Genomic DNA, 52,989 nt, shown 5'->3' on the forward strand with positions numbered 1-52,989 from the left:
TGAAGGCGAGCGGTCCGAACAGCCGCCCTTCCTGAGACTCGAGCGTGAAGATCGGCAGGAACGAAACCGTGATGATCAGCAGGCTGAAGAACAGCGCCGGACCGACCTCGCTCGCCGCCTTGATCAGGACCTCGGTGCGGGATTTGTCAGGCGGAGCACGCTCCAGATGCTTGTGGGCGTTCTCGATCATGACGATCGCCGCATCGATCATCGCGCCGATGGCGATCGCGATGCCGCCGAGGCTCATGATGTTGGCTCCGATGCCGAGCGCGCGCATCGCGACGAAGGCCATCAGGATGCCGATCGGCAGCATGATGATCGCGACCAGAGCGCTGCGGACATGCAGCAGGAACGCGATCGTCACCAGGGCGACAACGATCGACTCCTCGACCAGAGTTCCCTTCAGCGTCTCGATCGCCGCCTTGATCAGCTCGGAGCGGTCGTAGACGGGAAGGATCTCCGTCCCCGCGGGCAGGCTCTCCTTGACGGCAGCGAGACTCTTCTTCGCACTGTCGATGACCGAAAGAGCGTTCTCCCCGACGCGCTGAAGCACGATGCCGCTCGCGACCTCACCCTCGCCGTTCAGCTCGGTGATGCCGCGCCGTTCGTCGGGGACAGTCTCCACGCGGGCGACATCGCCCAGGCGGAGCGGCGTGCCGCCCTCGGTCGCAAGCACGATGTTCTCGATATCCTTGATGCCTTGCAGATAGCCTCTGCCCCGGACCATGAACTCGAATTCGGAGATCTCGACCGTCCGCCCGCCGACGTCGCGGTTGCTCGCACGAACGGCGTCGGCGATCTGGTTCAGCGTGACGTTCTGGGCCCTCAGCCGGGCCGGGTCGACGACCACGGAATACTGCTTGACGAAGCCGCCGACGCTCGCGACCTCGGCGACGCCTTCTGACTTCGACGCCGCGAAGCGCACCACCCAGTCCTGCAGCGAGCGGAGTTCCGCAAGCGACAATTCCTTGGCGACCAGAGCGTACTGGTAGACCCAGCCGACACCCGTCGCGTCTGGTCCGAGGCTTGGCGAAACACCCTCCGGAAGACGACTGGCGGCGGCGTTCAGGTATTCAAGCACGCGGCTACGCGCCCAGTAGGGATCGGTCCCGTCCTCGAAGATCACGTAGACGAAGGAAACACCGAAGAACGAGAAGCCGCGGACCACCTTTGACCGTGGTACCGTCAGCATCGACGTCGTCAGCGGATAGGTGACCTGGTCTTCGACGACCTGCGGCGCTTGCCCCGGATAGTCGGTGAAGACGATGACCTGCACATCGGAAAGGTCGGGGATCGCGTCGAGCGGAAGCGTGCGAAGGGAATAGATGCCGGCGGCAATCGAGAGCGCCGCGCCGACGATGATCAGAACAAGGTTGCGAGCGGACCAGGCGATGATGTTCGCGATCATGGCGACACCTCATCGGCGGTCAGCGCATTCAACGCTGCATTGAGGTTGCTTTCAGCATCAAGCAGGAAGTTTGCCGAGACGACGATTCTCTCGCCGGCGTCGATCCCCTTGGTGATTTCCGTCTTATCTTCGCCGCGCATACCCAGAGACACATCCCTCGGCTCGAACCGTCCCTCGCCCTTGTCGACAAAGACGAGTTGGCGATCGCCGGTATCGATGACCGCGCTGTTCGGCACAGCGACAACCGGATCTGGCGCTCCGGAAGCGATCTCGACCTCCGCGTACATGTTGGCGAGTAGCAGCCCTTCCGAATTCGGCAGCTCGATCCGCACCTTGGCCGTTCGGGTCTGCGCCTGAAGTTCGGGATAGATGAGGTCTACAGTGCCCTGAAAAATCTTACCGGGCAGGTTTCGCACCCGGACGATTGCGCGAGCGCCTTTCCGGATGGCAGCAGCATCATATTCGGGAACGTCAGCGGTCACCCATATGCTCGAGGTGTCTGCGATCCGGAACAGAACGTCGCCGGCCTCCGCCATCATGCCGGTGGTGGCGCTGCGTTCGAGGACGACGCCGTCGCTCGGCGAGAGATAGGCGATGTTCCGGGGTACCGCGCGATCCTTGGCAATGACCCGAATTGCCTCTTCAGGCACGCCGAGATTTCGCAGCTGCCGTGCGCCGCCGACGTCGAGGCCCGGCTTGCCGCCGCCCCGCAGTTCAGTGGTGTATTCCGCTCCTGCCTTGGCGATCTCCTTCGAGTAGAATTGGAACAGGCTGTCCCCCTTCCCCACGCGGTCGCCGGTGGTGACGTCTGCGACGTCTTCGATGAATGCATCCGCCCGCATCGAGACGATCCGGATACGCCGCTCGTCGAAGGCGATCGTGCCGGGGACGCGCACGTTGCGGGAAACGACGGCCCGCTCGGCCGTCGCCGTCTTCACCCCGGTCCGCTGCAGCTTGCCCAGGGAGACCTTGACGACGCCGCTGTCCGCCTCGTCGCCTTCGTAGACCGGGATGTAATCCATCCCCATCGAGTCCTTTTTCGGCACCTTGGAAGTGTCCGGAAGGCCCATCGGGTTGCGGTAGTAGAGTATCTTCCGTACGCCGGAGGGCGGAGCGGATTCCGCCTTTTCGGCGACCGCCTTCACGGCCTCGAAAGAGACGTCTTCGCTTTGCCGAATCGCGACGAAGGCGCGACCGTCGGAGGCCTGTTTCGGCGTCGCGGAATATTCCGGTGTTCCGTCCGGGTGCCGATAATAGATGACCTTGCCCGTCGGCGTCGCCGCAGGCGGCATGGTTTCTCCGAGCGCGTGCCCGGAGAAGAGCTGGTTGAGGTTGGTGGCGAGGCCGCGTGTGCCAGCCACGTACCCTCCCCCGCCGGCGATGGCGAGGGAGCTGACGAGGAGCAGCAATTTGGACGTCTTCACGGCGTCGCCTGCAGAACCAGTTCGCCCTGGACCGTTTCGGTCTCGCCCTGGACCTTGGCCGCGAGCTTGAAGCGCCAGCCGCCTTCCATGCTGAGGTTCGTCTTGAACCGGTAGACGCCGGGTTCCGTGGAGGACATGGGCTCGACCGAGGTGGTCATCGCCTCCATGCCTTCCGGTGCCATGTCCAGGCGGGTTGTGAAGATCACCGCGTCGGACACGGGCTTTGCGGTCCGCCTGTCGACGAGGCGGACGGCGACCGTGGCTTCCGGCCCGTGGGCGACCTCGGACTGAACGAGCTGGAACTCGTAGTCCGTGGCAGCGGCGAACGATGTGGATGCGGTAGTCAGAGCAATGGCCAGAGAACCGAGGATAGCCCTTGCAGAAAGATAATTTGCGCTCATAAAAAATCTCGCCCAGGACGGGCGCGTGCGGCCGCGTCCTTTGAAAAACAACGATGGTCGGACGCACCCGGCTCGTAGAGCGGAGTGAGTCCCATGGATCAAATGGGTGAGATCAGGCTTTGGGAGGTCGTGCGGGCGGCTCTACGAGAGCCGACGGCAAATGGCTTTCCTGGAGAAAGCCATGCGACAGCTCGCGCGAAGTGCGGTTGACGCGCCAGCCCTCAGCCCTGTCCTCGTGTGCCAGGATGGTGGAGGAGCATATTAGCGCCAGGGGACATGCAGTTCCGCAAAGATTCTTTTGCGCTGGCTGTTCTTCCGGGCAATCAGACATGTCATTGACGCTGTCCACGTCCGGCATGGCTACCATCTGCATGTCCGAAGAAAGCGCCATGCCGGTGGCGGCCGCGCCCACGCTCACCGGACCGAGAACGATCCCGAGCAACGCGAACGCGAAAAGGAAACGCCGAAGCACAACCATGGCAATCATGGCGCATAAGCTGGCATAGACTGAGGCTGATTGGAAGCCGATCACGGAAAGTTGCGACTGACAGCCGCACTTACCCACCGGCGGCCCTGGCCGCCTCCGTGGACCACAATTCGGCCCAAGCTCTTGACGCTGCCATCGTTGGACGCCCTGCGATGCTGATGCCTACTGGAGCTGCGGCCCACGGAGCCGTGAGGAACGAACTCACGAAAAATCTATGGGCAATGGTCAGTTTAGGAGATTTGGGAGCAGCGATGCTACAGCTACCAACACCGCGCCCATAATCATCATGCCTAAAACAAAGTGAATTGAAGCACGACGCCCGACGGCAGGGCGCACTTTTCTTCGACCCCGACCGGGGCCGAAGTCCTGAATCACTACGCCTCTTCTAAAGCGCTTCTTCCTACCCGACATACTCTCCTCCCGAGTTCGGGCGGTGCTGAACATCGCGGGAGCACTCTCCTTCACCGATCAACTTGGGAGTTGACCTTGGCGCAAACTATCCGGTTTCGCTCACTCGGATGGTTAGCAGGATCAAATCTTAGCATCACTCGTGCACACCTGGTTGCATCCAGATGAGCAACAAGCCGCGCCAGCCGCAATTTCGCAATTTAAAGCGGCCGGTGCACACGGAGCGGCGCGATGGCCAATCTGCTCTACCCTCAGACGACATATCTATCCCAAGCGCCGTAGTGCTCAACACTGCGCCTGCCTCTCGGAAGATTAAGAAGAATCACAAGGATACCTGCAATGATACCGTTCCAAGTCGAGGCGGCGGTCGAGCCAGCGAGCAGCCATGGACTACCAATAAGCCACAGTCCAAACGGCAGGTTTAGGAACCGGAGCGGCCGCGCCACCTCCGCCATGGCGCTGACTGCAATCGTCAAGATCATCGCCCCCACCAGGTGATCGCTGTTTGCGATGGCCCCTGTTGTGCCAAACACCAGACGCGAAAACATGATCCAGACGCCGACAACGCTACTTGCGGCCAAAGTCCACGTGACGGTCACGCCACGTACCGCTGCGGCCGTCTGAGCAGAGAACGTGGCGGAAAAACCCGGATCGTTCTTGTCTGCTGTCCCACTCGGCTCTGGCCCTCCCTGGAAGAAAGTCCGCCAGAATGGTCGGCCTTCCCGGAAAGTGCGCAACATGTATTGGCCCATCGCCACCACCTCGTCGAGCGTCAGCGGGATCATGATCAACATCGCGAGCGCTGCGATAAGGCACAGCGTGCAATAGGTGCCGATCATGATCGGCTGGATTATTATGAAGAAGATGGAGACGCCACCAAGCGGTACGACTAGAATGAAGAAGAAGGTCACCATCCAGGGCATTGTGCGCCAGCGCGAGGCGGTGCCCATGGCGCCCATCAGGGTCTCTATCATGTAAGCCGAGGCGCCGAGCCCCGCGTCGGCAATCGGCCAAGCGCGTGAGACATCCGAGGTGATGATGAATTCGGTGCCGTTCTTGCCGCCGCCGCCTGAGAAGAACGGCTCCCAGGTTGTGCCGATATGGCCCAGCTGGTAGGCGGCCAGATAGCGTGCAATGAGAAAGCCCAAGAAGCCGAGCACGATGATCGGTAGCCGCTGAAGCCAGGACGATGGCGAATAGGTCCACCCGGGTGGGACGGTGCTCTCATCCATCATGCCTTCGTGACTCATTCCCGGCATCATTGGTACGAGCACCGAAAACGTGATCGCGAGGCCACCGACGATCGTGTCGTTCATGAGGGCTGCGGCACTCGGCGTCCAAAATAACAAGGGTGCAAACAGCAGCCACAGGCCGACAACCATCGTTCCCCACTGCGCCCATGAGAAACGCGGCGACAATGAGAGCGACCCGAACAGCATCAGAAGCAGCCCAGATGCGATTTCGCTCCAGCCGGTCAGCGCATTGCGCAGGGCTGGCTCCCAAAGACCTCGCTCCGTCGTTACATCGCGAACAGTCCCGGCCGCTGCAGGATCGAACAAGGCGAACTGCACAGGACTGGTCAGGAGCCAGGCGCCGAGAGCGATGACCAAAAAATGCGCCCAGAGCATGTGCTGAGCCATTCCGGCCATCTCCGACATATGCTCTGGTTTCATTTTCTTGTGATTTGCGTGAACCGCCTCGGCCCGCTCGCGCGCCTTCGATCCTTGATCGGCGACCTTGGCGGCATTGAGTTTGTTAGACCTGTACCAGCCAGGCGGGTCCGCCTTAAGCGCATCGATCATCGTCGGCAGCGTCTTGCGCAGCGAGTGCCGCGGCTCCCAACCGAGCAACTCGCGGGCACGGCTGATGTCGATGGCGTAGTGGTCGTCGGCGATATCGACCATCCAGGAACGAATAAAGGAATCTTCCCCGAGGACATCCTCCTGCACCCAGACGCCGGCCTTGGCGAGAGCCTTCGGCACCTCCCGCGTCTCCCAAGGCTCTCCATGAATTAGCTGCCCGATTTCGGCCTGTAACTCGCCGTAACCGATCACCTCCGGCTCCCCGAGAAGCAACGCCAGCTCGGAAGGAAGTTCTTTGCGCCGATCGATCAGCCGCGTCACTGCGTCCGTGAGGTCATTGAGATGGATGAATGATTGCCCAGTGCGCAAGTCGCCGGGATAAAGATGCCCCGTCGGATCCTCCTCGTAGATTCTTGCGATCTGATTGGCAAGGAAGGCGTTGCGACAAAGGTCATCATAAACACCTGCGGGCCGAAGATAGACAACGGGAATCGATCCGTGCTGCTCGTGTATCAGACGCTCGGCCTGGATTTTGGAGGCGCGGTAAGGCAGGTTTGACTCTAGCGGCGTGTCCTCGGTGATTACGTCACCCGGTCGACCGGCCTTGTGCGCTAGCATCGAACTCGCGAAGACGAATTGCTCGACCTCGAACGGCTGGAGCGCGCGCAGGAGCATTTCGGTGCCGCGCACCGTGATTTTTTCATAAAGCGGGTTCGGCTCACCAGTGAGATCGAAATAGGCTGCCAGGTGAATCACCGAGGCGATGCGGGTGCCATACGCGGTCCGCACGCGCTCTAATCCGGCCGCCACGGCGTCTTCAGACGTCAAGTCGATGCAAACGCACTCTGCCGCTGGCGGCGGCTGACGCGTTGCTGCCCTGTCAAGCCCAATAAGGGCGAAACGGCCGGCGAGGCTGTTAACCAGCGCCGATCCGATGTACCCGGTGCTGCCGGTCACAATGATGGTATCTATCTGTTCAGCCATTTCAATTCGCTCCTCAACGTAACTGAGAAGGCCCGCTTCCTCGAAGAACGAGCGGTCGAGAGAAGTGCTGACGACTGCAGAGCCGCACATGTGCGGATCGGTTCGGCAAAGAACTGTCGTTGAAGATCAAGGCCAGCAGCGTCGAGCAGCGCGTCGCTAGGCTCAAATGCCTTCGTACGAGCTGGCGCATTCCATTGCCTTGCAAGCCCCGAGCGTACTTGGGTGCTCGAGAGGATGGCGACTCATGCATCTCTCGAGGGTCTAGCTACGCAGCCACCCGACGGCAGCTCTCTGCACATCGGCGGCAGGCGTCGACACAGCTCTGCATATCGCCGATCCGCTCGCAATCATCGGCGCACTCGGTGCAGATTTCAGCGCATTCCCGGCAGACGTGCCTGTGATGATCCGAGCCGACCAGCATGAAATGTGCTGCCGTCCGGCAGATCTCCGCACAAGCCGAGATCAGCCTGAAGTGCTTGGGCTCCGTATGCTCCCCGCCCGTTTCCAGGCAGTGGTACATCGCCGTCGATAGGCATTCCTGGTAGCAGGCCAAGCACTCGGCGATGCAAGCTTTCATTTCGGGTGATTGATGACGATCATGCATTTGGGTTCTCCTTTCGACGGGCTGGGAAGGATCACTTGGCGTGTTTCTTGAGCCAGATGGTCATCTCCTCAATTTCCCTCTTCTTTGTGTCGATGATCTTCTCGGCAATCGACCTCGTCTCCTCGTCGTTGCCGTACTTCAGCTCGAGTTCCGACATGGCGATAGCGGCCGCGTGATGAGCGATCATGTCGCAGACGAATGCGATGTTGGGGTCCGCGTCCGTTCCGCCCGGCATCGCCATGTCGCCGCTTGCGGTTTTGGATTTGCAGGCTTCCGGCATTGTCATCTGGGCCAAGGCCGAAGTCGCAGCGCCGGAAAGTGTGATCGATCCGGCCGAAAACGCGACCGCAATCTTGAGCACGGTGTTCATGTCACGCTCCTGTTCGGGTGAGATCTTTCGATTCAGAAGAGCGTTCGCTTCGGCGGAGGGTAGAGCGCACGCACCAGGAGGAAGGGATTGGTCTCGTCGATATGCCGATTTCGTGGCTCGGCGGCTGCACGTGAGTGATTGCTTGAAGGCTCTGGGAGGGTGGGACAGCACTGCGTCTTTGTGCAGGACGGCCCGTTGTGCATGCCATCGGGAATGCCTTGGCCCGGCTGCGAAATCGACAAGCATTGGTGGTCCGCGTCGAAATAGGCTGCGGCCGCTACGTCGTGCATGTTGACGACAGCGATGCAGAGAACCGCGACTTGGATCAGATGTGAGATGCTTCTCAGAACGCACATGGAGGCGGCCCTTTAGCCTCCAAACCCACCGTGGCGGCGAAGGTTCCCGTACGAGCTGCAGGCAGATTTAAAGAACCGATCACCGCCTCAGTCCCGAGCGTTTCCGCCGCCAGGACAAGATGGCGTCCGGTCTTGGCGAGGCTCACCACAAGAACGAAAGCTACGGCATCGTGAAGTCGAGCACGGCCTCGGATTTACGCCGAACCCGCCGCCGCTTGCCCGATCCGCACGACCGTTTCGGAAACGAATTCGAAGGGTGGAATGGCGAGGTTCTCCGGTGCAGGCCCTTTGCGAATGCGGCCCGCCGTGTCGTAGTGCGAACCGTGGCAAGGGCAGAACCAGCCGCCGAAGTCACCTGCTTGTCCCAGAGGTACGCAGCCTAGGTGCGTGCAGACCCCGATCATCACGATCCAGTTCTCCCTGCCTTCTCCGGCAGATCGGGCCAGATCGGTCGCCGGCTGATCATCGGCAAGGTTGGCATTCCGCGCGACAGGATCTTTGAGTTCTTCAAGCGCGGTCGCATTCGCGTCTTCAATCTCCTTTGCGGTTCGGTTCCGAATGAAGACGGGGCGGCCACGCCATTTGACCGTCAACGACATACCTGGCTCGAGCGAAGCGATATCTACCTCAATGGAGGCCAGTGCAAGGGTCGATGCGTCGGGGCGCATCTGATCGATGAAGGGCCAAGTCGCAGCCCCGGCCCCCACGATCCCTGCCATAGTCGTCACCAGATAGAGAAAATCTCGCCGGGTAGGTTCGACCGTTTCGTTCATAGCCATGGAGATCTCTCCCGTACGTTATTGCGGATTATACCACGCTCTCGCCCCAGTGATCGCGGTGGCGATGGGCTCGCGTTCCCGTGGCCACCGTTGGTATTGGCCGCTGACCGGCGGACGATGAATTCCACCCGCCACCGCCTCTCGGTCATCGCCAGCAGTGCTTCGTTGGGGGCTCAAGCCAACCATTTGATCACCTTATCCTGCTTCCTGGCTCTGCCTGATCGGCCCGCGGCCAATGCGGGATGAACATCGGTACCCGCTGCCGATATTTTCGGTACTCTTCGCCAAACTGTTCGATAAGCAGGGCTTCCTCCCGGCGCGCCAGCCGCACGTAGAGCCAGACAATCACCGGTGCGAGCGCCAGCGTGAACACGGTCGGCCAGTGGATCAGCTGCCCGAGGACGACGAGAAAGATGCCAGTATACTGCGGGTGGCGGACGAGGCCGTAAACGCCATCGGTAACGAGGTCATGGCGGCGAAAATAGATCCTGACCCAACCCTTAATGATCAGAAGCAATCCGGCGGCGATGAATACGCTGCCTATCAGCATCTCGACCACAGCGCCGCCGCGTCCGTAGCCCAGCAGCGTGGCCCACAAATGGCCACTGGAATGCACGAGCGGAATGTCGATCGGCAGAAAGCTCGTCAGGAAGTAGATTGTCAGCGGAAAGCCATACATCTCGGCGTAGAGCGCGATGATGAAGGCTTGCACGACTCCGGCGCCGGCCCACTCGCGCCAACTCGACGGAGCCAGGAAATGATAGATTGCCCAGGCGCCCACAACGATCAGAAGCACCGCATAGGGCCAGAGCCGGATCCACTGTTCGTATCCAGGGTCCATTTTCGTGCCAGCCTGATTTCAATCCTCTGCTTGCGCTTTGGCAGAAGCGTGTTGCCGTTAGTGGACGTGCTCGCCGGCTCCGCCGCAGCCGTCGGACAAGTCCCAGACCTTGGCGATCTGCTCGCCGGTGAAACCGTGCTCACGGATCAGATATTTCGCGAGGCCGCCATAGACATGCCAGCGCCAGCACTGGCAACAGCAAGGCCCCTTTTCGTCGGAGTTCTCCATTGCGTAGTCATAGGCGGTCTGCTCCCGGGGAGAGAGCGTGTCGGCGTAATGTGGCAAGAGCTGTTGCGCGAGGCCGGCCGGAATGTCGTAGGGATCGGCCGGGACCATGGTGATGTGTTGGTACTTCCTAAGCCCCTTGACCTGTTCGATATAGCGATGCTCGTCCATCGGGCTGCAACAGGAGCCTTGCAGCTGCGCCGTCATCGGCATCTTGGTGATCGATTCCATGAACTGACGTGAACAGTTGCTGTTGCCGTTTTCGCTCAGATATCGGAAGCGCTGCCTGAGCGCGTCATCGCCGGCTTCTTCGGCCGCAAGACCCCCTTGCGGAAGCGAAACCGCTTCCAGGAGCACGATCACGATTGCCGCTCCGGTGATCATTCGCTGCGAACGCAATTTTCGGGTCATGCGGAAATCCTCCTCAGCCGATTTTTCGTGAGATGGGGAACTGCGATCAGCCAGAACGAGAAAGTCGTCATGGTTCCCGTCATCGTTGCGACGAGGCCGGCACCTGGCTTAAACATCGTTTTGCCTCCGATCGGGAATGAATGGCGAGGTTGTGGCGCTTGGTTTCCTAACGATACGACTGGACCGGCGCGCCCACCAAAAGCCGGCCAAGGGAATGACGATCCACTGCGCGAGGGGCGAAAGGCCGGCATTGATTCCCGGTATGACGGGCATCAGCTCCGAATAGGCCCAGCTCGCCCGCACGGCGGTGTTTAGCCATTCGGAGAAAATCGTGTAGCCAAGCCCGAAGGTCATGGCGAGCGCAGCCGTCGCCTTGTAGCGTCGTGCGGGCCATGCCCCATCCCCGATCAGTAAAAGCGCTAGCACGAGCGAGGAGAGCGCGATCAGAATATCGCCGCCGGTGCAATGCACCACGGCAAAGATCATGTCACCCGCCGTACCCTCCTGCCAGAGTGTGTAGAGGGGCAGGTGCAGCATCTCCCACACGAGATTGCCGCCCGACACGAACAGCAGATAGCGCCGCAAAGTCGGTAGCCAGAGGTCCGGAGAGCGCGAGAAATCCGGCGAGAGGTGAGTGTCAAAGCTGCTCATCACTACGATTCCTCCGCTCCGCGGCCTTCACCTTACGAACTCAAGGCGGTCCAGCTTTTTCCGCCATCGGTGCTGGTCAGAATCTTGCTCTTCTCGCTGACCGCGAACATGCGCTGCGGATTGCCGGGATCGAACGCCATATGGAGCAGGATCTGCTCCCCGAAACTGTTGGCAACTGGCTGCAAGGCAAGCGCCGTGGCCGGCGCCTTCAGCAGGCCGGAACCCAGAACAAACGTGTAGACGGTGCCGTCCGGAGCCGTGTCGACCATGCTTGCCGGCTGCCCCTCCCCCCCGGCGGCCTTCCAGTTCTTGCCACCGTCGAAGCTGGCCATCAGCCCATTCCGGGTCGCCGCATAGACGATGTCCGGATTGACGGCCGAGGCTGCGAGATCGAACACGTCAGCGGGCGGCGATCCGGCAACCTCCCAGCTTTTGCCGCTGTCCCGGCTGACCTGCACGCTGCCGTAAAGGCCGTAGACGACGTTGGGATCGGCCGCGCTAACATCCATGGCATGGAAATCGACCGGGCCCTCAACGCCGTCTGCCAACGGTTGCCAGTTCCGAGCGCCGTCTTTCGACACGATCACGCCCATGTTGCCGCCGTCGGCCGGATGTCCGCTCGCCAAGAATGTCGCGGTCTCGCTCGGGTGCGGCGAAAACCCCATGTAATCGTTCTCGTTGTCGGAGATCCGTTCCGCGGTGCCGTCGGGGAAGGTCAGCCAAACGCCATAATGGGTGGCGAGATAGAGGCGCTGCGGGTCGGCCGGATCGACTGCAATCCCGTGAATATGGGAGACCTTGGCGAGGGGAACGCGCTCTCCGGCCTGGCTCGGCTGCGCAGTGCTGCCGACAGCGACGGCCAGCGCCGCCAGCATACCGGCGATGATCAATGGGTTCTTGCGACGGTTCATGTGAAAATCCTCAATTGTTGTTGGCGTCAGTAGCCTTCGGGAAGGAACGAGCGGACCCGCTCCCAAAGCGAAGGAGGCTCGGGCTCCTTGTGCGGCGCATTCGCGTTCGTCATCGCGTTGATAAACACAACCAAGTTCATAGGTTCGAAGCCGAGACCGTGGAAGTTGGCCACCCACCGTCCATTCTGATCGACGATGTGGGTGACGACACTGTGGATCTGCATCTCGTCCTTCGTCACGATGAATTCGTGGCCGAATCTTTCCGCGAGCTTGCGGGTGGTGTCCTCGGGCTTGCTCGCACCACTTGTGAGAAAGACCCAGTTCGTTGACGGATCGAGGCCATGAACCGGACCGTAATCTTTCAGCACGTCACGCGTGTCGCGCTTTGGGTCCGTCGTGATCGTAACGAACTGAACCCGGTCCTTCATCGGCGTGATGTTGACCATCCTCTGGATCTCGCCGATCCGGTCGGCATGCAGCGGGCAGACATCCGGGCAGCCGGCGTAGATGAAGTGCAGGACGACGACCTTGCCCCTAAGATCTTCGAGCCGCATCGGCTTCCCGGACGCGTCTTGAAGCGCAAAATCCGGTGCAGGCTCGTCCTTGATCTGGAAGTATTTCTCCTTGTCGAAGAGGTCCTGCTGCACGTCCTTGAGCGAGTGCGCCGAGGCCACCGCTGGGGCCAAGGCGACCGCGGCAATGACGACGGTGATTGCAGCAAACAGACATGTCAGAGATTTCATTGCGTTCTCCTTGGCCCCAGGAGTTCGGGGAAACGGGCCCGCATGCCGGCCGGCCCGCTTCCCTCCGTGCGATTACCCTTTCTTGTCGGGCTCCTTGCCCTCTTCGGAAGGCATGTTCGGCGTCATGGTCTGCATCATCTTTGTGCAGGCGCCCATCATCTCATTCATCTGGGTCATCATGTTCATCATCGGCATCATGCCGCCTTGCATCATCTGCTGATTGCCTTGCGATTGATCCGGCTGCCTGGTGTCCGCCTCACCCTGGGCAAAGGCGATCGAGGCGAGGGCAAGCCCTGCAGCAGCGGCTGCAGCGGCGATTGCTTTCGACATCTTGCTCATTCGAATTTCTCCTTTTCCTGAACGGCGGTTGCACCGGATTGTCCGGTGGCTTGGGGTTGATCGACGTTGGGGTCGTCGGCCGAGTACAATCTGGCTTGAGACGGGTTTGCGGTAGCCATGGGATCCGCCGGCCCGTCAGCCAACTTGCGCGCTGTCATCGTAGCGATCTTGTCGTCGACCGGCTGCGGCTTCGAGCAGCAATTTGCTTCGCCGCTGTTGAGGTTAGCGCCGCTTGCTTCGCCTTGGTTCGAATTGGAGCCGGTGCGCATCGCGCAATAGCCGAGCGCGCACATGATGGCGCAGGGTGCGAGCGCGATGAGGATAGGGGCGATCCCCGCCACCACCAGCCAAGGCCAGCCGATCCAAAGCGCAGGGACAGCTACGGCGACAGCCGCGGCTATCAGGCCGCGCCTGCCACGGAGCTGGTAACGGATGTAATTGCCGATATCCCGGCTCAAAGAGTTCTCTGGTACAGAAGTGCTCATCGATAGGTCCTTTCCGGTTTGGTTGACGCCGTTGCTGTGCGGCGAGTTGACAATCTTCTTTCAATCTCCTTCCGAATCTTCCGCTCGGAGGGGCGTCCGTAGCTGAACGGCTCACCTCCGATGAGGATGCCGGGCGGGAACAGAACGCCACCGCTGGCGGCAAGCTCCCGGCCTTCGGGCGAGTTCACATCCATTATCCTGACAGACAGTGGGAACTCCCCCGCCAGCTGCTGGAAGAGGTTCTTGGCATCGTCGCAGAACCCGCAATTGGCTTGCGTCAGTATCAGAACGTCGATTCCAGGCATCGGCGTCTCACTCCTTCCCAAGCCCGCGCCGGATATCCGCGACGAGGTTCGCGGCCGGCAGGAACATCGTGTAGTCGGGTGCGCCGCCGTAATCGGCGCGCCACTGAATGCGGCCGTTCGGCCCGACAAGGATGAAGGAGTGTCCGTTGCGAGACTCGCCCATCATCCCGTACATGTTCGTGCTGTAGCTGCGCGAGACCGACAGGTCGGGATCGGAATAGACGGGCGTTTTGATGCCGTCTGCGGCCCGCTTTTGCTGCAGCAATTCCGCCGGGTCGGTCGTAATGCTGACAATCTGGTTGATTCCGAGGGCACGGAATTCATCCAGATTGCCTTCGATGTCCTCGATCTGATCCCAGCATGGCTGGCACATCAGTCCCTCCTGGAAATACAGGAGCACCGTCTTGCCGCGCTGGGCGGCGAGGTCGAACGTGCCAGTCGCCTGCGAGCCCAGCAGGATCGGCGGCGCCATTTCGCCAGGTCCAGGATCCCCGACCTCGAACCTGAACCTGCCGGCCTCCGATCGGGTGCTGTTCCAATAGATGGCCGCCAGGACGACGACGGCGGCGCCGACGATGGCAATCATTTTCTTGGATACGCGCGAAGCCGGACGCTTTACGGTCGAGGGCTTACTTCTGGTAGGTTTCACGTAATTGGTTACCGTCATCATCAACTCCTGACATGTCGATTTGTTGCTGTAGGTGATTGGATTCACGGGCCGGCGAGGCTGCGCTCAGTTGCGCAAGCGCTTGCCGCAGGAGGAGCGCCGCCGAGCTCAGCAGGAGGACGGCTCCGGCCCAATTGGGCAACCATGAGAGCCAGCCGGTGACAGCGCGGCCGGACTGCTGCAGCCAGAAGGTCACCCTGATCTGCCAATCGCTCGTTGCCGGCATGGCGTCGTAGGCCAGGCCCACCCACACCGTCGCGGCACCCATTCCGGCCAGAAGCAGGCCGCTTGCCAGCGCGGACCCGGAAATCGTGCGGGCGAAAGAGCCGATCCGCCAAGTGAACCGTCTTTGGCGAAAGAGCCAGCTGGATCGCCAGTCGATGCGGTCCCAGAGCACCGAAATCATAAACAGAGGCGCCACCATTCCGAACACGTAGGCGACACCCAGTCCAAGGGCGACCGTGAAGGATTGTGCGACGCTTGACAGCGCAATGACGCCCGCCAGCACCGGCGCGCAGCAGGAACTCGCCACGCCGGAGAAGACGCCCAACGAATAGACGCTGAGTGCGCCCTTTCGGCCGCCCGCGCGCCGGCCCGGCATTGGCAGATGCATCTCGCCGCCGGCAAGCGCGTAGAGACCCATTGCCCCCATCACCAATCCGGCCGACGTGTAGACCAGACTGTGTTGAGTGACGAAGAGCTGGCGAAGCGCGGACGCTCCCATCGCGAGCGGCATCACGATCGTAGCGATGCCAGCCGCAAACAGCAGGGTCATCCCGACCAAAACGCCGCGATTGCGAAACGAATTGGCGAAATACGCAGGCAGCATGACCGAGATGCAGCAGGGTGCAAACAGAGCGATCATCCCCGCCATGAAAGCGGCAATCGCGGACCCTCCGAAAAAGATGCTGCTATCCATGTCGTCTCTTCCAATTCAAGCGAGTGATTGCGGGAGTGAATTGGCCGGCTTGCGGCGCCTGCGGGCCTGTCGCCTGATGGGCTCCGATTGCCACGCCACCTGGGAGCGGAAGGAGCCGATGCTTGTTCGATTTTTTCATCTTCGGTTTCCTGTTTCCAAAAAAAGTTTCAGTCGACCGTGCCGGCCGCCTGCTTCAGCTGCTGCTGGATGACGCTGACGAGCTCCGAGTTGTCCCATGCCGCCTCGCCGGCAAGACGTCCGGCTTCCAGGCCCTCTGGATTGATCAGCAGGGTTGTCGGTATGCCGAGGGCACCAAGCCGGTAAGGGGCCTTTCCCGAGGCATCGACGTAGATGCCGAGAGACTTGAGCCCGAGTTCCGCATAGAAGGCCTTGACCTTGGGGAGCCCGTCCCGGTCGATCGAAAGCGGCACGACCTCGAAGTCGGGACCGCCGAGCTTTGCCTGAAGCCGGTCGAGCGCCGGCATTTCCCTGCGGCACGGCACGCACCAGGTGGCCCAGATGTTGAGCAGGATCGTCCGGCCACGGAAATCCGCCAGCGACAGTTCTTTCCCGTCGCCGTCGACAAAGTGTAGTTCCGGTACCGGCTGCGGGGTCTCGTGCATCACGAAGGCGCGGCTCGCCGCGCTGGGTGCAGACGGAGCCGGCTTTGCAACCTGGCTTTCTTCCGCCTGAATAGCCGTAAACGGGTGATAAGGGCGAAAGACGACGAGGCCCGCGGCAGCGAGCGCGAGGACAACAACGGCAGCGGTTGTGACACGCATGGCAGCCACCTCCGTTCTCATTTCCTGAGCTCCGCAATCAACGGAGCGAGTCGCTCGCGGTAAACCTCAGGCGTGACAGCCCCGACATGCTTGAAGGCGATCCGGCCGTGCCGGTCGACCACAAAGGTCTCCGGCACGCCGTAGACGCCCCAATCGATCGACACCCGGCCATTGAGGTCCGCCCCTGTCCGGGTGTAGGGATCGCCCATGCCGTCGAGCCATTTTGCCGCGTCGTGCGGCCGATCCTTGTAGTTGATCCCGTGGATGGGCACGGCACCGATCCTCTTGAGTTCCATGAAGACCGGGTGCTCCTCGCGGCAGGCAGTGCACCAGGACGCAAAGACATTGACGAGCGACACCTCGCCCTTGAGGTCGGCGCTCGAGAGGCCAAGGCTGCGGCCCTGCACCGGCGGCAGGCTGAAATCCGGAACCTGCTTGCCGATCAAGGCTGAGGGAATGACCTGGGCGTTGCGGCTCAGACCCCATCCGAGCATCACCGCTAGTCCTGCAAAGATCCCGAGCGGCAGCAGCATCACCGTGCGGCGAAGCCAGAGAGACTGCGTCTCGCTAGAATCTTCCATCGCTCCCGAAGGGGATGATGGGGGGCTCGCATCAAAGCGAGCTGTTTGAGAATTGGAAGACATCCCATCCTCGCTGACTGGATTGTTTCCTCGCACAGGCAGAGCTGTGACGGATGCGGTCCAAAGCGTTCAGCACGCGAAGCGGCGCTCGCCCGGACACGAACGGGACAATCACCAGCGTCGAGCGGCGAGGCCCGTCTTAAGCGAGGATGTCAGATCTGGGGGGGAAGGGATCAGGCGCCCCTCGAATGCCGCTGATGTTTTCAGCGTAAGGGGCATAGGGTACGGTCTCGCTTTGCGCGAAGAAGCCGACGGTGCCAGGGATCACGCCGAGCGTGCAGCCTACCACAGCGGAACACGGCATCATGGCCATGTCTTGATCGCCGCATTGATCGCAGCCGCCCGGCATTTTCTGGTCCGTCATCGTCTGGCTCGCCAAGGTCTCAATGGCGATTGGATCGATATCCCCCGCCTGAGCCGTGGTCATAGGTGTCCCCGCCCCGAAAACGAGGAGCAGCAAGGCAGCCAAGAGACAACGAACTGTTTTCATCACAACCCAATCTAGGGGATTGGCACTCAATTTTCAATCTGCGTTCGAGAGACCGATCGTCACATCGGCGACCGCAGTCTCCACCAGGCTCGCTTTCCCTCGGCTCGCCCAGTCGATCACGGCGTTATGACGGCACGTCACGCGTCAGCGGCTCGGTCGAACCCTTGCGATCGCCGGGCAGTTGCATCGTGGTGCAGGTGCCGCCGTCAACGAACTTCCAGGCATTGCCCTGGTAGTCGACTGTCGAGGTGGCCTGGCAGGTTGTGCCGGGACCGGCCGCACAGTCGTTCTGGCCCTTCAGCGCAACGCCGTAGCACTTCTCCTTGCCCTGGGCGGCCATTTCGGCGCCCATCTTTTTCATCTCCTCCTCGGTCATTTTCATCTGTTGAGCAGTTACCGGTATCGCCCAGGATGCGAGCGCGGCCGCGACGGCGCTCGCCAGCACGACCGAACTCACGGTCGATCTTGTCGACATGTCGTCTTCTCCTGTTGAGTTGTTGCTCAAGCGCGCCGGTTTTCAGGCGTGCGATGCTTAGTTCGGTCTGCGGGCGCCACTTGTTACGGTCTCTGGCCACACAAATTCGTGATCGGCATATTTCCGCCATTGCCCCTTGACCTTACCACCGTTGGAAGCTTTATTTTTTCTGCGATCAATCGACAGGAGCAAAGACCATGGTCTCCCCGATCGCATCCAAAGAGAAAATCTCGGCCGACGGCACAGAACCTCGCCGCCTTTCCTTCTCCATCGAAGGCATGAACTGCGCCTCCTGCGTCAACCGCGTCGAGAAGGCGCTCTCCTCCGTTCCGGGCGTGCATTCGGCTACCGTCAACCTGGCGACCGAGCGCGCCGACGTCGCCTTGGCAGGCGCGCTCGACCCGATGGCTGTTGTTCAGACAGTCAGGGATGCCGGCTATGACGTTGCCACCGAAGGTGTCGAACTCGCAATCGAAGGCATGAACTGCGCCTCCTGCGTCAACCGCGTCGAGAAGGCGCTCAAAGCCGTACCGGGCGTGACCATTGCTACAGTTAACCTTGCCAGCGAGAAGGCATCCGTCCAAATGCTGTCAGGCGCGGTGCAACTTGCCGACCTGGAATCGGCGGTCGAGCACGCCGGCTACATCGCGAGATCCGTCGTCTCCGACAAAGCCGCTGATGATCAAGCGGAGGCGCGGGAACGCGAGACTCGACGGCTCCAGTGGTCCGTCGTCCTCGCCGGCGTCCTCACCCTGCCCGTGGTCATGCTGGAAATGGGAGCCAATCTGGTTCCCCTTATCCAGACCTATGTCGTGGATCGGATTGGCCTGCAGACGAGCTGGTATGCCCAGTTCGTGCTGACAACGCTTATCTTGTTCGGGCCGGGGCTCCGCTTCTTTAAACATGGCATGCCAGCCCTGTTGCGCCGCGCGCCGGACATGAATTCGCTGGTCGCGCTTGGTACTGGCGCGGCCTGGCTCTATTCGGTCGTCGCGACCTTCCTGCCAGGCCTGCTGCCGGAGGGCACGCGGCACGTCTATTTCGAGGCCGCGGCCGTGATTGCCACGCTGATCCTGCTCGGGCGCTATCTTGAAGCGCGTGCGAAGGGCCGCACCAGCGAGGCGATTAAGCGGCTGATGGGCTTGCAGGCCAGGACGGCGCGGATCTCACGCGATGGCGAAACGCTCGAAGTGCCACTGGAAGAGGTCAAGGTCGGCGACCTCGTTCTGGTCCGGCCCGGCGAAAAGATCGCCGTCGACGGCGAGGTGACCGAGGGTTCGTCCTTCATCGACGAATCGATGATCACCGGCGAACCAATGCCAGTCGGCAAGGAGCCCGGCGATACGGTCGTCGGCGCGACGATCAACAAGACCGGATCGTTTTCTTTCCGTGCCACCAAGGTCGGCCAGGATACTGTGCTCGCCCAGATCATCCAGATGGTGGAGCGGGCGCAGGCGGCGAAGCTGCCGATCCAGGCGCTGGTCGACAAGGTCACGTCCTGGTTCGTGCCGGCCGTGCTGGGTGTCGCAGTGATCACCTTCCTCGTTTGGCTCGGCCTCGGGCCGGAGCCGGCGCTGACCTTCGCGTTGGTCGCCGCGGTAACCGTTCTGATAATCGCCTGCCCCTGCGCCATGGGGCTTGCCACGCCAACCTCCATCATGGTCGGTATCGGCCGCGGGGCCGAAATGGGTATCTTGTTCCGAAACGGCGAAGCCCTGCAGACCTTGCGCCAGGCGGAGGTGATCGCGCTCGACAAGACCGGTACGCTGACCAAGGGCAGGCCGGAGTTGACCGACCTCGTGACCAACGGTTTCGATCGCAACACGGTTCTGGAACTGGTCGCCACCGTCGAAAGCCGGTCGGAGCACCCAATCGGCGAGGCGATCGTGGAGGCTGGCAAACAGGCGGGTCTCGCAGCGGGCACGCCGGAAGTGTTCGAAGCTCTACCAGGTTTCGGCGTGAGCGCCACGGTTGGCGGCCGCGCGGTCGCAGTCGGGGCCGACCGGCTGATGGTCCGGCTCGGGATCGAGATCGAGCATCTTGCAAGCGTCGCGGAGCGGCTTGGCGACGAGGGCAAGTCCCCGCTTTATGCGGCGATCGACGGAAAGCTTGCGGCGATCCTCGCCGTGGCCGATCCGATCAAGCCGACGACGCCGCAGGCGATCCAAGCGCTGCATCGGCTCGGCCTGAAGATCGCGATGATCACCGGTGACAATCGACGCACGGCGGAAGCTATTGCCAGGCGGCTCGGGATCGACGAGGTCGTGGCTGAGGTCCTGCCGGATGGCAAGGTGGCGGCGCTGCACCGGCTCCGGGAACAGGGGCGCAAGCTGGCTTTCGTCGGCGATGGCATCAACGATGCGCCAGCCCTTGCCGAAGCCGATGTCGGCATTGCCATTGGCACCGGCACGGATGTGGCGATCGAGAGCGCGGATGTGGTCTTGATGTCGGGCGAACTGACCGGCGTGCCCAATGCGATCGGCCTGAGCCGCAGCACGATGCGCAACATCAAGCAGAACCTGTTCTGGGCCTTTGCCTACAACACCGCGCTGATCCCGGTCGCGGCCGGCGTGCTCTACCCGGTCTTCGGTGTGCTGCTCTCACCCATGCTGGCCGCCGCCGCAATGGCATTCTCGAGCGTCTTCGTCGTCACCAATGCGCTCCGGCTCCGGTCCTTCCGCCCGCCCGTCGAGCCGGGCGCCGACACGGCATCAAGTGAAAGTGGTCAGCCGATCCTGGCTGCACCCTGATGGAGGTTATGATGAACATCGGACAAGCCGCCGCCGCTTCGGGCATACCAGCCAAGATGATCCGATATTACGAAGAGACCGGCCTCATCCCCACCGCCAGCCGCACGAGGGCCGGCTATCGGGCCTACGACGCGAAGGAGGTGCAAACGCTGCGCTTCATCCACCGCGCCCGCCAGCTTGGCTTTTCGATGCACGACATCCGCCGGCTCCTCGCCCTTTGGCAGGACCGCAACCGCGCGAGCGCGGACGTCAAGGCTCTCGCCCTCGCCCACCTAACCGTGCTGGATCTGAAGCTCGCACACCTTCAAACCATGCGGCGCGCTCTTGAGCACCTCATCGTGCATTATGAGGGCGATGATCGTCCGGATTGTCCGATCCTGGACGATTTGGCGGCGGAGGCACGGAATTGACGGCGAAGGCAGTGGCTCATGCTTCAACTGAATAGGTGCTTTTCATTTCCAATTGAGAGGCAGGATAAGCCCGAAGCCCAGCGAGAGCATGGCTGATGAGAAATACATGTGCAGCATCACAAGCCAGTCATGATCAGAAACATAGCACGCCAACCACAACAGCCCGTATATCCCGGCGAAGAAGGCCAGTGCTGAGGCGAGCATGCTGAGCAGCAGCGCAAGCATTGAATGGCAATCCGGTAAAGGGGCGCTTCAATCGGTCGATCTCTATGATAGAGGATTGCCAGATGAAGTTCGGTTCAACTTTCCTTGACCACTCGCGGACTCAATTCGCCTTGAGGAGGCAGAGGCAAGCACTGTTGCCACCAGTGCACAACGCCATACGGCAGTGGTTCGCGTTCGAGCCAACGGAGAACGAAACCATGGCGTTCAACGACACTTGGATCCTGCCCCGTCTTTTCGGCCATGGGGCTGACTGGACTGCTGGTCGCCGTGCCGTTTCCCGGCAAGGCGGTCTCCGCAGGCATCCGTTCCTTCAAGATCGCAAATGAAAAAGGCGCCCGTTCTTTTCCTAGCTTTTAGCGGGGCAGCGGCGGTTCTCTCGCTGGCTTGGGTCTGGCTCGGCGAACGGCGCGCTGATGAGGCTCAAGCCGCGACAGTTCGGCTCGGCCGGACGCTCTATGCCCAGCGCTGTGCTTCCTGCCATGGCGTGAAGCTCGAAGGTCAGCCCGACTGGAAGAGCCCGTTGCCCACCGGGAAGATGCCGGCGCCTCCACACGACGCTTCCGGGCACACCTGGCATCATCCGGACAGCGTGCTCTTCCGCATTACCAGAGAAGGACCGGCCGCTATCGTTGGCAGTGGTTACAAAAGCGATATGCCGAGATTCGGTGGAGTGCTTAGCGACGAGGAGATCCGGGCAGTGCTGGCGTTCATCAAGAGCACTTGGCCCGAGCGTGAACGTGCCTACCAGGAGGAAATGACCCGCCGCAAACGGGCGCAAGCGGAATGAGAGCCATGGCGGCGCCCGTATCACACGGCCTGTATTTTGGGGCAAGGCGGAGCGCGAAGCCGGCTAACCAGCAGACGTATCTTGATCTTTATTGTGTGACCGCCGTCCCTCGTTGGAAAAGCGCCTCGATCAGCGGGCACTCCGGCCGTGTCGTCGGCGCATTGCCCGACCATTTCGCCACACCTGCTCCACGCGCTCTTCACCCATGGGGCTGGCTGTCGGCCACCCACCATAGAGCTCGTCGTCGCGCAATACCACCTCGGAGGTCATCCCGTCCATCTGCGCAAACGAGAAGATCATTGCCATCATCGCTGGCGAGATGATCGTCACCAGCACCGCCGAACAGCGCGTCATCGCCCGGCGCACGCGCTCAGAACATCACGTCGAGTGTCTCCGCACTCGGGAACACGCGGGACCTGCTTTTCGTTCCGGTGGTTTCCTGCAGGAATTTGGCTGATGCTGAGGAAATTCGTTGCGAGACTGCTTATAACAGCCGCCATAGCCTTGGCCGCCTGGCTCGTCTACCGCGCCCTCCGCCGGCACAGCTTTGACGAAATCATGAGCTCGCTTGCGCAGATCCCGATGGGGCATCTGCTCGCAGGCATCGGTTTCGTCTTTCTCTCCTACTTCTGCCTGACATTCTTCGATACGCTGGCCGTGCGCTATGTCGGCCGGGAGCTTGCCTATCCGCGGATCGCCATCGCCTCCTTCACCAGCCTTTCGATCGGCCACAATGTCGGCGGGGCGGCGTTGAGCAGCGGCGCCATCCGATACCGGTTCTATTCGCGCTGGGGGTTGAGTGTCGAAGAGGTCGCGGAGATTATCCTCTTCTGCGGTGTCACCGTCGGTTTAGGACTTGCCACCCTAGCCGGCCTTTGCGGCCTGATCATGCCGGCAGGTGTCGCGCGTATAACCGGATTTTCCAAGACCGGCGTCCTCTTGCTTGGCACGGCATGCCTCCTGGCTTCGATCGGTTATGTGCTGCTTGCGCATTTTTTCCAAGGTTCGCTTCGGGTCTTCCGCTGGAGCTTCGAATTGCCGACGTCGCGGATCGCCGCCGGCCAGGTGATCGTCGGCACCGCCAATTTCCTGTGCGTCAGCGCATGTCTGCATCAGTTGCTGCGCGCATTCGGAAGTCCGAGTTTTCTCGATACGGCGACGGCCTATGTCGGCGCCAACGTGACCGCCATCGTCAGCCACGTCCCCGGCGGCATCGGCGTGCTCGAAGCAACGATCGCGTTTCTGCTCGGCAGCTCGGCGAGCATCGGGGCGCTGATCGCCTTTCGGGCGATCTACTTCTTCCTGCCGCTGCCGCTCGGCTTGATTTCGCTATCGGTCGCGGAGTTCGTCGTCCATCGGGGCGGCGGAAGAAGCCCGGCGAGCAACGCGAAGACCTGACTGCCCCATCGGCTCAGCAGTCCAGGCAGGCGATAGAACGGCCGGACCGGTCTGTGCGGATCGACGAGGCTGGTGCCCCAGAGAAGACCGGTCGCGCCACCTTCGTCGACAGCCACAAGACTGTGAGTTTGTAGGCGAACGCCGCCGCAAAATCCGACTGAGGGAACTTGACTGTTCAAATGATCATCATCATTCGGCGGCAGAAGAAATTTCGTGCGGAACTCTTGACCCTGCCACCGTTGGAAGCTCCACATTCGGTCAAGTCGGATCAAAGGAGACTTCCAATGTATCATCTCAACGTAGAAGACATGACCTGCGGACATTGCGTCGGCGCGGTCGAGAAGGCCGTGAAAGCCGTCGACCCGAATGCCAAGGTGGCCGTCAGTCTCGAGGCGAAAACCGCGTCCATCGAATCCGAGGTCGGATCCGACGCGTTCATTGTTGCGATCGAGAAGGCTGGCTATCGGGCGTCCTTCAAGAAGTCCTGCTGCAGCCACGTCGCGTGACGTCGCATCAGCCAAACAGCAATACACGCGCCGCCGCGGCGGCGCGTGCGATTGTCAATTGATGGAAAGGTAACGAGCAGATCGTAACAAACGAATCCGGCTCGGAAAAGGCCTTCGTGAACCGGTGGCTCAGCGCCCGTAGCCTCGCAGTTCGTTGTACCGCTTGACCTGTTCTTCCTTTAGAACCCGCATCATCTGCAGATGGGCGGCCAGGTGAACGTAGCGCAGGTTTGCCCGGACCGCTTCGATCTCGCGAAGTCGCGCACGAAGACTGTGCTGGTCGATCGAGCCGTCCCGGAATCCAATCTCCAGCGCCATTTCGGCAGCTATCAGCCTTTTTCCCTCGACGACGGCATCCTCTCGCATCTTCTCGAAAATGCGCTGTGTCGAGGCTTCCTGATCGGCGCTCAGGTCAATATCGCGCTTCATTTCGAGGACATGGGAGGGACCCGGCACGCCGTTCAGCTCGGCCGCCTTCGCCAGTCCCCGCCCTCCTCCCTTCTTGAGTTCAGCGACATCTTCCGCCGACAGGCTCTTGATTTCACGCAGCTCCTGCCCGGCATAGGGCGAGTGGTGGACGTGTTCTCCCTCGGCCGCCGCTGGCAAGGGCAGTAGCACGGCAAGGAGCGCAAAGATCAGGGATTTCATGATTACCATCCGACTGTTTCGACGCCTGGAGCTTGCCAGTCAGTGGGCATCTCGGACATGATAGCTATCATGTCGGATGTCATAATTGGCTACCTTCGACCGAAGGCGGCGGCTTCCAAATCCTTCGCGACGACCCGGTGCGCACCATGTTCCTGGTCACAGACGGGTGTGTGCATCTCATTCGCTACCAGGCGGACGGAAACGCAGCAGTGCTGCAGCGCTCCGGACCGGCGACCGTTCTCGCCGAGGCGTCCGTATTTTCCGAGCGGTATCATTGCGATGCCGTCGCAACAACAATCACTCGCGCGCTGCTCGTGCCGGTTGCCGAGGTCCGGCGACTGCTGGACCATGATCCGGACTTCGCGCGGGAGTGGTCGATCCATCTTTCGCGTGAGCTGCAGAGCGCGAGAAAGCGGGCGGAGATCGCCGCCCTTCGCACGGTAACCGACCGGCTCGACGCATGGATCACATGGAATGACGGCAGGCTCCCGGCCAAAGGTGACTGGCGAGAATTGGCGGAAGAGATCGGCGTATCCCCGGAGGCCTTGTATCGCGAAATGTCCAGGCGGCGACGTTCGTAGACTTCTGACTTATATCCTGCTGTTTCAGCAGTTTCTGGAACTACTGGTAGGGCTCGACGTCATAGATTTCGTCTGTGGCGAAGGCTCGAATATCCTCCTTGGGAAGTTTGGGAAACGAACCTGACGCCGTCTATTTGCGGAGCGGGGACGGTGCGTTGCTCCGACGTCGCTAAGGGCGAAATGACATTGTCAGCGAGAGCCGGTCATCGGCCGGGCTTGCTTTTCGGAAGCGTGACTAAAGCGCGGAGACCTCCTTCCCGTCGGTTTGACAAAATAATTTGACCTTCGTGCGCACGAATGATGGACGAGGCGATCGCAAGGCCCAATCCCATCCCTCCAGTTTCCGGGCTCCTCGAGCTCTCAATTCGATAGAGCGGCTCGAATACATGCTTAAGTTCCTCCTCGGGAATTCCAGGGCCTGTGTCATCAATGGTGATTTCGATCGCACGCGGCGTTTCGTGGATCGCGATCTCCGCACGGCCACCGTATTTCACGGCATTGTCGACCAAGTTGGTCAACGCGCGTTTGAGCGTGGTCGGATCGCATTCGTAGATGATTGGTTGGGCGGTCTCCATGCTCACCGGCAGACCGCCATCGGCAAGATCGTCAGTCATGCTTTCGATCAGCGCGGTGAGATCCGTCGGTCGACGTGGTGCCTGTTGTGCGCCACCGCTGGCGAATTCGAGCGTTGCGGCGACCATGGCGTCCAGATCCGCGATGGTTGACAGCATTTTCTCGCGTTCAACCGGATCGTCGACGTTCTCAACCCTTAGCCTCAAGAGAGTCAACGGCGTGCGAAAATCATGAGAGATGGCAGCCAGCATCTTGGTGCGATCTTCAATCATGCCGCGCAAACGCGACTGCATGGCGTTGAACGCGTGCGCGGCCTGCTGGGTTTCGTCCGTTCCGACCTCTGGCATCGGGGGAGCATTCAAGTCCTCTCCGAGCCTGAGAGCCGCCTTCGACAGGGCAGTCAGCGGGGCCGTGACTCGGCGCACGACCCAGATTGCCACCAGCAGCGTGATCACCGCCATCATCCCCATCGACACGAGGAAGCGCAGCGAAAAGGCCGCGCCGCTTTCCGGCAGGACCGTCGTGAAGGTAAGCCATTGTCCATCCTGCAACGGAATGGCGACCTGCAACTCGCGAAATCCCGCGAAAGGCCCCAAGCCGCCAAACCCGTGCATCATCGGGCTCTGACCCATCATCTGCCGAGCCACGCCGAACATCATGCCACGCGGTTGCGATGCCGAAACCAGCGGCTCCGCTGCCCCTTTCAGAGACAACTGCTCAACCAGAACCTGCTTCAGGGCCTCGGCGGCTGGCGTGTCATTGTCGGTCAATGTCGCCGGGGGTGGGCCAGCCAACAGGGCGACGTTGAATGTCTCGTCGCTGGAGGCGGTGACGATGCGCGCGCGCCATTCGCCGGGGGCGTCACGCACCAGCCGCGTCAGGTTTGTGATGCGTTGCGCTATCACAAAGCCGCCAACCGCACGCACGATCTGTCCACGGTCGGTGCTGTAGATCCACGAGCCCACCAGATGGGACGCAAGGAGACCGGCGAGAAGCACGAGCAGGGTCTGGCCAAACAGGCTTCGTGGAAGCAGGCGCATCATTCGCTCGTCACCGCGGGGGCAAACATATAGCCGCCGCCCCACACTGTCTTGATGATCTCCGGCTCACCAGGATCCACCTCGAGTTTCTTGCGCAGGCGGCTCACTTGAGTATCGATGCTCCGGTCGAATGCCGTGGCCGCCCGCCCTCGAGCCAGATCCAGAAGCTGATCACGGCTTAACACGCGCTGAGGGCGCTCGATCAAAACTACGAGGAGGTCGAACTCGCCGGTGCTCAGCGGCACCGTTACGCCGTCCTCACGTAAGAGTTCTCTTGCTCCCGTGTCGAGCCGCCACCGGTCGAAACGATAGCGTGTCGGGTGCCGGGATTGGCCAGAAGTCCCATCAGCCTGAGTGCGGCGCAAAACCGCCCTGATACGCGCAATCAACTCGCGGCTGCCAAATGGCTTAGAAATATAGTCGTCGGCGCCCAACTCAAGGCCAACGACCCGGTCGATCTCGTCGCCCTTCGCGGTCAACATTATGATCGGGATGTTCGATTGAGCGCGCAACGCTCGGCAAAGTGAGAGACCGTCCTCCCCAGGCAACATCAGATCGAGGATGATGAGATCCATACGAGCGTCGGCCATGATCTTTCGCATTTCTCTGCCATCGCCGGCGAGACTGATGCGGAAGCCCTCTTTGACGAGAGCACGCGAAACCAGTTCGCGGATTTCGCGATGATCGTCGACGACCAGAACATGTGGGCTCTCGTGCATGATTTTTACCCATAACCGAATCGAGACGCCTTCACCGAGAAAAGGTGAAACCAAATGTTACTACGGGAACGCTTGGCACATTTTGTCACAATCAGGCGCGAGCACTGACAAACTTGGGTGACATCCTCCACGGCAGATGGACGCGAACAGCGCAGATTACCGCTGCCTTTGGAGAAGAGAAAACCATGACCAAGAATGCAAAACTAGCTACCGTTGCAACTGTCGCACTGCTCTTCAGCCTCGCGACAATCGTTCTGTTGCATACTTACGGTCCGCAATCCTCCTTCATGTACCCCGGTTTCCAGGGGACGCATCCCATGACAGCCATGTGGACTGAAATGGGATGGCTGATGGCGCTTGGGCCGATCGCGATGATCCTGTTTGTCGGGGGCACCCTGAGCCTGGTCGTCCTGCTTGTCCGATCCCTCACCAAGTCGGACTGACGCCAGCTCGTACTGTCCGGATCCTTTTCCGCCAGAATGGAAGGATTGGAGCGCCTCGCCTGGCTACTCCGGATGGCAAGGAATTGCACGTCCAAGCAGGTCCGAATGGCGCGCACATCTGGTTCAAGTAATGATGATTGCTTCAGCACAGGGTGTGGGACTTCTCACCTATGACCGTGAGATTTGGAGCCCCATCGAGCAGCGTTTGTTTTGCAAGAGGATGAGTTTATAACCGAGGAAATGGAGATAGTCCTGTATGGAGCAATCATTGGCATCGGCGGCACAGTAATTCTGGATCTCTGGGCCGCCGTAATGCAGCGCGTCTTCGATGTGCCAGCGACCAATTGGCCGAGGGTGGGCCGCTGGGTCGGTCATATGCCGGCAGGACGTTTTGTCCATGAAAACATTGGCAAGGCCCCGCCTGTTCGAGGAGAGCACGCGATCGGCTGGATGGTGCATTACGTCATAGGCATCGTGTACGGTCTGCTGCTTGTTGGCGTTTGGGGTGTCGAATGGCTGCGACAGCCTACTCTGCTTGCTCCCATGATCCTGGCGCTCGTTCTCCTCGTCGCGCCGTACTTCCTTATGATGCCCGGCATGGGAGCGGGGGTTGCGGGGGCCAAGACGACGCAGCCGAACGTGACCCGTCTGAAGAGCGTGGTCGGGCATTCCGTCTTTGGCCTCGGCATGTATGTAACGGCATTGGTGGCCGAGCGTAGCCTTGGCCGCCTACTGCAGATCTAGCGGCGGAGTTTGATTTAGATGAAGCCATTTAGCAGGAGAACGTTTGCGGTGACGGCGCTCGCCAGCAATACACGGTGGTGATGGTCGCCATGATCATGGCAACTTTCGCACATCGCTCTTGACCTTACCACTGTTGGAAGGATTATCTGATGGTGCAGTTGTAACGAGGACTGCTCCGATGACTGCACTGTCACAGATCGAAAAGACCACATCTGTTCCCGTCTCGGCCGACTTCATCGCCCTTGGCACGTCGCGCGAGGCCGCCGTGCTCGCCGGATCGCTGATCGGTGTCGCCTACCTGGTCAGCCGAGGCATCGATGTCGCTCTGGGAATCGGGTCTCGCGCCTGAAGCTGACGCGCTACGTTTACGGGATGCTGCCCCTGAGCCTGCTGCCGCTGCTTGTCTGCGCGATGGCCGGAGTGCCACTTCCGGTTTGGTTGGTCGCACTTTCGGCCGTGCTATACGGAATGCCGGCCGAGCTGCTCGGAATCCTGCGCCCGGTCCTGCCCTCCCACATTTTCGGATCCTTCGGCTATGGGCGAAGACTGGGACGTCTCGCGCGTCCGATGGACCTCGCCAACGCGCTGGCTCCCTCCGCGTGCGTCTGGCTGATGTCTTGGTCGCCTCAATACGCGCTCTGGGCTGTCTTCGGTCTAAGCGGCGCCGCTTTCCTCTCGGCTCTCGCCCTCGGCGGCCTCGTCTACGATGGACCGAACCACCGCCACTACACCGGATCTTCGGTCTGAGGTGGTTTTGTCGTCGGCGGCGCGCCGGTTCGCACGTTGGTCAGATGATCAGCTCGTACCCACGGGGGCACGGTTGTAGAGATCAACGATATCCTCATTCGTCAAACGGACGCAGCCGCTCGATACCGCCTGGCCGATTGTCCAAGGCTCGTTCGTGCCGTGCAGCCGGAACATGCTGTCTTCTTCGCCGCGGTAAAGATACAGGGCCGCTGCGCCAAGCGGATTGTGGAGACCACCGGAAACGCCGCCGGCATACTGCCGATATTGCGGCTTGCGCCGCATCATGCTTTCAGTCGGTGTCCAGGAAGGCCATTCCGCCTTGCGGCCGACCGTCGCCCTTCCCTTGACAGTGCGTCCTTCCTCTCCGATACCGATGCCGTAGCGAATTGCCGAGCCGCCCCCCTGGACTAAAAAAAGATATCGCTGCGTCGTATCGACGACTATCGTTCCCGGCTCCTCGCTTCCTGTATAGGCTACTTCCTGCCTTCGATATCGAGGGTCAATCCGCGCACCGGCGATAGGCCCCGATGTTCGTCCGCCAAGGCTTCCGAGCGGCCGCCACGATTGACATCCAGAGGCCAGCAAAGCCAGGCCGCCCGCTACCAGTACCCGGCGCGTAACGTGGTTCTTATCCATCTTCACCTGCTGAGCAAATACGTTAGTCCCACCAGAATCGTCTCTAACATTGCTGCGTGCCGGCCAAGCCTGCAATGCGTCCTATAGCAGCAACGCCGAGAGGATTGCGGTTGCACATCCCAATGCTGCGGCCAGATGTCATGTGCTACCGACTACTGCGTGGCGCGGCTGACTTCTGGAAGCGGCGACATGGCATCGAAAGAGTCCCTATTCGTCACGGTCGCGAGCGGCGACCCGTGCCAAACTCTGGGACTGCTCCGTCGCTGCCACGGCTAGCTCGTTGTCTCGACTTCGCTCTTGACGAGATTCATCAACGGCTGCGGGCCAAATGACGCCAGCGGCTTCCCGTTTACGAAGAATGTCGGTGTTCCCGTCACGTTCGCGGCTTTCACGTCGGCGACATCCTGCGCAATCACACTATCGACATCCGCCGACACGGCGTCCTGCTTTGCTTTTGTCGTCCAGTCCGGCCTCCCCGGCAATTTCCCACGCGCGTGCCGGTTTGGGCGCACTGTCGGGGGCATCCTGACCCTGATCGTCCTGCTTGTCCGGTCCCTGCGGCGCCAGCAATACACGGTGGTGATAGTAATGGCCATGATCATGGCAAGTTTGGCACATCGCTCTTGACCTTACCATTGTTGGAAGGATTATCTGATGGTGCAGTTGTAACGAGGACTGCTCCGATGACTTCATTGTCACAGATCGAAAAGACGACATCCGTTCCTGTCTCGGCCGACTTCGATATCGAGGGCATGACCTGCGCCTCCTGTGTCCGGAGCGTGGAGAAGGCGATTGCGGAGGTGCCCGGCGTCGCTTCGGCGAACGTCAACCTGGCGACCGAACGGGCGACGGTGCAATTCAGGGGAGCGCCCGATGCGGAGGGCGTGCTTCGCGCGATCGAGAAGGCTGGCTACGAGCCGAAGATCGCCACCCAAGAACTCGCCATCGAAGGCATGACCTGCGCCTCCTGCGTTTCACGGGTGGAAAAGGCGCTGAAAGCTGTGCCAGGGGTCACCGATGCTGCGGTGAACCTCGCGACCGAAAAGGCCACCGTCCGGCTCGTTTCAGGCGTCGACGTCGCCGCCCTCGAGGCAGCCGTCAGAGACGCGGGATACGAGGTCAGAAAGGCCAAGGCTTCCGACGCAATGGCGGAGCCGGAGGATCGCCGGGAGCTGGAAAGCCGCAAGTTGAAGCGGCTGGTGATCCTATCGGCCTTGCTGACGCTGCCCCTCTTTCTCGTCGAGATGGGCTCGCACTTCCTCCCGGGCGTGCACGAATGGATCATGGAGAACATCGGCATGCGCCATAATCTCTACATGCAGTTCGCGCTCGCCACCGTAGTCCTGTTCGGCCCCGGCATGAGGTTCTTCCGGAAGGGCGTTCCAAACCTTCTGCGCTGGACGCCGGACATGAATTCCCTGGTAGTGCTTGGCACGACCGCTGCCTGGGGCTATTCCGTCGTCGCGACATTCGCATCCGGCCTGCTACCCGCCGGCACGGCAAACGTCTACTACGAGGCGGCCGCCGTCATCGTCACGCTGATCCTGCTCGGCCGCTACCTGGAAGCCCGAGCCAAGGGCCGCTCCAGCCAGGCAATCAAGCGGCTTCTGGGCTTGCAGCCGAAAACCGCTTTCGTTGCACATGGCGAAGAGTTCGTTGAAATCCAGATCAGCGATGTCGTCGTCGGCGACGTCATCAGGATCAGACCCGGCGAGAAGATCCCGGTCGACGGCAAGGTTATCGAAGGCAGCTCCTATGTCGACGAATCCATGGTCACCGGAGAGCCGGTGCCGGTTCAGAAGGCTGCAGGGAGCGAGGTCGTTGGCGGCACGATCAACAAGAACGGCTCCTTCACCTTCAAGGCGACCAAGGTCGGCAGCGAAACGCTGCTCGCGCAGATCATCAAGATGGTCGAGGCCGCACAGGGCTCAAAGCTGCCGATCCAGGCGCTCGTCGACAAGGTGACCGGTTGGTTCGTCCCAGCCGTCATCCTGGCGGCCGTGCTGACCTTCGCCGCCTGGTACATCTTCGGTCCCTCGCCCGCTTTGACATTCGCGCTCGTCAACGCCGTCGCCGTTCTGATCATCGCCTGCCCCTGCGCCATGGGCCTGGCGACACCCACCTCGATCATGGTCGGCACGGGACGCGCGGCCGAGCTCGGTATCCTCTTCCGCAAGGGCGAAGCACTGCAGAGCCTGCGCGAAGCCGATGTGATCGCGCTCGACAAGACCGGAACGCTGACGAAGGGACGTCCCGAGCTGACGGACATCGTCGTGGCCGACGGGTTCGAAGCCGACGAGGTGCTGTCCTTCATCGCCAGCCTGGAGGCCCACTCGGAGCATCCGATCGCGGAGGCGATCGTGTCGGCTGCAAAGTCCAAGGGTGTGGCACTGGTTCCCGCCGCCGACTTCGAGGCGAACCCCGGCTTTGGTGTTCGGGGAACTGTATCGGGTGTGGCAGTTCTTGTTGGAGCGGATCGTGCGTTGCGGAAGCACGGGATCGACGTTTCCAACTTCACGGAAGAGGCCGAGCGGCTCGGCGATAGCGGCAAGTCTCCGCTCTATGCCGCCATAGAAGGCCGGATCGCTGCGATCATCGCCGTCTCCGATCCGATCAAGGATACGACGCCGCAGGCGCTCAAGGCTCTGCATGCTCTTGGCCTCAAGGTGGCGATGATCACTGGCGACAACCGCCGCACAGCCGACGCCATAGCCAGGCAGCTTGGGATCGACGAGGTCGTCGCCGAGGTCCTGCCCGACGGCAAGGTCGATGCGGTCAAGCGGCTGCGCGAGGGCGGGCGCAAGGTCGCCTTTATCGGCGACGGCATCAACGACGCCCCCGCTCTCACCGAGGCCGATGTCGGTATCGCCGTCGGCACGGGCACCGATATCGCGATCGAGAGCGCCGACGTCGTGCTTATGTCCGGAGACCTGAACGGCGTGCCGAAGGCGATCGCCCTCAGCGCGGCAACGATCCGCAACATCAAGCAGAACCTGTTCTGGGCTTTCGCCTACAACGTCAGTCTGATCCCGGTGGCGGCAGGCGTGCTCTATCCACTGAACGGCACATTGCTCTCGCCGATCTTTGCGGCGGCGGCGATGGCGATGTCGAGCGTCTTCGTCCTCGGCAACGCCCTGCGGCTGCGGTCGGTCAACCCCGCCTGAGAACACTCAAGGCGTCCGGCATTGCCGGACGCCTGCAATGAAAGGATGAACACATGAACATCGGACAAGCTTCCAAGGCGAGTGGCGTCTCGTCCAAAATGATCCGCTATTACGAACAGATCGGGCTGATCCGCCCTGCTCTTCGGACCGCGTCCAGCTATCGGGTTTACGGCGACAACGACGTTCACACGCTGCAGTTCGTGCGGCGCGCCCGCGATCTCGGCTTCTCGGTCGAGCAGATCAAGGAACTGCTTGCGCTTTGGCGCGATCGATCCAGAACCAGCGCGGATGTCAAAGCGGTGGCGCTGGAACACATTGCCGAACTGGAGCGCAAGATCGCCGCTATCCAGGAAATGACGAAGACGCTGAAGCATCTCGCCAGCCATTGCCATGGGGATGACCGGCCGGAATGTCCGATCATTGAAGAGATCGCCAACTCGGCGGATGGCAAGAAGCCCGGAGTCAATTCGCGTTTCGGCCTGAGCGCCTTGTGATGCATTGGAATCGACGTACGCCTTCTTTCGCCAGCGGACCCCATCGTCATTTCGAAGAGAGAACACGATCCCGAAGGAGGAGGAACGTTCTCTCCACGCAAAACCAGAGCACGGTCGCCGCCGCAAAACTGGTCGCCAGATAGACCGCGAAGCCGAAATCGCCCTGAAGGTTCTCTTCCCCAAAGATAAGCCTATCAATATGGAAGACCGACTTGTGGGTCAGATAAAGGCTATAGGACAAGGTAGCGACGGTCACAGCACCCGGAATCGGCCAGCGTTTCAGAACATGCTCCACGTCGAGCATAGCGCCAAGAATGAGAGCGATCCCGATCGAGATGAGCGGAAAACCGGCGACCGCACCTGGCTGCGCCTGAAAGACGAGAAAGAGATCCGTTCCCGCTAGTGGACCGCGGATCGAGAAGACCACAAGTGCCGCGACGACCAGGGCGACGCCGACGGGCAAAGCAACACGCGGAGGCGCGTAACGCTTGCAGAGTTCCGGCTTGAAAAACCTCGCTGCAGCGAGGATCACACCGAACATGAGGCCGTCCAGGCGGGTGTAAGTCGGGTAGTACACGTCCCTGAGATATACCGCGAAGGCATTCCTCAGCTTGTCGGTCTCGACAAGGACGCCGACCTGGCTTTCCCAGATGATGTATCGAAGGATCATCCCTCCGATCACTATCGCGCCTGCGATCAGAAGCGTCCAGCTCATGCTAATCCGACGATGCAGGAGCAACACGAGGAGCGGCAGTACCAGATAGAAATGCTCTTCCACGCAAAGCGACCATGCCTGCGAGAAGGCGCGGCCCACTCGGGGATCGAAGTCGAAATTCACGGTGAACGTCGCGAAGCTCCAGACCGATTGCATGGTCGGGGCGTCCCGAACAACGGGGAAGACGGCATAAAGGCCGAGAACAACGAAAAACGCCGGGAAGATCCGAAAGGCGCGGCGGAGATAGAAGGATTTCAGGTTAACCCCTCCCGTCCGCGAGACCTCCTTGAAGAGTTGCGTTCCGATCAGAAAGCCGCTCAGCACAAAGAAGATGTCAACGCCCAGCCATGCATAGGTACGCACGCCGACCAGAAAGGACGGCGTCGCCTCGACGGGGAGATGCACGAGCATAACGAGCAGGATCGCCAATGACCGAAGTACGTCTGGTCCAACCGCCCTGGACTGCACCTTCTCTGCAGTTTCAGCCAAGGGACTTTGCGCTGTTGGGAAATACGCAGAACTTGAAACGACAGTAGTGTTCACTGTGAAGATCCGTGGCTGAGCCTGAAGGGATTGAACACGGCTAGATGGGCGCCAGGTACAGTTGTAGCTGTCTTTTATCAGATCGAAATAGGCCGTTTCAGATCGACAAAATTAACCTAAATCTTTCGTAAATTTTGATTGGTCGAAGAACACCAACTTGCGGTGAGACCGTCAAAATGAGGCGGCGAGATCAGAAGGCGGAGATATCGAGATGGCTGAGGGAAACGACTATCCCGGCATGCCGCGCTGGGTGAAAATATCGGGGATCCTTGCCGCTGTGCTGATCTTGCTGACCGCGATGATCGTCGTCTTCGATATCGGTGGTCCGCACGGCCCAGGCCGCCACATGTCGCCCGATACCGGAATGCCGCCAGCAGGTGACGGTCCATGATGATGCCTCCAGCGCTCCGCAAGTTCACCCTCGTCGTGCACGTCATCTCCTCCGTCAGTTCCCTCGGCGCGGTGGCGTGCTTCCTCGCACTCGGGCTGGTCGGCCTCGGCAGCGCGGATGCCCCGACGGCGCGAAGCCTCTATGTGGCGATGGACGCCGTTGCGCGGCTAGTCATAGTTCCGCTCGTCCTTGCGTCGCTCCTGACGGGACTGATCCAGGCACTCGGAACCGTTTGGGGCCTGTTCCGCCATTACTGGGTGCTTGCCAAACTCCTGTTGACCGTTCTGACCACTGTGGTCCTGCTGCTGCAGTTGGACCTGATCGGCTATGTTGCGGCGGCTGCTACGAAAGGACTGGCAGAATCCGATCTTCTCGGTTTGAGAAGCTCACTCGCGGTCCATGCCGTTGGTGGCATAGTCGTGCTGATCACGGCGACGGTGCTTTCGATCTACAAGCCGCGCGGGTTGACGCGCTACGGCTGGCGCAAACAGCAGAGCCAGCTCGCCAATCGACCGTAGCTCCACACACGCCGGCTACTCTGCCCGCACGCGAAACTTGGCGTGGCAGGAGGTGCAGGTCTGGAGCATCAGGTGAAACGCGTGCTCGGCGGACATCGACGAGATATCCCGCACCCCCGCCTTCCTGGCCAGTGGACCGCCCATCATCAGATCGCCGCCTTGCATGCGCATCTGCGGACTGAGAACATCCGGGTTACGGTCTGCCGCCGCCGAGAGCGTGGAAGCATAGACGCCAAGGTCGGCGGCCAGCTTGTCGAACGTCCGGCGCTCGGCTCCGATATTGGCGCTGGCCTTGGAACCGGGTGCTGCAGTGGACTTTTCGAAAAGATACGACAGCCTTTCCCCCGAATGAGACCCGATGGTTTCAGCGGCGGCCTTGAACGCCTTGGCGTCATAAGCCGACGATCCCTTGAACATGGCGTCGATGGTCTTGGCTGCATTCGCCATCGCTTTCATGTCCCGTTGTCTTTGCTGCACGAGGTTGTCTGATGAACCGTCTGGAGCCGCCTCCGCAGAGACGGCAGCAACGGCAGCCGCTAGGAGAACCAGGCCAAACGCCGTCATCATCTTTGGCACCATTCAACTATCCCTTTCGACACCCTCTTCGAACCTTCGATTGATCGAGGTCAAGGCGAGCCTTGCGACCGCGCGGCAGGGTGCCTGCACGGGCCGAGCGAGATCACGCGAGATTGTTCGTTTTTGGGCGTAGATCGAGCCAACGCACATTGGCCCTGAAGTTGTGGGCTCTATCTTCGATCTGATGAGCGAGCACCGTCACGGAGCTGGTTGCTATGGACGAGCCGAAACACCGCCCCCAAGGTCACGAGCACCACCACCATCATCAACATGCCGGGAACGCTGTCGCTTCTCCTGCTAGGAATTTGAACTCGGATGAGCCCGAGGGGGTGATCTACACCTGCCCGATGCATCCGCAGGTTCGGCAGATCGGACCCGGCAATTGTCCGATCTGCGGCATGGCGCTGGAGCCGGAGGTAGTGACCGCCGAAACGGGGCCAAACCCCGAACTCGTCGACATGCGGCGGAGATTCTGGATCGGCCTCGCTCTCACGCTGCCCGTACTGGCGTTGGAGATGGGGGGCCACCTTGTCGACCTGCATATGTTACTTGATGCCCAGACATCGAACTGGCTGCAGCTCGTCTTTGCAACGCCCGTGGTCTTATGGGCAGGTGCGCCGTTCTTCGAACGGGCATGGCGGTCCATCGTCACGCGGCACCTCAACATGTTCACGCTGATCGCAATGGGCACGGGCGTGGCCTGGGTCTACAGCGTGATCGCGACGATAGCGCCCGGCCTGTTCCCCGCCACATTCCGTTCCGACGGCGGAGCGGTCGCGATCTATTTCGAGGCGGCTGCCGTCATCACCGTGCTGGTCCTGCTCGGTCAGGTTCTGGAACTGCGTGCGCGGGAACAGACGGGAGGCGCGATACGCGCGCTTCTCGATCTCGCGCCGAAGACGGCCCGCCGCATCCGCGACGACGGGACAGACGAGGACGTGCCGCTCGAAGCCGTCGCCGTCGGCGACCGGCTGCGCGTGCGGCCGGGCGAGAAGGTCCCGGTCGACGGTGCACTCATCGAGGGCCGCAGTTCGGTCGATGAATCGATGGTCACAGGAGAGTCGATGCCCGTCACCAAGGAGGTGGGTGCCAATCTGATCGGCGGCACGATGAACAAGACGGGTGGCTTCGTCATGGAAGCTGGAAAAGTGGGGCGCGATACCATGCTGTCGCGGATCGTGCAGATGGTGGCGGAAGCCCAGCGCTCGCGCGCTCCGATCCAGCGCCTGGCCGATGAAGTCTCGGGCTGGTTCGTTCCCGCTGTCATCGCGATTGCCATAATCTCCTTCGCCACATGGATGTGGCTCGGCCCGGAGCCGCGCTTCACGCACGGACTTGTCGCCGCTGTCGCAGTCCTGATCATCGCCTGCCCTTGCGCACTTGGTCTGGCCACACCGATGTCGATCATGGTCGGTGTCGGACAGGGTGCACGCGTCGGTGTGCTGATAAAGAACGCCGAAGCACTGGAGCGCTTCGAGAAGGTCGACACGCTGGTGGTCGACAAGACCGGAACGCTCACCGAAGGCAAGCCCAAGGTGACATCGGTCGCCACGACGGAGGGACTGGACGAGAACGAGCTTCTCCGATTGGCGGCGACGTTGGAGCGTGCCAGCGAACATCCGCTCGCGAGCGCCATCGTCGATGCCGCCACGGAACGTGGCCTGGCACTCGGGAAGGCGGAAGACTTCGACAGTCCGGTCGGCAAGGGCGTCACCGGCTCTGTCGCAGGACGCAAGCTGATCATCGGAAGCCACCGAATCATGGAGGAAGCCGGAGTCGACGTGTCCGCCCTTGCAAAGGAGGCCGAAGCCCTGCGCGGCGAAGGAGCCACCGTCATCTTTGTCGCCATGGACGGACGTGTTGTCGGCCTGTTCGCGATTGCCGACCCAATCAAGACGACGACTCCCGACGCCGTGCAGACACTCCGGAGTGAAGGCGTCCGCGTGGTCATGCTGACTGGAGACAACAGAACCACCGCCAATGCCGTCGCGCGCAAACTCGGGATCGAGGAGGTCGAGGCCGAGGTGCTTCCGGATCACAAGAGCGAGATCGTTGCTCGGCTGCGCCAGGAAGGCCGGGTGGTCGCCATGGCGGGGGACGGTGTCAATGACGCCCCGGCGCTCGCTGCCGCCGACGTCGGCATCGCCATGGGAACCGGGACGGATGTGGCGATCGAGAGCGCAGGCGTGACCCTGCTCAAGGGCGATCTCCAGGGAATCGCGCGGGCGCGGCAGCTAAGTCATGCGACGATGAGGAATATTCGGCAGAACCTGTTCTTCGCCTTCATCTACAACGCCGCCGGCGTGCCGATCGCCGCGGGCGTCCTCTACCCAGCCTTCGGGCTTCTCCTGTCGCCGATCATCGCCGCCTTGGCGATGGCGCTCTCGTCCGTCAGCGTAATCGGCAATTCGCTCAGGCTGAGGAGTGCGCGGATTTGACCTGGGATCGCAAATGGACGTTGTTTGCCGCCTCGCTCGCTGTGATCGCCGCGTTCTTCGTTCTCCGCGAGCACTGGCAGCATGCATTAGGGTTGGCACCCTACCTGCTGCTGCTCGCATGCCCCTTGATGCATCTCTTCCATGGCCACGGTGCTCATCGCCATGGACATGAGGGCGATCACACGAAAACGGACGACCTGAGATGACCTACACGCACGCGGCACAAGCCATTGCCGATGTCGCAATGCCCGCCGGGTTGCTTTTTGACCACCTGGACGACCAGGCCGGTCTGGGCTCGCACATGCAGAAGCCGTCGATGATGATGCTTGGCGGCCGGATGGCATATGATTTCGATGAGGCGCAAGGCCGCGCCATCGGTTCCGTCATCAGGATGGAAGGCACGATACTTGGTGTGAGGCTCTTCGTGGAGGAGGTAGTCACCGATCATCGGCCTCCGCTGCGCAAGGTATGGGAGACGCGCGGCCGCCCGAACCTTCTCGTCATCGGTGCCTATCGAATGGGGTTCGAGATCGATACCCTTGGCGAGACCTCACGGCTGCGCGTGTTCATCGACTACGAGTATCCGCCATCGCTCGCGGGACGGTTCCTGGGGCCGCTATTTGGACCGATCTACGCCCAATGGTGCGTCAACCGGATGGCGAAGGACGCCGCGAATGGGCTCCGGGGAGCCGGTTAGCAAAAGCCTCCTGCTGATCCGTTGCCGAAGGGAGGGTGGCGAGGTCGGGCACCTCGCGGAGGGATCCGGAATTCTGATCTAGGCGGCTGCGCGGATGGGCTCGAAACCCACGTCGAGGACGGCATCGAGCTGCCGGTCCATCAGGCGATGCGGAATGCTGCTCATCACGAAATTGCGGAGCGGAACGACGAGCGGATTGCGCCATTGCGCGACCCGCGCATAGAGGCGGGACCCGGTGGCAATGCGGCGTGCCCGATCAACCCGGCGGGCATCGTATTCACACAGAGCCCGGTCGATGGGAAGGCGTCCCAGCAATGCGGCAAGAACGGCGGCGTCCTCGATGGCGAGACCCGCCCCTTGTCCGAGGTCCGGCGTCACCGCATGGGCTGCGTCGCCCAGCAGCACGACCTTGCCTCGCGTGAACGAACGCATCGGATCGAGGTCGCGAATGTCGGTCCAGATCAGCGAGTCCGGAGGGGTGCGACCGAGCACCTCAGAGATCGGCTCGTGGAAGTCTGCAAAGAAAGCCTTGACGCCGTCCAGATCGAGCTTAGCCAGGCCAGGATCATCTGTCCTTTCGGCTCCGCAACAGCCGAACCAGTAGATTCTGTCTTCCGGCAAGGCGGCGAGGCCGAATCTCCTCCCCGCTCCCCAGCTCTCGGTGAGGCGATCAGGCCTCATCCGGCGAGGTACGCCCGGCGAGATCGCCCGCCAGCACGTGTATCGGGCAAAATGCTCACGCGATTCCGGAAAAAGCGCCTTGCGCACCGCAGAGTGAATACCGTCGCAGGCGAGGACGAAATCAGCCTCGACTGCTTCGCCGTTTGCGAAATCCAGTACGATGCGATCGTAGACTTCGCGAGCACCGATACACTCCATGCCCGTGCGGACCGTCCCGTCAGGGAGCTCAGAAAGAAGCGCCTTGTGGAGATCGCCTCGATGAAGCACGGCCATCGCGAGATGGCCGTAACGGCGGCTGATTTCCTGGAAGTCGGTGGATTGCAGCACTTTCCCGCCCTGGTCCAGCAGCTCGAGCTGCCGAATCGGCTGCGCCGCCGCGGCGACAGCATCGTAGAGGCCAAGCGTGCGCAGGGCCCGAAGCGCATTGGCGCTGAGACTAAGGCCCGCTCCAAGCGGTTCGAGCGTCTCTGCCTGCTCGTAGATCTCCGTGTCCCATCCAAGGAGACTCAGGCCCTGTGCGGCAGCCAATCCGGCAATGCCCGCGCCGACGATCACTGTGCGCATGCTGTGCCCTTTCTTCATCCGGTAGCGCCAACGGCGTGCGCTACCGGATGTTTCCTTGCGATACGCCGCTAGGCCGCCATCTTCCGGCAGCTCTCAGCGCATCGGCGGCAGGCGTCGACGCAGCTCTGCATGTCGCCGATCCGCTCGCAGTCGGCCGCGCATTCGGTGCAGACTTCGGCGCACTCACGGCAGACGTGCTTGTGATGATCGGAGCCGATCAGCATGAAATGCGCCGCCGTCCGGCAGATCTCCGCGCAAGCCGAAATCAGCCTGAAGTGCTTGGGTTCGGTATGCTCACCGCCCATTTCCAGACAGTGCTGCATCGAGGTTGAGAGACATTCCTGGTAGCAGGCCAGGCACTCGGCAATGCAGGCTTTCAGTTCGGGTGATTGATGTTGATGCATGGCAGTTTTTCCTTTCAACGAAATAGGAGGGCTCACTTGGCGTGTTCGCTGAGCCATGCTGTCATCTGCTCGACTTCCTTCTTCTGAGCTTCGATGATCTTCTCGGCCATCGACTTCGCCTGCTGGTCGTCGCCGTATTTCAGCTCGATCTCCGACATGTTGATGGCGGCCGTGTGGTGGGCGATCATGCCGCAGACGAAGGCGACATCCGGATCCTTCGCCATCATGCCCTGCATCATGGCAGGTTCCGTCTCCCGCATCCCTTCCATCATTGCCTTCTGGTGTTCGGCCATCTGGCCCATGTCTCCACCCGGCATCTGCATGGCGCCGCTGGCCGACGTCTCGGTTTTGCAGGCCTCAGGCATTGTCATCTGTGCGGACGCCGCCGTCGCAGCCAAACTGATAGTCTGGACGGCTGCAGCGGCGACCACGAACTTGAGGATCGTTTTCATTTCATTCTCCTGTCATCTTACGATTGAACTTGCTGACGATGTCTGTTCAGGAGAGCTGAGGTTTGGGCGGCGGGTGGAGCGCACGCACCAGCAGAAACGGCTCGGCTTCGGCAAGGAGCGGCGGCCGGGTTCGCGAAACGCCGTACATGTTCTCGGACGGCACCTCCAGGATGGGGCAGCAATGAACCTTTGGGCAGCAGGGCCCGGCATGGACCGTCTTCTGCAAGCCCTCATGATCCGTCTGGACTATCGACGGGCATTGGTGGTCCGCCTGGAAATGTGCCGCCGCCGCGAAACCATGGAGGTTCACCGTGGCGAAGCAAAGGACCGCGATCCGGATGAACCGGGAAATAGTTGTCAGGGTCGGCATCGAGGCGGATTCCCTTTCGCCGTCAAACCCGCTTTGATGACGAAAGTTCCCGCACTGTCTGTGCCGGAAATTTCAAAACCCGAAGGCAGCCTTCGTCCCGAGCGTGGCCGCCGCCAGAACAAGGTAGCGTCCGGTCTTTGCAACCGTGACCAGGATCAGAAAAGACCACAGTGGCTCCCTCAACACCCCGGCGAGCACCGTCAGTGCGTCTCCGAACAGCGGTATCCAGGAGAGAAGTAGCGACCAGCGGCCATAGCGCCGATACCATCCGCTGGCCCTTTCCAGGGAGGACGGCTTCACCGGAAACCAGGGCCGGTCGTGGAAGCGGTCGATGAAAAGCCCGACAACCCAGTTGAAAACGCCACCGAGGACGTTTCCGATGCTCGCTACGGCGATAAGTCCAAAGGTGGAGAACTTTCCGGATAGAAGAAGACCCACCAGCAGCGGTTCGGACTGGAACGGCAGCAGGGTTGCCGCGCCGAAGGCGACGGCGAACAATCCCAGATACGCGCTCAAGCCTAGCATCGGGCCTGGTCCAAGCTTAACGGTTTAGGGCTCTCGAGGCGATGAACCTCCGCTCCACTATCACCCGCAATTACTACCATCCATCAGTCCACAGTCATGTTCGAATTTTTCCAATTGACCTTACCACCGTTGTAAGCTCTAGAACTCGAATCGGGCTGCAGGATTAGGTTTGCCGCTGTAGCCGTGCCACACTATCGACGCGAATCGCGTGTTGATACGGCTGGCAATTGACAACGTCGGGACCGATGGTAGTCCTCGGGCATGGGTATGTTTCGAATCACATTGCAAAAGATGTTGGTTCTGCTCCGCTTGGCGATTGTCATGTCGCTGACGGTTTACTCATTGCCGACTGCCTCCGCCGCCATGCATGGATCGTGGTCCAATTCGGACCTAGTGCAATCCCACGATCATCAACGTCAAGCCGATGATCATCATGACATGACCAGCGGCGACCATTCCGATGGCAATCATGCATCGTCGCCGGACGATGCCGCCAAAAAGACCGCTAAACAGGAATGCTGCAGCAGCTTCTGTGTCAGCATGGCCATCGTGACGGGTACTATCCCGATGGGCGGCCCTCAGGTTGCCTCCATCCGCGAATACATTGATGACGCCCGAACCACGGGCGAGCTCCCCCCGCTTCACCGACCTCCGAACATCTGAATAGGACCTCACCCGTTCTTCTCACGGGTCTCAGGAGTGTTCGTGAGCAAGGTTGCTCTCGAGCGCCGCTGCAATTTCCTATTCGGACAAAACCATGAAACCTTTGTTTTTCGTGGTCGCCCTGCCGCTTTTTGCGAGCGGATGCGCCTCCACATTGCCTCCCGATGTCATTGCCTCGGGCGACCTCGCCGCCTCCCAGGCTCAGGTCCGCCCCCTCAGATATACGAGCCCGGTTTCGGGCTACACCCACCGCGTTCCGGTCGATCCCCAGCCGTGGCGCAACCAGAACGACGCGCAGACTCCGGAAGGAGACGCGTCATGATGAGAGCCACTGTCAAACTGGCTGCGGCCCTCGCCCTGCCGCTTGTGCTCGGCGGCTGCGTGTCCGCCAGCGAATATGCAGCGAAGAACGCCGGCTTTGCCTCGGTCGAGGCCAAAACCATCGAGGCCGCAGGCAAGCAGACGGTCTGGATACAGAACCAGCAGGAAGCACGCGTCGTCTCCGACCGCGTGAAGACGCTGATGGCGAAGAAAACCATTGACGTCGAGACCGCCGTCCAGATCGCGCTCCTCAACAACAAGGGGCTGCAGGCCGCCTATGCGGACCTCGGCGACTCCGCAGCCGACGCCTGGCAGTCCACGATGCTGGTCAATCCGACCGTATCCGTCGGGCTGACGGGCATCGGCACGCCGGGGCTCGAAGCGTTCAAAACCGTCGAAGGCATGATCGCCAACAATATTCTCGCGCTTGCAACGCGAGACCGGAACATCGCCATCGCCGATACCGAGTTCCGAAAGGCGCAGTTGAATGCGGCGCTCCGCACGCTGCAGCTTGCCTCGGACACGCGACGTGCCTGGATAAATACCGTCGCGGCCTGGGAAACTGTGGCCCATCTCAACCAAGCGCAGGCAGCCGCGGATGCGGCCTCCGAACTTGCACAGGAACTTGGCAAGAGCGGCGCGCTCACGAAAGAAGGTCAGTCCCGCGAGCATGTGTTCTATGCCGAGTTGGCTGGACAGACGGCAAAGTCGCGGCTGGAGGCACGGCTCGCCAAGGAAGAGCTGACGCGGCTGATGGGGCTCTGGGGTTCAGGCATCGACTATCAGGTTCCGAACCGTCTGCCGCAGTTACCGAGGGGAACAATGAAGCGTGACCTGCTCGAGGCGGAAGCGATCCAGCGCCGCGTCGATCTGCAGATGGCGAAGCTCGATCTCGATGCGACCGCGAAATCCTACAGGCTGACGGAAGCCACCCGCTACGTCACGGACCTCGAACTCCTCACCGGCTTCGAGACCGAACGCGAGAAGGAGGATGGCGAGGTCGAGACCGAGACGACCGGACAGGCAGAACTCGAATTCGTCATCCCGATCTTCGACAGCGGCAAGGCGCGCATGCGCAAGGCCGAACTCGCCTATATGCGGGCGGCGAACCTCCTGGCGGAAAAGGCTGTCAACGTCCGCTCCGAAGCGCGCTCGGCCTACCAGGCCTACCGCGCCAACTACGACATCGCCCGGCACTACCGAAACAGCGTCGTGCCGCTGCGCACCAAGATCGAGGAGGAATCTCTCCTCACCTACAACGCCATGATCACCAACACCTTCGAGCTGCTCGCCGACAGCCGCGAGAAAGTCAATGCGAACCTGCTTGCCGTCAACGCCAAGCGCGATTTCTGGCTGGCCGAGGCAAATCTTGCCCCCGCCATCTATGGCGGCGGCGCGGGCGCGGCTGCTGGCGAGACGGAAGTCGCGGCGGCCGCCGAAAGCGGCGGTGGCGGCCACTGAGAAAGGAACCGACAATGTTCAACAGAAGACAGTTACTCGGGGCGAGCGCCGCACTGGTGTCGACCGCCGCCTGGGCGAAGACCTCCAACATGGGGCTTCCGGAAGCAGCCGTCATGGAGACGGCGGAGACGCAACCACCGGTCCGGCCGACGTCCGGTCCTGACTACAATCCGGTGGTTACCCTTAACGGCTGGACCGCTCCGTATCGGATGAACAACGGCGTCAAGGAGTTCCACCTTGTCGCCGAACCGGTCGAGCGCGAGATGGCGGAAGGCATGACCGCCTATCTCTGGGGCTACAACGGCCAATCGCCGGGGCCGACGATAGAGGCGGTCGAGGGTGACCGGGTGCGCATCTTCGTCACCAACAAGCTTCCGGAACACACGACGATCCACTGGCACGGCATGATCCTGCCCTCCGGCATGGATGGTGTCGGCGGCCTGACGCAGCCGCACATCCCCGTAGGCAAGACCTTCGTCTACGAGTTCGACCTCGTGAAGTCGGGCACCTTCATGTACCACCCGCATTCCGACGAAATGGTGCAGATGGCGATGGGAATGATGGGCTTCTTCGTCATTCATCCGAAAGACCCGAAGTTCATGCCGGTCGACAGGGATTTTGTATTCCTGATCAACGCCTACGACATCGATCCGGGGTCCTATGTGCCGAAGATCATGGAAATGACGGACTTCAACATGTGGTCGTGGAATAGTCGCATCTTCCCCGGCATCGATCCGCTCGTCGTATCCAAGAACGATCGCGTGCGCGTCCGGGTAGGCAATCTGACGATGACCAACCACCCGATCCACATGCACGGCTACGACTTCGAGGTCACCTGCACGGACGGCGGCTGGGTGCGCCCGGAAGCGCGATGGCCGGAGGTCAGCATCGACATCCCAGTCGGCGCGATGCGGGCCTACGAGTTCGACGCCAAGTACGAGGGCGACTGGGCGATCCACTGCCACAAGTCGCACCATACGATGAACGCCATGGGACACGACATTCCGACCTTTATCGGCGCCGACAAGAAGAAGGTCGCCGAGAAGATCAGAAAGCTACGCCCGGAATACATGCCGATGGGTACCAACGGCATGTCCGACATGGGCGAGATGGAAATGGAAATTCCCGAGAACACGATTCCCATGATGACCGGTTGGGGCCCCCACGGTCCGATCGAGATGGGCGGCATGTTCTCCGTCGTGAAAATCCGCGAAGGCATCTCCGCCGACGATTACACCGATCCCGGCTGGTACGAAAACCCGCCTGGAACCCAGGCCTGGGAGTGGACGGGCGAAGTTCCCGACGCGCCGAAGGCCAAGGACGCCAAGACCCAGATCACGCCGAAACATTCAAACCACGGGTGATCCCGCATACCGATGTTCAATCAACCAAAGGACCACATGATGAAAGCTGCAATCTTCGGACTTCTCGTCGCCGCGCTTGCCACTCCGGCGTTCGCTTCCGGCTCCCACTCCGGAGGACATGAAGCCATGGCCATTGGAGAACCAGGTGACAAGGCAAAAGTAACTCAGATCATTCGCGTCACCATGAAGGAAACGGACGACGGGAAGATGATCTTTGTACCCAACAAGTTCGAAGTCAAGAAGGGCAAGACCGTGCGCTTCTCGATTAAAAATGTGGGCGAACTGGACCACGAATTCGTCCTCGACGAAGTCAAGACCATCCAAGAGCACAAGGCCGTGATGGAGAAGTTCCCAGAGATGGAACACGACGATCCGAACGCCATCAGCCTGGCCGCAGGGCAATCAGGAGAAATCATCTGGAAGTTCACCAACGGCGGAACGTTTGAATTCGCCTGCCTAAAGCCAGGCCACTACGACGCAGGTATGCGCGGTGATCTTGTTGTTTCCAAGTAACTGAGAGAAAGGCAACTGGAATGAAAAAGCTTATCACTCTGACCATCACTGCAGCCGTTACTTTCGGCATTGCCTCCGGCGCTCTCGCCGCCGAGTTCACCAAAGGGACCGTCAAAAAGGTCGACGCCAAGGCCAAGAAGGTGACGCTGATCCACGAGGAACTGAAGGACCTCGAGATGCCCGCGATGACCATGGTGTTCCGCGTGCAGGACGACGCTATCATCGAGAAGCTCAAGGAAGGCGCGAAAATCGAATTCGTCGCCGAGCGCGTCAACGGCAAGCTGACCGTCACGCAGGTTAAGTAAGGAAGGGACGCGGCCGGCATTCGGTCGCGTCCCTCCCTCGCTTCGTCCGATGACCGGGGAAGCATCTCCCTCTACGCGGTAGGACATGACGTCTTCGCTTCACCCAAAATGGGACTTCGCAAGGGAATTCCGCTCGATCATCTTGCGGTTCGTCGCCCTCGCGATCCTGGTCGCGAACTTTCTGCTCGGCGGTAATGAAGGGGCGGATGGCACCCACTCTATCGTCGTCATTGGCTATCTGGTCATCAGCATCGCTGCGGTGGCGACAGCCCGGTATGTTCCTGGGCGTTCCTGGCTCAAGACGCTTTTCGTCGTACTGGATGCGCTGCTCGTCACCTTGATCCTATACGCGCACATCCTTGCAGGTCCGGTCACGGAGAACCACAATCTCACCACCACCAGCCTGGTCGTCGCCTTCATCCTGCTCAACCACGCCGGACTCCAGCTCGAGCGACGCCTGGTCCTCGTGTTTTCCGGCATCGTTCTCGTGGCTTGGGTCACCATGCTGGCGATCACGGCAGTCAGGCACCACACCGCCGATGCCATGTCGCTGCTGGCGTCATTCTTCAATCAGGACCTCGGCCTGACGGTCAGCTTCGGCTTCACCGCCTTCGCGATCTACCTGCTCGCGAGGGATCACGACCGGACGCGCAAGGAGGCCCTCAGGGCGGACCAGAGGCGGCACAATCTCTCGCGGTTCTTCTCTCCGCTGATCGTCTCGGAACTGCAGGAACGGGGCGAGGCTCTCGGCTTGGAGCGCCGCAACGCAGCGATCATGTTCGTAGATCTGCGCGATTTCACGAGCTTCGCTGAAACGGCCACCGCCCGCGAACTGGCTTTCGTCCTCGCTGAGTATCGTCAGCTCGTTTCGCAGACGATCTTCGACCGTGGGGGAACGGTGGACAAGTTCATCGGCGACGGCGTCATGGCCGTATTCGGACAGCCGCGGCCCACGGAAGACGATGCGGACCGGGCGCTCGCATGTGCGCTCGACCTGGTCGACATACTCAACGACTGGAGGAACCACGGCGTCCGAAATGGCTACCCTGCCCTCGATGCGGCAATTGGGCTGCACTACGGCACCGTGGTCGGCGGGGTTCTGGACAGCGGGTGCCACAGCGAGTTCACGGTCATCGGTGACGCCGTGAACGTGGCGCAACGCCTGGAGATCCTGGCGAAATCGCTCGACGCTTCACTTGTGATCTCGTCCGACTTGGTCACGCGGCTGCGAGCGCCGGTCCCGGACGCCTCATGGATGTCCCTGAAATCCGCCGCCCTGCCGGGCAGGCGGCTGCCCATAGATGTCTGGTATCTGTTGCGAGCGTTGGGTTCCCGAGGTGTGGAACATGTGCCGGCTTACGAAACCGGCGTCTCGCAGACCGCTCGCCAGAGGTCAGCCTTCCAATCTTGTCCCACCGCGCCTGACGTGGGTACAGCGTAGTCGACACCCCTGACCGACACCTTGGCCGGTTCGCCACACTTGACCAGTGCCCGGTGCTTTCCCGGATCGCTGTAGACCGAGCCACTGCGGGCGTCGGTCTGCGAAAGCGAGATGAGGACGTCGTAGTCGTATCCGGGCCGTTCCGTCATCCTGTTGCTGACGAGCCCGAGACTGACGACGGTGGCGTCTTCGAACTGTGCCGTATGGAAAACAAGAGGCTCCTCGGCTGCCGCATTCGGGGCGGCGAGTATCACGGCCACAAGTGCGAATATGACATCACGCATTCCCACCTCCCATGGTTCATGCGCTAGGCAGACTGTATCACGGCGCGGCATCGGCGGCGATCACCATTTCCGCCATCCCAACGGAACCGATGCCGCCGCTCCCCCGTTCAAATTTTATGATTCAACATCAAAGCGTCCTCGTTCTCGTGCGCCGGCTGAGTGTGGGAGACTTGGAACAGGTGAGGAAAGATGCATGGACGTGAGGTCTGTCGCCGGTCCTTCTTGAAACTCGCTGCCATCACCGCGCTGCTCGACTTGACGGGCCGCACCGCCGCACTGAGCGCGCCGAAGAACGACGGCCGCACGCCGCCTGTCTCGGGAGCACCCGCCATCCTGGCGGAGATGTACGGCGAAAGGCCGATGGAGCCCCATCCCGTCCCGGCGGTTCCCTACCAGAAGATCGATCCCCGCTTCCACCGACAGGTCGTGGACGACCCGACAGGCGAGCCGCCCGGAACCCTCGTGGTCGACGTAGGTAACCACTTCCTGTATCTCGCGCAGGTAAAGGGTCAGGCTTTGCGCTACGGCGTCGCTCTCGGCCGAGCCGGATTCGAGTGGTCGGGCCGTGGTGTCGTGCAATACAAGCGCAAGTGGCCCCGCTGGATACCAGCCGACGAGATGATCGAGCGGGAGCCGAAGTTGAAGAAATACAGTCTGGAGCGCGGCGGAATGGAGCCCGGTCCCGACAATCCGCTCGGAGCCCGCGCTCTCTACATTTTCCAGAATGGCGAGGACACGCTCTACCGCGTCCACGGGTCGCCGGAATGGTGGACCATTGGCCAGCATGTCTCGTCCGGTTGCGTCCGGATGATCAACCAGGACGTTATGGACCTCTATAACCGCGTGCCGGACGGATCCCCGATCCTCGTGGCCGACCTGTCGAAAGACAAGCCGGACCGATCGTAAACCTTGCGTCCTAGGGGGGACCGGGACGTCGGGCCACATGAGAAACGACGCGCGTTCCGTATCTCGGATGTGCACCAGCGCAAAATTCAAGAGGGAAGCTTAGCTGGCGGTCGCAGCCAGGTCGAAGCGCCGTACTTGGCGAATTGCCCATTGGGCGACGAATCCCCGCTCAGGGCGGAACCATTGGCGGTGCCGCCGGTTTCCAGTGCCACCATAGGTTCATTTGCCGCTCATGTCGCCGAGGCAAGGTGACGATCGCGAAGGCTGACGAGCCTTCCGGAGGGAACTCGGGAGAATTGCCATGCGTGAGCACCGCGAGCCAGCAAAGCATCAGAGCACGGTCGGGCACCACTATCTCATGTTCGCAGTCAACATGGTGCTCAGCGTCATCGTCATGTACTTCGTGATGTTCTCCATGATCGATGGGTGGAGCGATTTCAGGAACAATCTCAACACCTTCTATATGGCGCTGACGATGGTGGCTCCGATGGGATTAATCATGCTCGCAACCATGGGAGAGATGTATCAGAACAAGGGTCTGAACCTCGCTCTGTACATCGGCTTCGCTGTCCTCTTCGTCGCTGCTCTCGCTTGCACCCGCACCCAAGCCGTGATCGGCGACCGTCAGTTCATCGCCTCAATGATCCCCCACCACTCGGGGGCGATCCTGATGTGTCGGGAGGCCAGCCTTGCTGACCAGGAACTGATGGAACTATGCCGGAACATCTCGCAAGGACAGCGCCAGGAAATCGACCAGATGAATGCAATTCGTACGAGGCTAGAGCAAAGGCAATGAGACAACGGATCTCGATACACCGTCGTCCGCATTGCCCTTCGCCAGGCGCGATCGCAGCCAAAGGACGCGTGTTCCTCAACTCTCTTGCGCAAGCAGTGCGGTCGTGCTCGTCATCCGGGCTTCTTTTCAGTAAATGGCCAATTATCACTTCCTGGTGAGGTGCCCATCTCCAAGCGAGCGCACTGCTCCAGGCTTTGCAGCATTCCTGTCCTGCAGTTACTTGCCCTGCTGGTTGGTCATCCACGAGATCGCATGAGGCAGCCGAAGACCTTCGGAACGAATCCTTTCGGGGGGGATTGAATGGGACAGTGCTGACATGGAGCATGTCTTGAAGCGGCGCGCCGAGGACCGAAACGTGACGCAAGGTAGCGGCCGGAAAACTTGGGCAGCCGCCACGGCTCGGCTAGCCAAAATGGGTGCAAAGAAAGCCGCCTGCCCCGGCTTTATTGAGCCCTGTCATCCGACCCTGAAGAAGCGGCCACCGGGCGGTTCGGACTGGCTGCACGAGATCAAGTTCGACGGCTATCGCGCGCAGCTACATATCCGGGCCGGCAAGATTACGATCTATACGCGAACCGGTCTAGATTGGACAAAGGAGTTCATGCCGATCGCAGCTGCCGCCGAGAGGCTTGCGGACCATGATGTGGTGATCGACGGCGAGGTCACCGTGTTTGGCAAGACCGGCCTGCCCGACTTTCAGGCGCTGCGGCGAGAGCTCGGGAAAGGCACATCGTCGCGGCTTACCTTTCAGGCCTTCGACCTGCTCTACTTGGACGAATATGACCTCCGTCGCGTGCCACTGATCGACCGCAAACGCGTGCTGCGGGAGCTCCTTGCGGATCACGCCGGCGCCATTGCCTATGTCGACTATCTTGAGCTCGACGAAGGAGAAGAGGTCTATTCGCACGCCTGCAAAATGGGCCTCGAAGGGATCGTCTCAAAGCGGAAGAATTCACCATACCGATCGGGCCGGCAGGAGCTTTGGACAAAGACGAGTGCAGCAAGCGTGACGCCTTTCCGATCATCGCCTTCGTGGAGAAGCTGGGCGCGCAGCCGCGCAGGATCGCTTGCCTGTATCTCGGGCGTCGGGAAGGCGATCGCCTCGTCTATGCCGGCAAGGCGCAGACCGGCTACACGCTTGCGGCGGCACGCGAAGTGCGCGAGCGGCTCCAGCCGCTCATAATCGGCAGGAGCCCTCTCTCCCATCCGATCGACAAGCCCAAGGCAACCTGGGTGGAGCCGCGCGTTCAGGCTGAAGTGGAATACATCGGCGTGACGGACGACGGCTTGTTGCGGGAGCCGGTGTTCAAAGGGCTGCAGGAAGGCCCCGAACAGCCTTCGGCAAAGCCGCTGAAGACCGCGCCTGCCGCCGGTCGGGTTCCCCGCGAGAACATATTGCAGCTGCTGCCGGATCCCGTTGTGCCCTCTCAAGACGATCTTGCCGCCTATTGGACGCGTGTCGCCGATCGCGCGCTAGATTTCCTCGGCGGCCGCCCCTTGAAGCTAGTGCGGCACGTCGATGGCACGACGTTCTACCACAAGGGACCACTGCCGCCGATCCCGTCGGCGGTACACCAGTTGCGCATAGAGAAGCGCGAAGGAGGCGAAGGCGTCCGGCTGTGGGTGGATGACCTCCCGGGATTGTTGGGGCTTGTTGAAATGGGAGCCGTCGAACTGCATCCGTGGGCCGCTACCGTCGACGACATCGAACACGCAGATAGCCTGATCTTCGATCTGGATCCCGGCGAGGGCATCGCATGGGAATTTGTCGCCGAGACTGCTTTTCGGCTGCGGGACGTGCTTGGAATCAAAGGCTTCAAAACCTGGCCGAAGCTGACTGGCGGCAAGGGCGTGCACCTCATGGCGCCTTTGCCGGAGAAGATGACCCATGATGCGGTGCACTCTTACGCGAAGCGCCTGGCCCAGCAGTTCGCCGCCACCGATCGCTATGTCACGTCGGCAAACCTCGCGAGCCGTCCCGGCAAACTCTTCCTCGACTATCTCAGAAATGGGCGCGGCACCACCGCCGTCGGTGCCTATTCGCCGCGGGCGCGTGCCGGCTTTCCGGTCGCGGCACCCGTCACATGGACAGATATTTAGCGGGGACTGAGACCGGACGCATTCACCATGAGCCGTCCGCCGAAACGCCGCCGCGGCCTGTAAGCTTTTATTCGAAAGTCCTTGAAAAGCTTTGCGCCCGCCCCGGAACAAAGGAAAGGCGCTTCGGTCGACTCCTTGGTTTTGGGAAATGCGCCACAAGTGAGGCCATGGCAGTCGCGGCACGAGCT

At 61.1% G+C, this 52,989-nt stretch carries 62 protein-coding genes and 2 pseudogenes; 27 read left to right on the forward strand and 37 right to left on the reverse strand.

Annotation, left to right across the window (positions count from 1 at the left end; genetic code table 11):
* From ACFHWW_RS25995 to ACFHWW_RS26100, 22 genes are all read right to left on the reverse strand, one after another.
* Nucleotides 1-1,408: efflux RND transporter permease subunit (locus ACFHWW_RS25995; protein ID WP_379941705.1), on the reverse strand; the 1,408-nt coding region annotated here is incomplete at its 3' end.
* Nucleotides 1,405-2,832: an efflux RND transporter periplasmic adaptor subunit gene (locus tag ACFHWW_RS26000; protein ID WP_379941708.1), complete on the reverse strand. Its 1,428-nt coding sequence runs from the start codon at nt 2,830-2,832 to the stop codon at nt 1,405-1,407. The genes ACFHWW_RS25995 and ACFHWW_RS26000, both read right to left, overlap by 4 nt.
* A complete protein-coding gene (locus tag ACFHWW_RS26005; RefSeq protein WP_379941710.1) occupies nt 2,829-3,233 on the reverse strand; it encodes a FixH family protein in 405 nt (134 codons plus the stop codon). The genes ACFHWW_RS26000 and ACFHWW_RS26005 overlap by 4 nt, the downstream gene beginning before the upstream one ends.
* Before the next feature lie 112 nt (nt 3,234-3,345).
* On the reverse strand, nt 3,346-3,765 hold the full coding sequence (locus ACFHWW_RS26010) for a hypothetical protein (protein WP_379941712.1): 420 nt from the start codon (nt 3,763-3,765) through the stop codon (nt 3,346-3,348).
* Nucleotides 3,766-4,379: 614 nt separating this feature from the next.
* Nucleotides 4,380-6,914, reverse strand: a complete 2,535-nt coding sequence (locus tag ACFHWW_RS26015; RefSeq protein WP_379941714.1) for an NAD-dependent epimerase/dehydratase family protein — start codon at nt 6,912-6,914, stop codon at nt 4,380-4,382.
* Nucleotides 6,915-7,179: 265 nt separating this feature from the next.
* Entirely contained in the window at nt 7,180-7,518 is a 339-nt protein-coding gene (locus tag ACFHWW_RS26020; protein WP_379941716.1) for a four-helix bundle copper-binding protein, read from the reverse strand.
* A gap of 31 nt (nt 7,519-7,549) precedes the next feature.
* On the reverse strand, nt 7,550-7,888 hold the full coding sequence (locus tag ACFHWW_RS26025; protein WP_379941718.1) for a DUF305 domain-containing protein: 339 nt from the start codon (nt 7,886-7,888) through the stop codon (nt 7,550-7,552).
* A gap of 550 nt (nt 7,889-8,438) precedes the next feature.
* Nucleotides 8,439-9,023, reverse strand: a complete 585-nt coding sequence (gene petA / locus ACFHWW_RS26030; protein WP_379941720.1) for a ubiquinol-cytochrome c reductase iron-sulfur subunit — start codon at nt 9,021-9,023, stop codon at nt 8,439-8,441.
* 190 nt (nt 9,024-9,213) lie between these two features.
* Nucleotides 9,214-9,864: a methyltransferase family protein gene (locus ACFHWW_RS26035; protein WP_379941722.1), complete on the reverse strand. Its 651-nt coding sequence runs from the start codon at nt 9,862-9,864 to the stop codon at nt 9,214-9,216.
* 57 nt (nt 9,865-9,921) lie between these two features.
* On the reverse strand, nt 9,922-10,500 hold the full coding sequence (locus tag ACFHWW_RS26040) for a hypothetical protein (RefSeq protein WP_379941724.1): 579 nt from the start codon (nt 10,498-10,500) through the stop codon (nt 9,922-9,924).
* Nucleotides 10,501-10,608: 108 nt separating this feature from the next.
* Nucleotides 10,609-11,151 (reverse strand): hypothetical protein, encoded by a 543-nt coding sequence (locus ACFHWW_RS26045; RefSeq protein ID WP_379941726.1) that lies wholly within the window; start codon nt 11,149-11,151, stop codon nt 10,609-10,611.
* Nucleotides 11,152-11,183: 32 nt separating this feature from the next.
* Complete coding sequence (locus tag ACFHWW_RS26050; protein ID WP_379941728.1) at nt 11,184-12,062, reverse strand: WD40/YVTN/BNR-like repeat-containing protein; 879 nt, start codon at nt 12,060-12,062, stop codon at nt 11,184-11,186.
* Nucleotides 12,063-12,088: 26 nt separating this feature from the next.
* Entirely contained in the window at nt 12,089-12,805 is a 717-nt protein-coding gene (locus ACFHWW_RS26055; protein ID WP_379941730.1) for an SCO family protein, read from the reverse strand.
* Nucleotides 12,806-12,877: 72 nt separating this feature from the next.
* The gene (locus ACFHWW_RS26060; RefSeq protein ID WP_379941732.1) at nt 12,878-13,144 is read right to left on the reverse strand and encodes a hypothetical protein; all 267 of its coding nucleotides are present in this window, start codon (nt 13,142-13,144) and stop codon (nt 12,878-12,880) included.
* On the reverse strand, nt 13,141-13,629 hold the full coding sequence (locus ACFHWW_RS26065) for a hypothetical protein (RefSeq protein ID WP_379941734.1): 489 nt from the start codon (nt 13,627-13,629) through the stop codon (nt 13,141-13,143). Before ACFHWW_RS26065 ends, ACFHWW_RS26060 begins: the two co-directional genes overlap by 4 nt.
* A complete protein-coding gene (locus ACFHWW_RS26070; RefSeq protein WP_379941737.1) occupies nt 13,626-13,934 on the reverse strand; it encodes a hypothetical protein in 309 nt (102 codons plus the stop codon). The genes ACFHWW_RS26065 and ACFHWW_RS26070 overlap by 4 nt, the downstream gene beginning before the upstream one ends.
* Nucleotides 13,935-13,941: 7 nt before the next feature.
* Nucleotides 13,942-14,406: a peroxiredoxin family protein gene (locus tag ACFHWW_RS26075; protein WP_379941739.1), complete on the reverse strand. Its 465-nt coding sequence runs from the start codon at nt 14,404-14,406 to the stop codon at nt 13,942-13,944.
* A gap of 157 nt (nt 14,407-14,563) precedes the next feature.
* Nucleotides 14,564-15,475: a cytochrome c biogenesis CcdA family protein gene (locus ACFHWW_RS26080; protein WP_379941741.1), complete on the reverse strand. Its 912-nt coding sequence runs from the start codon at nt 15,473-15,475 to the stop codon at nt 14,564-14,566.
* A gap of 212 nt (nt 15,476-15,687) precedes the next feature.
* A complete protein-coding gene (locus ACFHWW_RS26085; protein ID WP_379941743.1) occupies nt 15,688-16,302 on the reverse strand; it encodes a TlpA family protein disulfide reductase in 615 nt (204 codons plus the stop codon).
* 17 nt (nt 16,303-16,319) lie between these two features.
* On the reverse strand, nt 16,320-16,883 hold the full coding sequence (locus ACFHWW_RS26090) for a DsbE family thiol:disulfide interchange protein (RefSeq protein WP_379941745.1): 564 nt from the start codon (nt 16,881-16,883) through the stop codon (nt 16,320-16,322).
* Between the two features lie 199 nt (nt 16,884-17,082).
* Nucleotides 17,083-17,370, reverse strand: a complete 288-nt coding sequence (locus ACFHWW_RS26095) for a hypothetical protein (RefSeq protein WP_379941747.1) — start codon at nt 17,368-17,370, stop codon at nt 17,083-17,085.
* A 187-nt stretch (nt 17,371-17,557) separates the two neighbouring features.
* Nucleotides 17,558-17,908, reverse strand: coding sequence for a DUF2282 domain-containing protein (locus ACFHWW_RS26100; protein ID WP_379941749.1), 351 nt, complete (start codon nt 17,906-17,908; stop codon nt 17,558-17,560).
* 278 nt (nt 17,909-18,186) lie between these two features.
* Between ACFHWW_RS26100 and ACFHWW_RS26105 the strand changes: the two genes are divergently transcribed.
* Nucleotides 18,187-20,658 (forward strand): heavy metal translocating P-type ATPase, encoded by a 2,472-nt coding sequence (locus tag ACFHWW_RS26105; protein WP_379942122.1) that lies wholly within the window; start codon nt 18,187-18,189, stop codon nt 20,656-20,658.
* Nucleotides 20,659-20,669: 11 nt separating this feature from the next.
* Complete coding sequence (gene cueR / locus ACFHWW_RS26110; protein WP_379941751.1) at nt 20,670-21,068, forward strand: Cu(I)-responsive transcriptional regulator; 399 nt, start codon at nt 20,670-20,672, stop codon at nt 21,066-21,068.
* Between the two features lie 42 nt (nt 21,069-21,110).
* Here cueR (ACFHWW_RS26110) and ACFHWW_RS26115 read toward each other — a convergent pair whose 3' ends face one another.
* Nucleotides 21,111-21,293, reverse strand: a complete 183-nt coding sequence (locus tag ACFHWW_RS26115) for a hypothetical protein (RefSeq protein WP_379941754.1) — start codon at nt 21,291-21,293, stop codon at nt 21,111-21,113.
* Between the two features lie 322 nt (nt 21,294-21,615).
* On the opposite strand from ACFHWW_RS26115, the gene ACFHWW_RS26120 reads away from it, so the two are divergent.
* Nucleotides 21,616-22,080 carry a c-type cytochrome gene (locus ACFHWW_RS26120; RefSeq protein ID WP_379941756.1) on the forward strand — a complete coding sequence of 155 codons (465 nt, stop codon included), beginning with the start codon at nt 21,616-21,618 and terminating at the stop codon, nt 22,078-22,080.
* A 129-nt stretch (nt 22,081-22,209) separates the two neighbouring features.
* Here ACFHWW_RS26120 and ACFHWW_RS26125 read toward each other — a convergent pair whose 3' ends face one another.
* Complete coding sequence (locus tag ACFHWW_RS26125) at nt 22,210-22,410, reverse strand: hypothetical protein (RefSeq protein WP_379941758.1); 201 nt, start codon at nt 22,408-22,410, stop codon at nt 22,210-22,212.
* Between the two features lie 126 nt (nt 22,411-22,536).
* On the opposite strand from ACFHWW_RS26125, the gene ACFHWW_RS26130 reads away from it, so the two are divergent.
* Nucleotides 22,537-23,478, forward strand: a complete 942-nt coding sequence (locus tag ACFHWW_RS26130) for a lysylphosphatidylglycerol synthase domain-containing protein (protein WP_379941760.1) — start codon at nt 22,537-22,539, stop codon at nt 23,476-23,478.
* 284 nt (nt 23,479-23,762) lie between these two features.
* Nucleotides 23,763-23,984, forward strand: a complete 222-nt coding sequence (locus tag ACFHWW_RS26135) for a heavy-metal-associated domain-containing protein (RefSeq protein ID WP_379941763.1) — start codon at nt 23,763-23,765, stop codon at nt 23,982-23,984.
* A 129-nt stretch (nt 23,985-24,113) separates the two neighbouring features.
* Here the strand turns inward: ACFHWW_RS26135 and ACFHWW_RS26140 are convergent, their stop codons facing one another.
* Nucleotides 24,114-24,632 carry a hypothetical protein gene (locus tag ACFHWW_RS26140; RefSeq protein ID WP_379941766.1) on the reverse strand — a complete coding sequence of 173 codons (519 nt, stop codon included), beginning with the start codon at nt 24,630-24,632 and terminating at the stop codon, nt 24,114-24,116.
* Between the two features lie 57 nt (nt 24,633-24,689).
* Between ACFHWW_RS26140 and ACFHWW_RS26145 the strand changes: the two are divergent.
* A pseudogene (locus tag ACFHWW_RS26145) lies at nt 24,690-25,213 on the forward strand (Crp/Fnr family transcriptional regulator).
* Nucleotides 25,214-25,416: 203 nt separating this feature from the next.
* Here ACFHWW_RS26145 and ACFHWW_RS26150 read toward each other — a convergent pair.
* On the reverse strand, nt 25,417-26,829 hold the full coding sequence (locus ACFHWW_RS26150; RefSeq protein WP_379941768.1) for an ATP-binding protein: 1,413 nt from the start codon (nt 26,827-26,829) through the stop codon (nt 25,417-25,419).
* On the reverse strand, nt 26,826-27,545 hold the full coding sequence (locus ACFHWW_RS26155) for a response regulator (RefSeq protein ID WP_379941770.1): 720 nt from the start codon (nt 27,543-27,545) through the stop codon (nt 26,826-26,828). Before ACFHWW_RS26155 ends, ACFHWW_RS26150 begins: the two co-directional genes overlap by 4 nt.
* A gap of 185 nt (nt 27,546-27,730) precedes the next feature.
* On the opposite strand from ACFHWW_RS26155, the gene ACFHWW_RS26160 reads away from it, so the two are divergent.
* The 4 genes from ACFHWW_RS26160 to ACFHWW_RS26175 all read left to right on the forward strand — a co-directional run bounded on the left by ACFHWW_RS26160 (nt 27,731) and on the right by ACFHWW_RS26175 (nt 29,479).
* Nucleotides 27,731-27,988 carry a hypothetical protein gene (locus ACFHWW_RS26160; protein WP_379941772.1) on the forward strand — a complete coding sequence of 86 codons (258 nt, stop codon included), beginning with the start codon at nt 27,731-27,733 and terminating at the stop codon, nt 27,986-27,988.
* A gap of 240 nt (nt 27,989-28,228) precedes the next feature.
* Complete coding sequence (locus tag ACFHWW_RS26165; protein WP_379941774.1) at nt 28,229-28,732, forward strand: DUF2938 domain-containing protein; 504 nt, start codon at nt 28,229-28,231, stop codon at nt 28,730-28,732.
* A 178-nt stretch (nt 28,733-28,910) separates the two neighbouring features.
* Nucleotides 28,911-29,081 (forward strand): hypothetical protein, encoded by a 171-nt coding sequence (locus ACFHWW_RS26170; protein WP_379941776.1) that lies wholly within the window; start codon nt 28,911-28,913, stop codon nt 29,079-29,081.
* Nucleotides 29,082-29,104: 23 nt separating this feature from the next.
* Nucleotides 29,105-29,479 (forward strand): hypothetical protein, encoded by a 375-nt coding sequence (locus tag ACFHWW_RS26175; RefSeq protein WP_379941778.1) that lies wholly within the window; start codon nt 29,105-29,107, stop codon nt 29,477-29,479.
* Nucleotides 29,480-29,527: 48 nt separating this feature from the next.
* Here the strand turns inward: ACFHWW_RS26175 and ACFHWW_RS26180 are convergent, their stop codons facing one another.
* The gene (locus tag ACFHWW_RS26180; protein ID WP_379941780.1) at nt 29,528-30,115 is read right to left on the reverse strand and encodes a L,D-transpeptidase; all 588 of its coding nucleotides are present in this window, start codon (nt 30,113-30,115) and stop codon (nt 29,528-29,530) included.
* A gap of 272 nt (nt 30,116-30,387) precedes the next feature.
* Nucleotides 30,388-30,717 carry a DsbA family protein gene (locus ACFHWW_RS26185; protein WP_379941782.1) on the reverse strand — a complete coding sequence of 110 codons (330 nt, stop codon included), beginning with the start codon at nt 30,715-30,717 and terminating at the stop codon, nt 30,388-30,390.
* Nucleotides 30,718-30,798: 81 nt separating this feature from the next.
* On the opposite strand from ACFHWW_RS26185, the gene ACFHWW_RS26190 reads away from it, so the two are divergent.
* Nucleotides 30,799-33,279 carry a heavy metal translocating P-type ATPase gene (locus tag ACFHWW_RS26190; RefSeq protein ID WP_379941784.1) on the forward strand — a complete coding sequence of 827 codons (2,481 nt, stop codon included), beginning with the start codon at nt 30,799-30,801 and terminating at the stop codon, nt 33,277-33,279.
* A gap of 53 nt (nt 33,280-33,332) precedes the next feature.
* Complete coding sequence (gene cueR / locus ACFHWW_RS26195) at nt 33,333-33,773, forward strand: Cu(I)-responsive transcriptional regulator (RefSeq protein WP_379941786.1); 441 nt, start codon at nt 33,333-33,335, stop codon at nt 33,771-33,773.
* Between the two features lie 46 nt (nt 33,774-33,819).
* On the opposite strand, the gene ACFHWW_RS26200 is transcribed toward cueR (ACFHWW_RS26195), so the two are convergent.
* The gene (locus ACFHWW_RS26200; RefSeq protein WP_379941788.1) at nt 33,820-34,977 is read right to left on the reverse strand and encodes an acyltransferase family protein; all 1,158 of its coding nucleotides are present in this window, start codon (nt 34,975-34,977) and stop codon (nt 33,820-33,822) included.
* Between the two features lie 265 nt (nt 34,978-35,242).
* Between ACFHWW_RS26200 and ACFHWW_RS26205 the strand changes: the two genes are divergently transcribed.
* Together ACFHWW_RS26205 and ACFHWW_RS26210 are read left to right on the forward strand one after the other, a co-directional pair.
* Nucleotides 35,243-35,422: a hypothetical protein gene (locus ACFHWW_RS26205; protein ID WP_379941790.1), complete on the forward strand. Its 180-nt coding sequence runs from the start codon at nt 35,243-35,245 to the stop codon at nt 35,420-35,422.
* On the forward strand, nt 35,419-35,940 hold the full coding sequence (locus tag ACFHWW_RS26210; protein ID WP_379941792.1) for a hypothetical protein: 522 nt from the start codon (nt 35,419-35,421) through the stop codon (nt 35,938-35,940). Before ACFHWW_RS26205 ends, ACFHWW_RS26210 begins: the two co-directional genes overlap by 4 nt.
* Nucleotides 35,941-35,955: 15 nt before the next feature.
* On the opposite strand, the gene ACFHWW_RS26215 is transcribed toward ACFHWW_RS26210, so the two are convergent.
* Entirely contained in the window at nt 35,956-36,519 is a 564-nt protein-coding gene (locus ACFHWW_RS26215) for a cytochrome c (protein ID WP_379941794.1), read from the reverse strand.
* A gap of 212 nt (nt 36,520-36,731) precedes the next feature.
* Between ACFHWW_RS26215 and ACFHWW_RS26220 the strand changes: the two genes are divergently transcribed.
* The 3 genes from ACFHWW_RS26220 to ACFHWW_RS26230 are packed head-to-tail and all read left to right on the forward strand — an operon-like array spanning nt 36,732 to nt 39,651.
* Nucleotides 36,732-38,954, forward strand: a complete 2,223-nt coding sequence (locus ACFHWW_RS26220) for a copper-transporting P-type ATPase (protein WP_379941796.1) — start codon at nt 36,732-36,734, stop codon at nt 38,952-38,954.
* Complete coding sequence (locus ACFHWW_RS26225; protein WP_379941798.1) at nt 38,951-39,160, forward strand: DUF2933 domain-containing protein; 210 nt, start codon at nt 38,951-38,953, stop codon at nt 39,158-39,160. The genes ACFHWW_RS26220 and ACFHWW_RS26225 overlap by 4 nt, the downstream gene beginning before the upstream one ends.
* The gene (locus tag ACFHWW_RS26230) at nt 39,157-39,651 is read left to right on the forward strand and encodes an SRPBCC family protein (protein ID WP_379941800.1); all 495 of its coding nucleotides are present in this window, start codon (nt 39,157-39,159) and stop codon (nt 39,649-39,651) included. The genes ACFHWW_RS26225 and ACFHWW_RS26230 overlap by 4 nt, the downstream gene beginning before the upstream one ends.
* 78 nt (nt 39,652-39,729) lie before the next feature.
* On the opposite strand, the gene ACFHWW_RS26235 is transcribed toward ACFHWW_RS26230, so the two are convergent.
* From ACFHWW_RS26235 to ACFHWW_RS26255, 5 genes are all read right to left on the reverse strand, one after another.
* Nucleotides 39,730-40,896 (reverse strand): FAD-dependent monooxygenase, encoded by a 1,167-nt coding sequence (locus tag ACFHWW_RS26235; RefSeq protein WP_379941802.1) that lies wholly within the window; start codon nt 40,894-40,896, stop codon nt 39,730-39,732.
* Nucleotides 40,897-40,964: 68 nt separating this feature from the next.
* Nucleotides 40,965-41,300, reverse strand: a complete 336-nt coding sequence (locus ACFHWW_RS26240; RefSeq protein WP_379942124.1) for a four-helix bundle copper-binding protein — start codon at nt 41,298-41,300, stop codon at nt 40,965-40,967.
* A 32-nt stretch (nt 41,301-41,332) separates the two neighbouring features.
* Nucleotides 41,333-41,752: a DUF305 domain-containing protein gene (locus ACFHWW_RS26245; protein WP_379941805.1), complete on the reverse strand. Its 420-nt coding sequence runs from the start codon at nt 41,750-41,752 to the stop codon at nt 41,333-41,335.
* A gap of 46 nt (nt 41,753-41,798) precedes the next feature.
* Nucleotides 41,799-42,122 (reverse strand): hypothetical protein, encoded by a 324-nt coding sequence (locus tag ACFHWW_RS26250; RefSeq protein ID WP_379941807.1) that lies wholly within the window; start codon nt 42,120-42,122, stop codon nt 41,799-41,801.
* Between the two features lie 72 nt (nt 42,123-42,194).
* A complete protein-coding gene (locus tag ACFHWW_RS26255) occupies nt 42,195-42,647 on the reverse strand; it encodes a YqaA family protein (RefSeq protein ID WP_379941809.1) in 453 nt (150 codons plus the stop codon).
* A gap of 261 nt (nt 42,648-42,908) precedes the next feature.
* Between ACFHWW_RS26255 and ACFHWW_RS26260 the strand changes: the two genes are divergently transcribed.
* The 7 genes from ACFHWW_RS26260 (at nt 42,909) to ACFHWW_RS26290 (ending at nt 48,715) form a co-directional block, all read left to right on the forward strand.
* Nucleotides 42,909-43,310, forward strand: coding sequence for a hypothetical protein (locus ACFHWW_RS26260; RefSeq protein WP_379941811.1), 402 nt, complete (start codon nt 42,909-42,911; stop codon nt 43,308-43,310).
* A 94-nt stretch (nt 43,311-43,404) separates the two neighbouring features.
* Nucleotides 43,405-43,632, forward strand: coding sequence for a hypothetical protein (locus ACFHWW_RS26265; protein WP_379941813.1), 228 nt, complete (start codon nt 43,405-43,407; stop codon nt 43,630-43,632).
* Nucleotides 43,629-45,092 (forward strand): TolC family protein, encoded by a 1,464-nt coding sequence (locus ACFHWW_RS26270; RefSeq protein WP_379941816.1) that lies wholly within the window; start codon nt 43,629-43,631, stop codon nt 45,090-45,092. Before ACFHWW_RS26265 ends, ACFHWW_RS26270 begins: the two co-directional genes overlap by 4 nt.
* 14 nt (nt 45,093-45,106) lie before the next feature.
* The gene (locus ACFHWW_RS26275; protein ID WP_379941818.1) at nt 45,107-46,456 is read left to right on the forward strand and encodes a multicopper oxidase family protein; all 1,350 of its coding nucleotides are present in this window, start codon (nt 45,107-45,109) and stop codon (nt 46,454-46,456) included.
* A gap of 39 nt (nt 46,457-46,495) precedes the next feature.
* Complete coding sequence (locus tag ACFHWW_RS26280) at nt 46,496-46,969, forward strand: plastocyanin/azurin family copper-binding protein (protein ID WP_379941820.1); 474 nt, start codon at nt 46,496-46,498, stop codon at nt 46,967-46,969.
* 20 nt (nt 46,970-46,989) lie between these two features.
* Entirely contained in the window at nt 46,990-47,274 is a 285-nt protein-coding gene (locus ACFHWW_RS26285; RefSeq protein ID WP_379941822.1) for a copper-binding protein, read from the forward strand.
* 85 nt (nt 47,275-47,359) lie between these two features.
* Nucleotides 47,360-48,715 carry an adenylate/guanylate cyclase domain-containing protein gene (locus tag ACFHWW_RS26290; RefSeq protein ID WP_379941824.1) on the forward strand — a complete coding sequence of 452 codons (1,356 nt, stop codon included), beginning with the start codon at nt 47,360-47,362 and terminating at the stop codon, nt 48,713-48,715.
* Here the strand turns inward: ACFHWW_RS26290 and ACFHWW_RS26295 are convergent.
* Nucleotides 48,631-48,999 carry a hypothetical protein gene (locus ACFHWW_RS26295; protein WP_379941826.1) on the reverse strand — a complete coding sequence of 123 codons (369 nt, stop codon included), beginning with the start codon at nt 48,997-48,999 and terminating at the stop codon, nt 48,631-48,633. The two genes, ACFHWW_RS26290 and ACFHWW_RS26295, sit on opposite strands and share 85 nt — an antisense overlap.
* Nucleotides 49,000-49,188: 189 nt before the next feature.
* Here ACFHWW_RS26295 and ACFHWW_RS26300 point away from each other — a divergent pair, with 189 nt between their 5' ends.
* The 3 genes and pseudogenes from ACFHWW_RS26300 (at nt 49,189) to ligD (ending at nt 52,801) form a co-directional block, all read left to right on the forward strand.
* Nucleotides 49,189-49,905, forward strand: a complete 717-nt coding sequence (locus tag ACFHWW_RS26300; protein ID WP_379941829.1) for a L,D-transpeptidase — start codon at nt 49,189-49,191, stop codon at nt 49,903-49,905.
* A gap of 301 nt (nt 49,906-50,206) precedes the next feature.
* Nucleotides 50,207-50,701 (forward strand): DUF305 domain-containing protein, encoded by a 495-nt coding sequence (locus ACFHWW_RS26305; RefSeq protein ID WP_379941831.1) that lies wholly within the window; start codon nt 50,207-50,209, stop codon nt 50,699-50,701.
* A gap of 412 nt (nt 50,702-51,113) precedes the next feature.
* Nucleotides 51,114-52,801 (forward strand): annotated as a pseudogene (ligD, locus tag ACFHWW_RS26310) (DNA ligase D).
* Nucleotides 52,802-52,989: the final 188 nt, after the last annotated feature.

It is taken from the genome of Sinorhizobium sp. P24N7 (genome assembly GCF_042436655.1).
Lineage (GTDB): Bacteria > Pseudomonadota > Alphaproteobacteria > Rhizobiales > Rhizobiaceae > Sinorhizobium > Sinorhizobium meliloti_A.

What these genes read in the sequence shown, in the direction of transcription:
- ACFHWW_RS26120 (WP_379941756.1), top strand. Translation starts at nt 21,616, where the DNA reads ATGAAAAAGGCGCCCGTTCTTTTCCTAGCTTTTAGCGGGGCAGCGGCG.
- ACFHWW_RS26170 (WP_379941776.1), top strand. Translation starts at nt 28,911, where the DNA reads ATGACTGCACTGTCACAGATCGAAAAGACCACATCTGTTCCCGTCTCG.
- ACFHWW_RS26235 (WP_379941802.1), bottom strand. Translation starts at nt 40,896, where the DNA reads ATGCGCACAGTGATCGTCGGCGCGGGCATTGCCGGATTGGCTGCCGCA.
- ACFHWW_RS26275 (WP_379941818.1), top strand. Translation starts at nt 45,107, where the DNA reads ATGTTCAACAGAAGACAGTTACTCGGGGCGAGCGCCGCACTGGTGTCG.
- ACFHWW_RS26050 (WP_379941728.1), bottom strand. Translation starts at nt 12,062, where the DNA reads ATGAACCGTCGCAAGAACCCATTGATCATCGCCGGTATGCTGGCGGCG.
- ACFHWW_RS26135 (WP_379941763.1), top strand. Translation starts at nt 23,763, where the DNA reads ATGTATCATCTCAACGTAGAAGACATGACCTGCGGACATTGCGTCGGC.
- ACFHWW_RS26240 (WP_379942124.1), bottom strand. Translation starts at nt 41,300, where the DNA reads ATGCATCAACATCAATCACCCGAACTGAAAGCCTGCATTGCCGAGTGC.
- ACFHWW_RS26150 (WP_379941768.1), bottom strand. Translation starts at nt 26,829, where the DNA reads ATGATGCGCCTGCTTCCACGAAGCCTGTTTGGCCAGACCCTGCTCGTG.
- ACFHWW_RS26190 (WP_379941784.1), top strand. Translation starts at nt 30,799, where the DNA reads ATGACTTCATTGTCACAGATCGAAAAGACGACATCCGTTCCTGTCTCG.
- ACFHWW_RS26105 (WP_379942122.1), top strand. Translation starts at nt 18,187, where the DNA reads ATGAACTGCGCCTCCTGCGTCAACCGCGTCGAGAAGGCGCTCTCCTCC.
- ACFHWW_RS26160 (WP_379941772.1), top strand. Translation starts at nt 27,731, where the DNA reads ATGACCAAGAATGCAAAACTAGCTACCGTTGCAACTGTCGCACTGCTC.
- ACFHWW_RS26165 (WP_379941774.1), top strand. Translation starts at nt 28,229, where the DNA reads ATGGAGATAGTCCTGTATGGAGCAATCATTGGCATCGGCGGCACAGTA.
- ACFHWW_RS26255 (WP_379941809.1), bottom strand. Translation starts at nt 42,647, where the DNA reads ATGCTAGGCTTGAGCGCGTATCTGGGATTGTTCGCCGTCGCCTTCGGC.
- ACFHWW_RS26210 (WP_379941792.1), top strand. Translation starts at nt 35,419, where the DNA reads ATGATGATGCCTCCAGCGCTCCGCAAGTTCACCCTCGTCGTGCACGTC.
- ACFHWW_RS26245 (WP_379941805.1), bottom strand. Translation starts at nt 41,752, where the DNA reads ATGAAAACGATCCTCAAGTTCGTGGTCGCCGCTGCAGCCGTCCAGACT.
- ACFHWW_RS26250 (WP_379941807.1), bottom strand. Translation starts at nt 42,122, where the DNA reads ATGCCGACCCTGACAACTATTTCCCGGTTCATCCGGATCGCGGTCCTT.
- ACFHWW_RS26155 (WP_379941770.1), bottom strand. Translation starts at nt 27,545, where the DNA reads ATGCACGAGAGCCCACATGTTCTGGTCGTCGACGATCATCGCGAAATC.
- ACFHWW_RS26040 (WP_379941724.1), bottom strand. Translation starts at nt 10,500, where the DNA reads ATGACCCGAAAATTGCGTTCGCAGCGAATGATCACCGGAGCGGCAATC.
- ACFHWW_RS26295 (WP_379941826.1), bottom strand. Translation starts at nt 48,999, where the DNA reads ATGCGTGATGTCATATTCGCACTTGTGGCCGTGATACTCGCCGCCCCG.
- ACFHWW_RS26080 (WP_379941741.1), bottom strand. Translation starts at nt 15,475, where the DNA reads ATGGCGGGGATGATCGCTCTGTTTGCACCCTGCTGCATCTCGGTCATG.
- ACFHWW_RS26130 (WP_379941760.1), top strand. Translation starts at nt 22,537, where the DNA reads ATGCTGAGGAAATTCGTTGCGAGACTGCTTATAACAGCCGCCATAGCC.
- ACFHWW_RS26290 (WP_379941824.1), top strand. Translation starts at nt 47,360, where the DNA reads ATGACGTCTTCGCTTCACCCAAAATGGGACTTCGCAAGGGAATTCCGC.
- ACFHWW_RS26140 (WP_379941766.1), bottom strand. Translation starts at nt 24,632, where the DNA reads ATGAAATCCCTGATCTTTGCGCTCCTTGCCGTGCTACTGCCCTTGCCA.
- ACFHWW_RS26300 (WP_379941829.1), top strand. Translation starts at nt 49,189, where the DNA reads ATGCATGGACGTGAGGTCTGTCGCCGGTCCTTCTTGAAACTCGCTGCC.
- ACFHWW_RS26090 (WP_379941745.1), bottom strand. Translation starts at nt 16,883, where the DNA reads ATGGAAGATTCTAGCGAGACGCAGTCTCTCTGGCTTCGCCGCACGGTG.
- ACFHWW_RS26260 (WP_379941811.1), top strand. Translation starts at nt 42,909, where the DNA reads ATGGGTATGTTTCGAATCACATTGCAAAAGATGTTGGTTCTGCTCCGC.
- ACFHWW_RS26075 (WP_379941739.1), bottom strand. Translation starts at nt 14,406, where the DNA reads ATGGCGCCGCCGATCCTGCTGGGCTCGCAGGCGACTGGCACGTTCGAC.
- ACFHWW_RS26270 (WP_379941816.1), top strand. Translation starts at nt 43,629, where the DNA reads ATGATGAGAGCCACTGTCAAACTGGCTGCGGCCCTCGCCCTGCCGCTT.
- ACFHWW_RS26015 (WP_379941714.1), bottom strand. Translation starts at nt 6,914, where the DNA reads ATGGCTGAACAGATAGATACCATCATTGTGACCGGCAGCACCGGGTAC.
- ACFHWW_RS26060 (WP_379941732.1), bottom strand. Translation starts at nt 13,144, where the DNA reads ATGAGCAAGATGTCGAAAGCAATCGCCGCTGCAGCCGCTGCTGCAGGG.
- ACFHWW_RS26100 (WP_379941749.1), bottom strand. Translation starts at nt 17,908, where the DNA reads ATGTCGACAAGATCGACCGTGAGTTCGGTCGTGCTGGCGAGCGCCGTC.
- ACFHWW_RS26005 (WP_379941710.1), bottom strand. Translation starts at nt 3,233, where the DNA reads ATGAGCGCAAATTATCTTTCTGCAAGGGCTATCCTCGGTTCTCTGGCC.
- ACFHWW_RS26205 (WP_379941790.1), top strand. Translation starts at nt 35,243, where the DNA reads ATGGCTGAGGGAAACGACTATCCCGGCATGCCGCGCTGGGTGAAAATA.
- ACFHWW_RS26215 (WP_379941794.1), bottom strand. Translation starts at nt 36,519, where the DNA reads ATGGTGCCAAAGATGATGACGGCGTTTGGCCTGGTTCTCCTAGCGGCT.
- ACFHWW_RS26035 (WP_379941722.1), bottom strand. Translation starts at nt 9,864, where the DNA reads ATGGACCCTGGATACGAACAGTGGATCCGGCTCTGGCCCTATGCGGTG.
- ACFHWW_RS26020 (WP_379941716.1), bottom strand. Translation starts at nt 7,518, where the DNA reads ATGCATGATCGTCATCAATCACCCGAAATGAAAGCTTGCATCGCCGAG.
- ACFHWW_RS26220 (WP_379941796.1), top strand. Translation starts at nt 36,732, where the DNA reads ATGGACGAGCCGAAACACCGCCCCCAAGGTCACGAGCACCACCACCAT.
- ACFHWW_RS26175 (WP_379941778.1), top strand. Translation starts at nt 29,105, where the DNA reads ATGCTGCCCCTGAGCCTGCTGCCGCTGCTTGTCTGCGCGATGGCCGGA.
- ACFHWW_RS26085 (WP_379941743.1), bottom strand. Translation starts at nt 16,302, where the DNA reads ATGCGTGTCACAACCGCTGCCGTTGTTGTCCTCGCGCTCGCTGCCGCG.
- ACFHWW_RS26285 (WP_379941822.1), top strand. Translation starts at nt 46,990, where the DNA reads ATGAAAAAGCTTATCACTCTGACCATCACTGCAGCCGTTACTTTCGGC.
- ACFHWW_RS26265 (WP_379941813.1), top strand. Translation starts at nt 43,405, where the DNA reads ATGAAACCTTTGTTTTTCGTGGTCGCCCTGCCGCTTTTTGCGAGCGGA.
- ACFHWW_RS26180 (WP_379941780.1), bottom strand. Translation starts at nt 30,115, where the DNA reads ATGGATAAGAACCACGTTACGCGCCGGGTACTGGTAGCGGGCGGCCTG.
- cueR (WP_379941751.1), top strand. Translation starts at nt 20,670, where the DNA reads ATGAACATCGGACAAGCCGCCGCCGCTTCGGGCATACCAGCCAAGATG.
- ACFHWW_RS26305 (WP_379941831.1), top strand. Translation starts at nt 50,207, where the DNA reads ATGCGTGAGCACCGCGAGCCAGCAAAGCATCAGAGCACGGTCGGGCAC.
- cueR (WP_379941786.1), top strand. Translation starts at nt 33,333, where the DNA reads ATGAACATCGGACAAGCTTCCAAGGCGAGTGGCGTCTCGTCCAAAATG.
- ACFHWW_RS26185 (WP_379941782.1), bottom strand. Translation starts at nt 30,717, where the DNA reads ATGATCATGGCCATTACTATCACCACCGTGTATTGCTGGCGCCGCAGG.
- ACFHWW_RS26280 (WP_379941820.1), top strand. Translation starts at nt 46,496, where the DNA reads ATGAAAGCTGCAATCTTCGGACTTCTCGTCGCCGCGCTTGCCACTCCG.
- ACFHWW_RS26070 (WP_379941737.1), bottom strand. Translation starts at nt 13,934, where the DNA reads ATGCCTGGAATCGACGTTCTGATACTGACGCAAGCCAATTGCGGGTTC.
- ACFHWW_RS26055 (WP_379941730.1), bottom strand. Translation starts at nt 12,805, where the DNA reads ATGAAATCTCTGACATGTCTGTTTGCTGCAATCACCGTCGTCATTGCC.
- ACFHWW_RS26230 (WP_379941800.1), top strand. Translation starts at nt 39,157, where the DNA reads ATGACCTACACGCACGCGGCACAAGCCATTGCCGATGTCGCAATGCCC.
- petA (WP_379941720.1), bottom strand. Translation starts at nt 9,023, where the DNA reads ATGGCTATGAACGAAACGGTCGAACCTACCCGGCGAGATTTTCTCTAT.
- ACFHWW_RS26115 (WP_379941754.1), bottom strand. Translation starts at nt 21,293, where the DNA reads ATGCTTGCGCTGCTGCTCAGCATGCTCGCCTCAGCACTGGCCTTCTTC.
- ACFHWW_RS26065 (WP_379941734.1), bottom strand. Translation starts at nt 13,629, where the DNA reads ATGAGCACTTCTGTACCAGAGAACTCTTTGAGCCGGGATATCGGCAAT.
- ACFHWW_RS26095 (WP_379941747.1), bottom strand. Translation starts at nt 17,370, where the DNA reads ATGACCACGGCTCAGGCGGGGGATATCGATCCAATCGCCATTGAGACC.
- ACFHWW_RS26045 (WP_379941726.1), bottom strand. Translation starts at nt 11,151, where the DNA reads ATGAGCAGCTTTGACACTCACCTCTCGCCGGATTTCTCGCGCTCTCCG.
- ACFHWW_RS26025 (WP_379941718.1), bottom strand. Translation starts at nt 7,888, where the DNA reads ATGAACACCGTGCTCAAGATTGCGGTCGCGTTTTCGGCCGGATCGATC.